Below are 57,671 nucleotides of genomic sequence, written 5' to 3'. Positions count from 1 at the left end.
GGGCGAACGGCTCCTCGCGGTCACCTTCAACGACCTCGCCGTGCCCGGCCGCCGGGGCGAGGCCGAGCTGGAGCGGGCCGGGGCGATCGCGGCCAACCCCCGGCTGCACCACGTGGTGGTCACCGGCGACGCGGACTCCCTGCCGTACGCGGAGCTGGCCGGGCCGCTCACCGACGAGCCCGGACCCTCGCTGGTCACCGCCGACCGGCACCGGCGCAGGCTCGCGGCGGGCAGCGCGGACCACTTCACCGGCAGCGGCGCCCGCCAGGTCCTGGACGCCCATCCGGCGCGCCTCGCCGATCTGCTGATGGACCGCAGACGGCGCCACCTCATCCGCCCGGCGGCGGCCATCGCCAAGGCCGGCGGACCCACGGCGCACTCGCTGTTCGTCCCGCTCACGGTGTACCGGGCGGCGCGCAGACTGGCCCGTACGCCCTACCGCACCGGTATCGAATCGGCCGCCGAGCAGCTGCGCCGGGACGCGGGGACGGGCGAGGCCGAGAGCCCGCTGGACGCCTCGCTCGCCTCCCTGGCCTGGACCCGGCCCGGCCCGGCGGCCCGCTGGCTCACCGGCGAGGCGCTGGCAGAAGTATCGATCCGGCTCAGGGCGTCGGCGACGCGCCCGGCGACCGTACTGCGCCCCGGCGAGGCACGGGCCCGGGCGGCGCTCGCCCGGTACGCGGCCGACCACCGGGTCCTGGAGCAGGCCGCCGAGATCCGCAGCCAGCGCCTGCACGCCCCGTTCCTGGACAACCAGGTCGTCCGCGCCTGCCGCGCCCTGCCCGAGTCCCTGCGCGTCCAGCCCGGCGCACGGGCGGCGATCCTGCGGACGGTGCTGGCGGGCTCGGGCGTACGGGAGCTGCCGCCCGGCTGGGGCGCCACCTCCCACGCCTCCTCCACGGCGGCGGTCCGGGCCGGGCTGCGCCAGTCCCTCGACCCCCTCACCGCCCTCTTCGAGGCCCCGCTGCTGGCCGACGCGGGCCTGATCGAGGCCCACACGATCCGCGAGGCCCTGCACGAGGCGGCCACCGGCGCCCGCCTCCCCCTGGACGGCCTGGCCGACCTGATCTCCACCGAACTCTGGCTCCGCCGCCTCCTCTCCCGCCGAGGCACCTGCTGGACAGGCACAGCGGCCCCCAAGCAACGGGCGGTAGCGGGAGGAGTAGCCCCGTCGAGACCCTCACTGAGGGCATAACACCAGCCCCGGCTCCACCAGGGGCCGCGGGGTTCCTGGGGCCGCGGGTTTTTCAGGGGCGCGGGGAACGGCGCGAGGAGCGAGCACGACCCGCAGACGAGGGCGGGTTTCCCAGGGGCGCGGAGAACTGCGCGAGAAGCGAGCACGGCCCGCAGACGAAGGCGGGTTTTTCAGGGGCGCGGGGAACGGCGCGAGAAGCGAGCATGGCCCGCAGACGAGGGCGGGTTTCGAAGGGGCGCGGGGAACGGCGCGAGGAGCGACCACCGGCCCGCAGACGAACACCCGGCCAAAAAGGGGCGCGAGCCCCACCACCGCCCCGCAGACGAACACCCGCACCAAATACCCCCCGCCCCCCACCCCCAACCAGGACACAATGTCCCCGTGCGGTACGGAATCCTGGGCGTCGCGGAGGCGCGAGACGAGGCCGGGCGGGGCGTGGCCCTGGCCCCCCGCCTGCGCGCCCTGCTGACCGCCCTGGCGTACCGCGCCGACCACCCGTCCCCCGCCCCCCTGGCCGCCCTGATCGACGAGATCTGGCCGGACGACCCGCCGGCCGACGCCACGGCCGCCCTCCAGGCCCTGGTGGGACGCCTGCGCCGCGCCCTGGGCCACGGCGCGGTCGAGAGCGCCCCGGGCGGCTACCGCCTGGTGGTCGAAGGCCCCGACGCCGTAGACCTGTTCGCGTTCGAGCGCCTGGCCCGCACCGGCGCCGGTGAACTCGCCGCGGGCGACCCGCACACCGCCGCGCACACCCTGCGCACCGCCCTCGCGCTGTGGCGCGGCCCGGCCCTCGCGGACCTCCCGGACCGTACGGCCGCCGCCCGCCCCGAGGCCCGCCGCCTGGCGGCCCTGCGCGACCGCGTCGAGGCGGACCTGCGCCGGGGCGCCACCGCGCACCTGCCCGCCGAGCTCACCGCCCTGCTCGCCGAGCACCCGTACGACGAGCCGTTCCACGCCCAACTGGTCCGCGCCCTGCGCGCCGAGGGCCGCACGGCCGACGCGCTCCTCGCGTACGAGAACGCCCGCCGCACCCTCGCCGACGCCCTCGGCGCCGACCCCGGCCCGGAACTGGCGGCCCTGCACCAGGAGTTGCTGAGCCCGGCCCCGGCCCCCGCGCCGACCCCCGAGCGGCGGCCCGCCCCCACGGCCGCGACCGGCCGGCTGCGCCCCCGGCTGACCTCCTTCGTCGGCCGCGAACCCGAACTGGCCGCGATCCGCGGTGACTTGGAGAGCCACCGGCTGGTCACCCTCACCGGCCCCGGCGGCTCCGGCAAGACCCGTCTCGCCGAGGAGTCCGCCGCGCACACCACCGCGTGGCTGGCCGAGCTCGCCCCGCTCGACCACCCGGACGCCGTCCCCGGCGCCGTCGTCTCCGCGCTCGGGCTGCGCGAGACGACCCTGCTCGGCCGGGACGGCCAGCCGCACCAGGACGACCCGGTCGCCCGTCTCGTCGACCACTTCGCCGCCACCCCGCACGCCCTGCTCGTCCTCGACAACTGCGAGCACGTCATCGAGGCCGCCGCCCGGCTCGCCGAGACCCTCCTCACGCACTGTCCGGGCCTGCGCGTCCTGGCCACCAGCCGGGAGCCGCTGGGCGTGCCCGGCGAACGGGTGCGGCCGGTGGAGCCGCTGCCGCCGGACATCGCGCACCGGCTCTTCGCCGAGCGCGCCCGTACCGTACGCCCGGACTTCGACCCGGCCGACGACCCCGAGGCGATCGCCGAGATCTGCCGCCGTCTGGACGGCCTGCCGCTGGCGATCGAGCTGGCCGCCGCCCGGCTGCGGCTGCTCGCGCCCCGCCAGATCGCGGACCGGCTCGACGACCGGTTCCGCCTGCTGACCAGCGGCAGCCGGACCGTACTGCCGCGCCAGCAGACCCTGCGCGCGGTCGTCGACTGGTCCTGGGAGCTGCTGGACGAGCGCGAGCGCGCGGTGCTGCGCCGCGCCTCCGTCTTCGCGGGCGGCTGGGACCTGACCGCCGCCCAGGCGGTCTGCGGCTCGACCGACGACCTGGCGGCGCTGGTCGACAAGTCCCTGGTGGTGGCCGCGCCCGACCCGGAGACGGCCGGGATGCGCTACCGGATGCTGGAGACGATCCACGAGTACGCGACCGAGCGCGCCGCCGAGACCCCCCAGGTGCGGGCGGCGGCGGCCCGCGCCCACACCGCGTACTACCGCGACCTCGCCCGCGAGGCCGACCCGCGGCTCCGCTCGCACGACCAGCTGCCCTGGATCCGCCGCATCGAGGGCGAACTCGACAACATCCGCGCCGCCCTGCACCGCACCACCGTCACCGACCCGGACCCCGTCGAGGCCGTGGAGCTGGCGCGGGCCATGGGCTGGTTCTGGTGGCTGCGCAACTACCGGGCGGAGGGCGCGGCCTGGGTGACCCGGGTACTCGCGATGGACGCGGACGCCTCCGGCCCGGCCGGGCCGGAGGACCTGGCCGACCTGACCGGCCTGCCGGACGACTCCGACCGCTGGCCGCGCCTCCAGCTGGGCCTGCTGCGGGTCTTCCTGCTCGCCGAGTCCAGCGGCGCCCAGTCCCTGCGCGCCCCCGAGATGCGCGCGGAGATGGACCGGCTGCGGGTGGCGTTCGGCCACGGCGGGCCGCAGGCGGCGCGCTTCCCCGGCCTGCTGTGGCCGTTCGCGGCGTTCCTCACCGAGACCCCCGGCCATGTGCGCGAGGCGGTGGACGCCGTCGTCGCCAACTGCCGTGCGTACGGCGGCGAATGGGAGATCGGCGTCAGCCTCATGTTCCGTACGCACATGGTCATCGACATGCCCGGCGGCGCCGCGGGGGTCGACGACGACCTGGTCGAGCTGCGCGCGCTCGGCCGTCGCGTCGGCGACCGCTGGATGCGCGCCCAGGTGGCCAGCGCCACCGCCGAGGCGGCGATGATGCGCGGCCGGCCCGCCGAGGCGCGACCGGCGTACGAGGAGGCGCTGAGCCTCGCCCGCGAGGTCGGGGCGCACGCCGAGGCCCCGTTCCTGCTCGCCCGGATCGCGGAAATCACCTACCGGACCGGTGACGTGGTGGCGGCGGGCAAGATGCTCGACGACGCCGCGGCCGAGACCGTCCGCCACCACACCTCCGACACGGCCGGGTACATCCACTATCTGCGCGCCTGCATGGCCCTGGACGAGGGTGACGCGGTCACCGCGCGGACCGAGGTCGACGCCGCGTTCGCGGAGTGCGTCCGCTCGACCCCGCCGCCCCACTTCACGGCGATCGTCCAGGGCGTGGCGGCCCGGGTCGAGGCGCTGGAGAGCGGACCCGCCGCCGGGGTGCGGGGGCTGGCCTCGACGCTGCGCGAAGCCGTACGGGCGGCCTGCGCGGAGATCGTCCTCGCCCACTTCGCGGAGTGCGCCGCCCAGTTGCTGCCCCGGCTCGCCGAACCCGCCGCGGCGGCGCGGGTGCTGGCCGCCGCCGAGACCTGGCGCGGCGGCATCCCGCTGTGGAACCCGGACCGGGCGGCCCTGACGGAGGTCCGCGACCGGCTGAGGGAGTCCCTCGGCCCCGAGCGCTACGAGCGGGAGCGCTCGGCCGGGTCCGCTCTCTCCCCGACGGAGGTGGCGGACGTGCTCGATGCGGCGGTGGCCGACGACCGCAGTGCGGTGCACGGCGACGGCACGGCGGCGGGCGACGACCGTGTGGCGGCCGACGGTGACAGTGCCCCGGTCGGCGGCGGCACGGCGGCGGCCAGTGATGACGGTGCGGCGGCCGGCGACGGCGCCGGGGTGGACAGCGACGGCTGAGGCCCGGCCACGCTCGGGGCGTCCGACGTCCGACGTCCGGCGCTTGTCGCACTGCGCCACTGTCGGGTGGGCCCGCACAGCCCGCTTCGGCCGACCGGATTCCCGACCAGGCCCCCTGGCCAGGGCTCCCGGGCGGCGCCCGCCGCGAGCCGACTGCCGCCCGCTCAGCGGCAGTTGATGACCGACTTCGCCCAGTCCGCGAGCGCCACCGAGCCGAACGGCGTGTGCGGCTCGACGACCAGGCGGATCGTGCGGCGGCCCGTGATGTTCGCGTGGACCGGCACCGCCGGGTCCCCGCCGTGCATCACCGGGGAGCGCCACAGCAGCGTGCTGTCGCCGTACAGCGAGAACCGCACGGCACCCAGGCCCATCGTCAGGTCGTCGACCCCGGCGAACGCGTCATAGCTGGAGCACTGCCGGTTGAGGTCGATGACCACGGACGACCTGGCGTGGACGGTCACCCCGTGGCTGTACTGCTTGCCGTCGATCCCCAGCCCCCAGCGCTGCCAGAGCCAGCTGGACTGGCCGAGCCGCACCTCGGGCTTGGTGTGGTCGCCGAACACCCCGTACTGCAACCGGTTCACCTGGTAGACCTGCGCCGGGGGCGGTGGAGGGGGCGGTGTGGGGGTCGGCTTCGGGGGCGTCGGCTTCGGCGTCGGCTTGGGCGCCGGAGGCGTGGGTTTGGGCGGCGGCTTCGGCTTCGGCTTGGGCGGCGCGGGCTTCGGCGTCGGCTTGGGCGCGGGCTTGACCGGGGGCGGCGGCGCGGGTGCGGGCGGGGCCGGGGGCTCCGGGGTGGGGGACGGCGGCGGCTTGCGCGGCACGACCGGGACCACGGCCGACGGCTTGGCCTGCGGCTTCGCGGGCGGCGCCGCGCCGTTGCCGCTGAGCGCGTAGACCACGCCCGCGGCCACCGCTACGGCGACCGCCGCGGCGATGCCCGCCTTGGCCGGGGCGCCGAGCCCCTCCGAGGCGACGGCACCACCGGCCGCGCCGCCGGACGAACTCCCGCCCGTGGCCGCCGCGGCGGCACCCGCGCCCGCCGCGCCGACCGCGCCCCCGGCCACCAGACCGGCGGCCTTGAGCGAGTACCCGGCGGCGAACCAGCCGATGGTGGCGACCGGCAGCAGCGCGGGGATCCCGGAGTTGACGTCCTTGAGCTCAAGCACCGCGAGACGGCACTTGGCGCACTCCTCCAGATGCTTGCTCAGCCCTCGCTCGGCCCGCATCCGCAGCCCGCCGCGCGCGTACGCGCCGAGCCGGTCCGCGTAACGGGAGCAGTCGCCGCCCTCGGTGAGCGAGGTGGAGACGTGCGCCTGGAGGTACGCCTGCTTGAGCCCTTCGCGGGCCCGGCTGGCCAGGACCGCCGTGGCGTTGGCGGTCAGCCCGAACAGCGGCGCGATCTCGCTGGGCGACTCCTCCTCGACCGTGGTGTGCCACAGCACCGCCTGCCAGCGCTCCGGCAGCGACCGGAACGCCTGCATGGCCAGCGACTGCTCGGCCTCGTGCATCGCCCGCACGTCCGCGCCGAGGTCGACCGTGTCCTCGTCCCGGCCGTCCGAGGTGCGGGCGGCCTGCGCGGCGAACAGGGCGAAGTCCTCGACCAGCTGCTCGCGCTTGGCCGTCTTGGTCCAGGACGCGGCGACCCGGCGGACCGTCGTCATCAGATACGCCCGGACCGCCTGCTCGGGCCCGGCGCCGCCGCGCACCGCCTGGAGGGTACGGGCGAAGACCTCGGCCGTGAGGTCGTCGGCGGTGTGCGCGTCCCGGCAGCAGCTGCGGGCGTAGCGGCGGACCGCGTCCGAGTGGCGGCGGAACAGCTCCTCGTACGCGGCGTCGTCGCCCGCGCGCATCCGCTGGATCAGCTCGGCGTCGGCGGTCGGATCGCCCGTGCCGCGCTCGCGCTGCGGCGGAACGCTGGCCCCGGCGTCGGCCCCGGCCGCGCCCGTGGGCGCCACCGGCTCCGGTGTCTGCGACTCCTGGGGCGGCGGGCCCCAGGGGCCGGGCAGCACGGTGCCGCCGGTCCCGCTCTCGGTGTCGGGACGGCCACCGGGGCCGCCCTGACTGGGCACTTGGCGCGGGGGCAGGGCACTCGACTCCGCACCGCCGCCATGGACGGGACCACCGTGGACCGGGCCGCCGCGGCCCGGACCGTCGGGGCCCGGACCGTCGGGGCGCGCGTCGCCGGAGAGCGACTCGTCCCGCTCGTCAGCATTCATCGCGGAACCCCCCCGTCAGCACGCCCAGACCCGACCACCGGCCAAGCGTGCCACAGAGTCCGCACCCCGATGGAGCCCCGTGCGCCCCAACCACCCGTTCGTGGACCGGGGCCCGTCAGCACGTTCCCGTACCCCCGGCGGCGGTCCGCCCCCGCGCCCCTGGGGCGAAGAAACGGACCTGCGGCGACGGGAGCAAGGACCGCGCGGACGGCTCGGTCAAGGGTGCGGAACCGTGGCGGGCAACCCGGTGGTCACCCCGGCGGTTAGGCCGGACGTGAGCGCAGGCCCTCCAGCAGGATGTCGAGCAGCCGGGCGGACGCCGCCGCCTGCTGGTGCGGATCCGGCAGCGAGGGCGCCGCCGTGGCTATCACCAGCAGCACATCGGCCACCGTGACGTCGCCCCGCAGCTCACCCGCCTCCCGCGCCCGGTCCACGAGCTGGCCCACGACCGCGAGCAGCTCGGCCGCTCCCGCGTCGTCCAGCTCGTCCTCGGGCGAGGTGCGCGGCTCGACGACCCGCAGGTCGGGCGTGCCCGGCAGGCCGGTGAGGCCCGCCTGCCGCTGCTGCGGGACCCGCGCCTCGGCGGACAGCGGCCCCGTCGGCTCCAGCGGCTCGACCGACTCCAGCACCGGAGCGCCGGTGAGGGCCGTCGGCTCGTCGACGTCCACGCCGACCCGCAGCACCTGCGGCGGCAGCAGCCGTCCCGCACCGGACGCGACCGAGGTGCGCAGGAACCGGGAGAGCGCCGACCACGGCTCCTCCTCCTGGCCCAGCGCGGTCCGCGCCTGGTCGGTGAGGCGTGCGGTCTCCTCCTCGGCTATCCGCCGCACCAGCACGTCCTTGCTGGGGAAGCGCCGGTAGACCGTGCCCACGCCGACGCGGGCGCGGCGCGCCACGTCCTCCATCGGCGCCCCGTACCCCAGCTCGCCGAAGACCTCGCGCGCGGCACGCAGTACGTGCTCCAGATTGCGCTGGGCGTCCACGCGCAGCGGGGCGCGGGAAGCGCTCCCACCACCGCTGACACGTCCGCTGCCGTCCGCCGACGCGACGACGGCAGATTGCCAATGAGAGTCCTGAATATGCATAACCGTTCCCCCGGTAATGACGTCTCCCCCCGGAGACTCCCCGCCCTGACAGTCGGGTGGCCGGACCTGACACCCCGACGAGGTATGAACATAGTTGAGCCGGAGTCAATTCAGAAGGGGGTTGTTCCGCACGGTGTGCCCCCCGATCGGAGCAAGGACCGGAACCTTCCCGATTCGGACCCCCGGCGGACCCCCATCTTCCGGGCCTGACCTGCATCTTCGGCCCCCGGGCCGGTAGATCCGGGCACCGGTTCCGGCCACATCCGCCAGTCACACAATTTGTCGGGCCTGTGGACAAACACCGGTCACCGTTGCCTCATGGGATGGTGAAGGCTGCGATCAAACGGGGGTCGAGCCCCGAACCCACGCCCGGCACGCACATTCTCGTCGTCGGCGGCGGCTACGTGGGGATGTACACGGCGCTGCACCTCCAGCGGAAGCTGAAGGCGCGGCTGCGGGACGGCGGCGCGGTGATCACGGTGATCACCCCCGATCCGTACATGACGTACCAGCCGTTCCTGCCGGAGGCCGCCGCGGGCCTCATCTCGCCGCGCCACGTCGTCGTCCCCCTGCGCCGCGTCCTGGACCGCTGCCGGCTGGTCGTCGGCGAGGTCCGGTCCATCGACCACGCCTCGCGGACCGCGACCGTCACCACCCTCGCCACCGAGGAGGAGAGGACCGGCCCGGTCGAGATCGCCTACGACGAGCTCGTCCTGGCGCCCGGCTCCATCTCCCGCACCCTCCCGGTCCCGGGCCTCGCCGACTACGGCATCGGCTTCAAGACCGTCGAGGAGGCCATCGGCCTGCGCAACCACGTCATCGAGCAGATGGACATCGCCTCCTCCACCCGCGATCCGGCCGTCCGTGACGCGGCCCTCACCTTCGTGTTCGTCGGCGGCGGCTACGCGGGCGTGGAGGCGCTCGCCGAGCTGGAGGACATGGCCCGCTACGCCGCGCGGTACTACCACAACATCAAGCCCGAGGACCTGAAGTGGATCCTCGTGGAGGCCAGCGACCGCATCCTTCCCGAGGTCGGCGAGGAGATGGGCCGGTACGCGGTCCGCGAGCTGCGCGGGCGCAACATCGACGTACGCCTGGGAACGCGCCTCGACTCCTGCGAGAACCGCGTCGCCGTCCTCAGCGACGGCGCCCGGCTGCCCACCCGTACGGTCGTGTGGACCGCCGGGGTCAAGCCCGCGCCCGTAGTCGCCGCCACCGATCTGCCGCGCAACGAGCGAGGCCGCCTCAAGTGCACCGCCAAGCTCCAGGTGGAGGGCGCCGAGCACGCCTGGGCGGCCGGGGACGCGGCGGCCGTCCCGGACGTCACGGCCGAGGAGAAGGACAAGGAGTGCGCGCCCAACGCGCAGCACGCCGTGCGCCAGGCGAAGACGCTCGCCGAGAACGTCGCCGCCGCCATCGAGGGACGGCCGCTGGCCGAGTACTCCCACAAGTACGTCGGCTCGGTCGCCTCGCTCGGCCTCCACAAGGGCGTCGCCCATGTCTACGGCCGCAAGCTCAAGGGCTACCCGGCCTGGTTCATGCACCGCGTCTACCACCTGAGCCGCGTGCCCACCTTCAACCGCAAGGCGCGCGTGCTCGCCGAGTGGACGCTGGCGGGGCTCTTCAAACGGGACATCGTCTCGCTCGGCTCGCTGGAGCACCCGCGCGCCGAATTCGAGAGCGCCGCGGGCCCCGGACCCGCGCCGGGACCGGGCCCCGAGGCGCCCGGCGGCAAGGAGAACTGACGGTTGTCAGTGCCGTCCGTCACACTGTCCGTGTGACCATAGGTGGGCCCACACCTGCACAGAGTGACCCGCCAGAGTGACCCAGCAGCCAGCGACACACGAGGCCAAGAGATCCGTGAACTTCACGCGTTGGAGCGCCCGGCTCCCCGGTACGCAGCGCCGCGCCGCCGCACGGACCGACCGGGGCTCCGTGCCCGCCGCACGCGGTGAGTACGGACCGGACACCGAGAGCCGGCCGGACGGCGAGGCACCGGAGCAGTCCGGCGCGCCCGCCCTGGAGGAGCTGTCGGTGCGCCAGCTCCTCGGCAGCCTCCCCGCCCTCGTCGCGCTGGTCCACGGACCGGACCACCGCGTGGCGTACGTGAACGACGCCTATGCCACGACGTTCGGCCCCCGCCCGGTCGGCGCCCCGGCCGCCAAGGCGCTGCCCGAGCTGGACGAACTCGGCCTGTTCCCGCTGATGGACCAGGTCCTGCGCAGCGGCAAGCCGCGCACGGTCAAGTCCCGCAAGGCCCAGGGCGGCGGTTCGTACACGGTCACCTGCACTCCGGTCGAGATCCCCGCGCGCGAGGACGGCGCGGGCGGCGTCCTGGTCTTCGCCGCCGACGTCACCGACCACGCCGAGGCCGCCGAGCGGCTGCGCGCCAGCGAGCGCCGGCACCGCGAGACCGCCGTCACCCTCCAGCGCTCCCTGCTCCCGCAGGAGCTGGAGCAGCCCGACGACCTGCGGGTGGCCGCCACCTACCAGCCGGGCGGCACGGACGCGGCGGTCGGCGGCGACTGGTACGACGTGATCACCCTGGGCGCCGGGCGCACCGCCCTGGTCATCGGGGACGTGATGGGGCGCGGGGTGCGCGCGGCGGCGGTGATGGGCCAGCTCCGCACGGCGGTGCGGGCGTACGCGCGCCTGGACCTGCCCCCGCACGAGGTGCTCCAGCTGCTCGACGGCCTGGCCGCCGAGATCGACGCCAGCCAGATCGCCACCTGCGTCTACGCGGTGCACGACCCCAACGAGGGCCGGCTGGTCTACGCGTCGGCGGGCCACCTGCCCGTGCTCGTGCGCCACGCGGACGGCAGCGTGCACCGCGCGGAGGACCCGACCGGCCCCCCGCTGGGCACCGGCGGCTGGCTGCACACCTCCGGCACCATCGCCCTGCCGCCCGGCGCCACCGCCGTCCTCTATACGGACGGCTTGGTCGAGCGCAGGGGAGAGGACATCGACGAGGGCGTGGCCTCGCTGGAGCGCGCGCTGTCCGGCGCGATCGGCAGTCCGCAGGTCGTCTGCGACCGGCTGATCCGCTCGCTGGGCGTGACCGCCGAGCACGACGACGACGTGGCGGTGCTGGTCCTCCAGCACCCGGCCCGCACCGGCCCGGACGCCGAGCTGTTCCACAACGCGGCGCTCGACCTGCTGGGCGGCGTCGAAGCCGCGCCACGCGCGCGTGCCTTCGCGTCCGGGGTGCTGGCCTCCTGGCGGTTCCCGGTGGAACTGCGCGACCTGGGCGTCCTGGCCGCCAGCGAGCTGGTGGCCAATTCGCTCCAGCACGGCACCCCGCCGATGCGGCTGCGCCTGCGCCGCACCGACCGGCGGCTGATCATCGAGGTGACGGACGGCGACGACCATCTGCCGCGCCGCCGCCGCGCCGAGCCCGGAGACGAGTCAGGACGAGGCATCTCGATCGTCGCGACGATCGCCTCGTCCTGGGGTTCACGCCGTACACCGGGCGGCGGCAAGGCGGTGTGGTGCGAGTTCGCCCTGCCGGGCTAGGGCCCAGCGCCGGGCTGGGGCCCAGGGGCTGCCCCCTTGGCCCGCACCGTGCCGCTGAGGGTCAGACGGCCACCTGCTCCGGCTCGGCCTTGTGGACCGCGACCACGCGGGACGTGGCCGCCGCGTGCGGGTGGTCCTGCGCGAGGGTGAGCCCCCGGCCGAGCCGCAGCGCCAGCACGGTGATGCCGAGCGAGAACAGAATGAAGGTCACGACGTACGGGCCGTGCAGGGTGGCCCCCATCGGGCCGCCCACGAACGGGCCGAGCGCCAGTGCCATCTGCTTGACCAGCGCGAACGCCGAGTTGTACTGACCGACCATCGCCTCGGGGGCCAGGTCCGCGACCAGCGGCGCCACGGTCGGCGACAGCATCGCCTCACCGAGCCCGAAGAGCGCGTACGTGGAGATGAACGCGGCGGTCGCCATGGTCTGGCTGCCGTGGCCGAGCCCCGCGTACCCGGCGAAGAGCCAGGCCACGGTCCAGATGATGCCCACGGACGCGATCACGCGGCTGCGGCGGCGGCGCTCGACGAAGCGCAGCACCAGGAACTGCGCGACCACGATGACGGCGGTGTTGGCGGCCAGGGCGATGCCCAGGGTCGACGGCTCGATCCCGGCGGCCTCGGTGCCGTACGCGGCGAGACCCGACTCGAACTGCCCGTAGCAGGCGAAGAACAGCACGAAGCCGAGCACGCAGAGCTGGAGCATGGCCCGGTGTCCGAGGACGGCCCGGAAACCGCCGCTCTTCTCGCCCTTGGGCCGGGCGTCCGCGATGGCCGCGTTCCGCGGCAGCTTCACCGACAGCGCGATCGCGGCGAGGACCAGGAACATCCCGGCCTCGATGGCGAAGAGCAGGGTGAAGGACGCCGGACGGCTCTCGTCGACGATCTGCCCGCCGATGAGCCCGCCGATGCCCAGGCCCAGGTTCTGCAGGAAGAACTGCATGGCGAACGCACGGGTACGGGAGGTCGGCGACGACGACCAGACGATCATGGTGGCGAGCGCGGGCTGCATGACCGCGGTGCCCGCGCCCAGCAGGGCCGCGGCCCCGAGGACGGCCACCAGGTTGGTGGCGAGGCCCAGGAAGAGCGCGCCCACGGCGGCCGTCACGGCGGCGCCGACCAGGACGGGCAGGGGGCCGCGCCGGTCGATGACCCGGCCGGTGAAGAGCAGCGCCACGAGCGCGGCCAGGGCGAAGACGCCGAGGACGATCCCGGCCCAGAAAGAGCCGAGCCCTCGCACCGTCGCCACGTAGATGTACAGATACGGAACGGTGAACCCGAGTCCGAACGCGCTCAGCGCGTTCCCCGTCTGGATCCGGCGCATCGCCGCGCCCATCACCTTGGTCACACTCACCACCTTGAGGTCTCGAAGCGGAGGTCTTGAACCTGAAGCTCTCAGGCCCGAAGACTTCAACACTAAAGTTAGAACCTCAACAATACACACTCAAGGACTTAGACGCCAACGCCCCCCGTGCGATACTCGCGGCATGGCTGAGACCACCGAGCCCGGCGGGCCCACGGGCCCCGCCGGCCCAGAGGAGCCGACCCTCGACGAGCAGATCGCGGCGTACCAGCGCGAATTCCGCGACCTCGACCCCCAGGTCGAGAAGGTCGTCTCGGCCCTCGGCCGGCTGAACCGCCGGATGAACGTGGCGTACGGACGCCAGGTCGCCGCACTCGGCATCAGCAACGCGGAGTGGGAGGTCCTCAAGACCCTCGTGCTCGCGGGCAAGCCCTACCGGCTCGGCCCCGGCGAGCTCGCCAAGCGCCTCGGCCTCACCCCGGCCGCCATGACCCACCGCATCGACCGCATGGCGGGCGAGGGCCTGGTCACCCGCGACCGCGACGAGAACAACCGCGTACGGGTGATCGTGGAGCTCACGGACGAGGGCCGGACGAAGTGGCTGGAGGCCATGCAGATGGCCACCGACTTCGAGGAGGACCTGCTCCAGGACCTCACCCCGGACGAGCGGGGCTCCCTCGGCGAGATGCTGATCCGGGTCCTGCGCCGCGTGGAGCACGCCCAGCCGGACGCGGGCGGACGCCTCACCGACCTGGACTGACGGCCACCGGCGGCCGGGGGCGGGGCGCGTCGGCGGCCCGTGAATATGGGTTGACAGGCCCCGGCCTGTGGGGGTTGACACTCCTCCGCCGGGCCCGTAAGGTTCTTCGAGTTGTCACGGAGCCGGAACGGTTCTGCGACAGCCGTCCGCCGCAGATTTGCGGCAACCCCATCTCAGTACGACCTCCCGATCGGGATGAATTTCGGCATGCCGAATTCCATTTCGAAGTGGGGTCGGATGGATCGGGAGGCCCGATTAGGAGCCGCCCGGGAGATCCGCTAGAGTTTGGGACGTCGGAACGGCCCAACAGCCGGGAAGACAAACCGACTTGAACCCGGGAGACCGGAAAGCAGGCCCGAAAGGATCTGATAGAGTCGGAACCGCCGGAAAGGGAAGCGCGAAAGCGAAGACCTGGAAAGCACCGAGGAAATCGGATCGGAAAACGATCTGATAGAGTCGGAAACGAAGGAAGCGCCCGGAGGGCCCGGAAACGGGAACAAAGGAAGCGTCCGTACCTTGAGAACTCAACAGCGTGCCAAAAGTCAACGCCAGATTGACAACCCCGGCCCACCGCTCGTCGGTTGGGTTGGAGGTTCCTTTGAAAAGTCCTGCCGGTCCATGTGACGGGCAGGCAACAACACAGCGAGGACGCTGAGGACGACTGGTCTTATTCCGACCTGGTCGTTCCGCTCTTACGTGTGTGTGCACCGGATTACCGGTAAACATTCATGGAGAGTTTGATCCTGGCTCAGGACGAACGCTGGCGGCGTGCTTAACACATGCAAGTCGAACGATGAACCACTTCGGTGGGGATTAGTGGCGAACGGGTGAGTAACACGTGGGCAATCTGCCCTTCACTCTGGGACAAGCCCTGGAAACGGGGTCTAATACCGGATACGACCTGCCGAGGCATCTTGGCGGGTGGAAAGCTCCGGCGGTGAAGGATGAGCCCGCGGCCTATCAGCTTGTTGGTGGGGTAATGGCCTACCAAGGCGACGACGGGTAGCCGGCCTGAGAGGGCGACCGGCCACACTGGGACTGAGACACGGCCCAGACTCCTACGGGAGGCAGCAGTGGGGAATATTGCACAATGGGCGAAAGCCTGATGCAGCGACGCCGCGTGAGGGATGACGGCCTTCGGGTTGTAAACCTCTTTCAGCAGGGAAGAAGCGCAAGTGACGGTACCTGCAGAAGAAGCGCCGCGGCTAACTACGTGCCAGCAGCCGCGGTAATACGTAGGGCGCAAGCGTTGTCCGGAATTATTGGGCGTAAAGAGCTCGTAGGCGGCTTGTCACGTCGGATGTGAAAGCCCGGGGCTTAACCCCGGGTCTGCATTCGATACGGGCTAGCTAGAGTGTGGTAGGGGAGATCGGAATTCCTGGTGTAGCGGTGAAATGCGCAGATATCAGGAGGAACACCGGTGGCGAAGGCGGATCTCTGGGCCATTACTGACGCTGAGGAGCGAAAGCGTGGGGAGCGAACAGGATTAGATACCCTGGTAGTCCACGCCGTAAACGTTGGGAACTAGGTGTTGGCGACATTCCACGTCGTCGGTGCCGCAGCTAACGCATTAAGTTCCCCGCCTGGGGAGTACGGCCGCAAGGCTAAAACTCAAAGGAATTGACGGGGGCCCGCACAAGCAGCGGAGCATGTGGCTTAATTCGACGCAACGCGAAGAACCTTACCAAGGCTTGACATATACCGGAAACGGCCAGAGATGGTCGCCCCCTTGTGGTCGGTATACAGGTGGTGCATGGCTGTCGTCAGCTCGTGTCGTGAGATGTTGGGTTAAGTCCCGCAACGAGCGCAACCCTTGTTCTGTGTTGCCAGCATGCCCTTCGGGGTGATGGGGACTCACAGGAGACTGCCGGGGTCAACTCGGAGGAAGGTGGGGACGACGTCAAGTCATCATGCCCCTTATGTCTTGGGCTGCACACGTGCTACAATGGCCGGTACAATGAGCTGCGATGCCGCGAGGCGGAGCGAATCTCAAAAAGCCGGTCTCAGTTCGGATTGGGGTCTGCAACTCGACCCCATGAAGTCGGAGTTGCTAGTAATCGCAGATCAGCATTGCTGCGGTGAATACGTTCCCGGGCCTTGTACACACCGCCCGTCACGTCACGAAAGTCGGTAACACCCGAAGCCGGTGGCCCAACCCCTTGTGGGAGGGAGCTGTCGAAGGTGGGACTGGCGATTGGGACGAAGTCGTAACAAGGTAGCCGTACCGGAAGGTGCGGCTGGATCACCTCCTTTCTAAGGAGCACAGCACCGATTGCAGGCAAATGTTCTGCACGGTCAGCTCATGGGTGGAACGTTGACTATTCGGCAAGGTCTGGTTGCTTCCTGTTAGTACTGCTTCGGCGTGGAACACAGTGAAGGGACTGGCTTTACCGGGCACGCTGTTGGGTGTCTGAAGGCACGGGCCTGGCCCGTTGTACTTCAGTCGCCAAGCCCCAGTGCACTCACCACGTTGTGGTGGGGTGATGGGTGGCTGGTCGTTGTTTGAGAACTGCACAGTGGACGCGAGCATCTGTGGCCAAGTTTTTAAGGGCGCACGGTGGATGCCTTGGCACCAGGAACCGATGAAGGACGTGGGAGGCCACGATAGTCCCCGGGGAGCCGTCAACCAGGCTTTGATCCGGGGGTTTCCGAATGGGGAAACCCGGCAGTCGTCATGGGCTGTCACCCATGCCTGAACACATAGGGCATGTGGAGGGAACGAGGGGAAGTGAAACATCTCAGTACCCTCAGGAAGAGAAAACAACCGTGATTCCGGGAGTAGTGGCGAGCGAAACCGGATGAGGCCAAACCTACGGCGTGTGAGACCCGGCAGGGGTTGCGTCGTGGGGGTTGTGGGATCTCTCTTTCACAGTCTGCCTACTGTGAGACGAGTCAGAAACCGTTGATGTAGGCGAAGGACATGCGAAAGGTCCGGCGTAGAGGGTAAGACCCCCGTAGCTGAAACATTGACGGCTCGTTTGAGAGACACCCAAGTAGCACGGGGCCCGAGAAATCCCGTGTGAATCTGGCGGGACCACCCGCTAAGCCTAAATATTCCCTGGTGACCGATAGCGGATAGTACCGTGAGGGAATGGTGAAAAGTACCGCGGGAGCGGAGTGAAATAGTACCTGAAACCGTGTGCCTACAAGCCGTGGGAGCGTCGCGCATTGAGTTTACTCAGTGCGTCGTGACTGCGTGCCTTTTGAAGAATGAGCCTGCGAGTTAGCGGTGTGTAGCGAGGTTAACCCGTGTGGGGAAGCCGTAGCGAAAGCGAGTCCGAACAGGGCGTTTGAGTTGCACGCTCTAGACCCGAAGCGGAGTGATCTAGCCATGGGCAGGTTGAAGCGGAGGTAAGACTTCGTGGAGGACCGAACCCACCAGGGTTGAAAACCTGGGGGATGACCTGTGGTTAGGGGTGAAAGGCCAATCAAACTCCGTGATAGCTGGTTCTCCCCGAAATGCATTTAGGTGCAGCGTCGTGTGTTTCTTGCCGGAGGTAGAGCACTGGATAGGCGATGGGCCCTACCGGGTTACTGACCTTAGCCAAACTCCGAATGCCGGTAAGTGAGAGCGCGGCAGTGAGACTGTGGGGGATAAGCTCCATGGTCGAGAGGGAAACAGCCCAGAGCATCGACTAAGGCCCCTAAGCGTACGCTAAGTGGGAAAGGATGTGGAGTCGCAGAGACAACCAGGAGGTTGGCTTAGAAGCAGCCACCCTTGAAAGAGTGCGTAATAGCTCACTGGTCAAGTGATTCCGCGCCGACAATGTAGCGGGGCTCAAGCGTACCGCCGAAGTCGTGTCATTGCGATATGTACCCCCAACGGGGATCGTGATGGGTAGGGGAGCGTCGTGTGCCGGGTGAAGCAGCCGCGGAAGCGAGTTGTGGACGGTTCACGAGTGAGAATGCAGGCATGAGTAGCGATACACACGTGAGAAACGTGTGCGCCGATTGACTAAGGGTTCCTGGGTCAAGCTGATCTGCCCAGGGTAAGTCGGGACCTAAGGCGAGGCCGACAGGCGTAGTCGATGGACAACCGGTTGATATTCCGGTACCCGCTTTGAAACGCCCAATATCGAATCAGGCGATGCTAAGTCCGTGAAGCCGCCCTGGAGCCTTCGGGCAAAGGGGAGTGGTGGAGCCGACGAACCAGACTTGTAGTAGGTAAGCGATGGGGTGACGCAGGAAGGTAGTCCAGCCCGGGCGGTGGTTGTCCCGGGGTAAGGGTGTAGGCCGTGTGGTAGGCAAATCCGTCACACGTTAAGGCTGAGACCTGATGCCGAGCCGATTGTGGTGAAGTGGATGATCCTATGCTGTCGAGAAAAGCCTCTAGCGAGTTTCATGGCGGCCCGTACCCTAAACCGACTCAGGTGGTCAGGTAGAGAATACCGAGGCGTTCGGGTGAACTATGGTTAAGGAACTCGGCAAAATGCCCCCGTAACTTCGGGAGAAGGGGGCCATCACTGGTGATCCGATTTACTCGGTGAGCTGGGGGTGGCCGCAGAGACCAGCGAGAAGCGACTGTTTACTAAAAACACAGGTCCGTGCGAAGCCGTAAGGCGATGTATACGGACTGACGCCTGCCCGGTGCTGGAACGTTAAGGGGACCGGTTAGCTTGGATTCGTCCAGGCGAAGCTGAGAACTTAAGCGCCAGTAAACGGCGGTGGTAACTATAACCATCCTAAGGTAGCGAAATTCCTTGTCGGGTAAGTTCCGACCTGCACGAATGGCGTAACGACTTCTCGACTGTCTCAACCATAGGCCCGGTGAAATTGCACTACGAGTAAAGATGCTCGTTTCGCGCAGCAGGACGGAAAGACCCCGGGACCTTTACTACAGTTTGATATTGGTGTTCGGTTCGGCTTGTGTAGGATAGGTGGGAGACTGTGAAGCAGCCACGCCAGTGGTTGTGGAGTCGCCGTTGAAATACCACTCTGGTCGTGCTGGATGTCTAACCTCGGTCCGTGATCCGGATCAGGGACAGTGTCTGATGGGTAGTTTAACTGGGGCGGTTGCCTCCTAAAGAGTAACGGAGGCGCCCAAAGGTTCCCTCAGCCTGGTTGGCAATCAGGTGTTGAGTGTAAGTGCACAAGGGAGCTTGACTGTGAGACCGACGGGTCGAGCAGGGACGAAAGTCGGGACTAGTGATCCGGCGGTGGCTTGTGGAAGCGCCGTCGCTCAACGGATAAAAGGTACCCCGGGGATAACAGGCTGATCTTCCCCAAGAGTCCATATCGACGGGATGGTTTGGCACCTCGATGTCGGCTCGTCGCATCCTGGGGCTGGAGTCGGTCCCAAGGGTTGGGCTGTTCGCCCATTAAAGCGGTACGCGAGCTGGGTTTAGAACGTCGTGAGACAGTTCGGTCCCTATCCGCTGTGCGCGTAGGAGTCTTGAGAAGGGCTGTCCCTAGTACGAGAGGACCGGGACGGACGAACCTCTGGTGTGCCAGTTGTCCTGCCAAGGGCATGGCTGGTTGGCTACGTTCGGAAAGGATAACCGCTGAAAGCATCTAAGCGGGAAGCCTGCTTCGAGATGAGGACTCCCACCACCTTCGAGTGGGTAAGGCTCCCAGTAGACGACTGGGTTGATAGGCCGGATGTGGAAGCACCGTAAGGTGTGGAGCTGACCGGTACTAATAGGCCGAGGGCTTGTCCTCAGTTGCTCGCGTCCACTGTGTTAGTTCTGAAATAACGAACGGCCGTGTTGTTGCCCGGTTTCGTTAATTTCATAGTGTTTCGGTGGTCATAGCGTTAGGGAAACGCCCGGTTACATTCCGAACCCGGAAGCTAAGCCTTTCAGCGCCGATGGTACTGCAGGGGGGACCCTGTGGGAGAGTAGGACGCCGCCGAACAATCATTGCGGGAAGCCCCGCACCATGATCCGCAAGGATTAATGGTGCGGGGCTTTTCTGCGTTCCGTGGCAGTATCTCGCCATGGAACACGTGATACGCCCTGTCAGGGCCGACGAATGGCTCAAGGCCAAGGAGCTGCGGCTCGCCGCGCTCGCCGACCCCGCCGCCCCGGTGGCCTTCTTGGAGACGACCGAGCAGGCCGAGGCCCAGCCGGACAGTTTCTGGCAGGACCGCACGGCCCGGGCCACCGGCACCGGCGCCTGCCAGTTCATCGCGGAGGCGCCCGACGGGACCTGGGCCGGCAGCGTCGTCGTCCTCATCGAGGAGCCGGGCACCGAGGACTTCTTCGGCGCGAGGATCGAGGCCACCCAGGGGCATCTGGTCGGCGTCTTCGTACGGCCCGAGCACCGGGGGATCGGGCTCACCGAGCGGCTCTTCGCGGCGGCCGTGGAGTGGGCCTGGTCCCTGGAACCGGCGCTGGGCCGCGTACGGCTCTATGTGCACGAGGACAACCCACGCGCGCGGGGCTTCTACGGGAAGTTCGGCTTCGTACCGACCGGCCGGACCACGGGGCCGTCCGCCGAGGAGGGGGAGTCGTCGGCCTCGCAGGAGACGGCCTCGCACGAGATCGAGATGGAGCTCGTACGCCCGTAGGCGGGCGCGTGGCGGGGACGGAAGCGCGGGGCCTACGGGGTCAGCGTCTCCGTCCAGCGGGCGCGGGCCTGTTCGGCCGAGCGGAGCAGGACCAGGGTCGGCAGGCCCAGGTCCTGCCCGGTCGCCAGGAGTTCGGGCAGCCGGGGCAGCGGCGCGACGGCCGCCACGTCGTCCAGGACGAGGGTCATTGGTGGGTCGAGCCGACCGTCGGGTGACCGTTCGGCCATGCGGCGGCCGTGCTCGACCACGTCTGAGGCGAGGGCGGTCAGGAAGGGCATCGCGGCGGGGCGTGACCGCGGGTCCTCGATGGCTTCACCCACCACGTAAAGCGTGCCCCCTTCTGCGGCGAATGATTCCAGCGCGAGGGAATCCGCTCGGTTCGGTGTGCACGCCTCGCGGATGTGGATCGAGGAGAGCGCGTCCAGCGCACGGGCCGTCAGCTGCTGGGCGATCTCCCGGCGTTCGGGGTGCGCGGTGAGCGCCGACTCCAGCAGGCCCGCGATGCCGCTCATGGCCTTGGGGTGGGTACGGAGTATGCGTACGGCCTCGTGGGCGCCGGTGCCCTGGGCCCAGCGGTGGACCTGCTTGACGGCCTTGCCGTCCCGGCTGTCCAGCGCGGCGGCGTGCAGCCAGCAGCGCAGCAGGGTCTCGGCGGTGTCGGCCAGGGCGGTGTCGATGCGGGCCTGCGGACGTACGGGGGCGAGCAGAGCGTGCGCGCGCGTAGCCGCGGTTTCCGGGTCCTCGCAGCCGGACGTGGGCGACCAGTGCAGCCGGGCCGGGGTGTCGCAGAGGTGCCCCGGGTCGTACACGTGGACCGGCCCGAGCTTCGCGCGCGCGTCCTTGGTCTCGGCCCACAGCGTGGGGTCGGAGGTGATGACGAGTGCGGCGCCCTCCGCGTCCCGGATGGCCTGGACGGCAGTGGGGCGGCGGGCGGCGGGGCCGCCGTAGACGATCCGGGGCGGGCGGGCCGCCCGGGGCGACGGGAGCATCCCGCCCGCGGCATCCGTCGTCGCCCAGGGGGTGGCGGTGTCGGCTGCCGGAGCGGAGGTGGGGGCGGTGCCGTTCGTGGGAGCGGGGCCCGCGCCCGCGTGGGCCCCGTCCGTACGCGCTGTGGGCGGGCGGGACGAACCCCAGGGATCCGGGTCCGAGTCCGGGCCCGGTGCCGCGGGCGCGGGCGGTGTCGTGGCGGCCGGGGCGGCGGTGGGCGCGGCGCGGCCGAGTCCCACCACCGGGTTGCCCGGCAGCAGCGCCGCCGCCTTGGTTCTCGCCCGGACCGCGCGCCAGCGCGACCAGGTGCCGAGGGCGAAGACGAACAGGACCAGGAGCACCAGGAGCTGGCCGATGAGCAGGCCCCAGAAGAGGCCGTAGCCGGAGAGCTGGGCTGCGGGCGTGTCCGGCCAGGCGGCCGGGAGGTCGTGCGGGGCCTGGACGAGCTGGCGCATGGCGAGCGGGGTGTGGGTGAACGTCACTTCGTCCGGCCAGGCGCCGTGGCTGAACAGGCCGGCGAGGCCCGTCGCCGTCCACACCAGGACGGTGAGGCCGAGCAGGAACGCGAGCAGCCCGATGAGCAGCGAATCGGGGATGCCGCGTTCCTCGCCGCGGGAGCGGGACTCCGGCATGTCAGGCAACCTCCGCCGTGTCGGGTCGATTCGTGTGTGTCGGGGGGAACTTCCGAGGTGCGGGCGGCCGTTGACCGGTCAAGCCGCCACGGGCATGCCGTCGGCCGCCGTGGGCTCGCCGCCGCACCGCCGCGGGCCGGGCGGTGCGGCGGGTCTCAGGCCACGGTCGATTCGGAGGAGGGGGTGTCGGACATTTGCTGTTCCATAAGCGCTGCCCTGCGCTCGCTCTCCGACTCCAGTCGCGTCTCCAGCTCATGGGCGAGTACGTCGTCGGTCGCCGCCGACTCCGTCATGGCGCGGTCGGTGAAGACCAGCGGCCGTTCCCGCTCGGTGACCAGGTGTTTGACGACCTGGACATTGCCGTTGACGTCCCAGACGGCGATGCCCGGGGTGAGCGTCGGGATGATCTCGACGGCCCATCGGGGCAGGCCGATGACCAGGCCGGTGGCCCTGGCCTCGTCCGCCTTCTGGGCGTAGATCGTGCGGGTCGACGCCATCTTCAGGATGGCCGCGGCCTCCCGCGCGGCGGCCCCGTCGACCACGTCCGAGAGGTGGTGGACGACGGCGACGAAGGACAGCCCGAGCCGGCGGCCGAACTTGAGCAGCCGCTGGAAGAGCTGTGCCACGAACGGCGAGTTGATGATGTGCCACGCCTCCTCCACCAGGAAGATGCGCTTCTTGCGGTCGGGGCGGATCCAGGTGTGCTCCAGCCAGACGCCGACGATGGCCATGAGGATCGGCATGGCGATCGAGTTGCGGTCGATGTGCGAGAGGTCGAAGACGATCAGCGGCGCGTCCAGGTCGATGCCGACCGAGGTCGGTCCGTCGAACATGCCCCGCAGGTCGCCGTCGACGAGCCGGTCCAGGACGAGCGCCACGTCCAGGCCCCAGGCCCGGACGTCGTCTATGTCGACGTTCATGGCTTCCGCCGAGGCCGCCTCGGGGTGGCGCAGCTGTTCCACGATGTCGGTGAGGACGGGCTGGCGGTCGGTGATGGTCTCGTTGACGTAGGCGTGGGCCACCTTCAGGGCGAAGCCCGAGCGCTCGTCCAGGCCGTGCCCCATCGCGACTTCGATGATGGTGCGCAGCAGCGCCAGCTGGCCGGTGGTGGTGATGGCCGGGTCCAGCGGGTTGAGCCGGATGCCGCCGTCGAGGGCGGCCATCGGGTCGAGGCGGATGGGAGTTATTCCCAGCTCGCGCGCGATGAGGTTCCATTCGCCGACGCCGTCCTCGCCCTGGGCGTCGAGCACCACGACCTGCCGGTCGCGGAACCGCAGCTGGCGCAGTACGTAGGTCTTCTCCAGGGCCGACTTGCCGTTGCCGGACTCGCCGAGGACCAGCCAGTGCGGCGCGGGCAGCTGCTGACCGTACAGCTGGAAGGGGTCGTAGATGTACCCCTTGCCGCTGTAGACCTCGCGGCCGATGATCACGCCGGAGTCGCCGAGGCCGGGCGCGGCCGTCGGCAGGTAGACGGCCTGTGCCTGGCCGGTGGAGGTGCGGACGGGCAGCCGGGTCGTCTCCACCTTCCCGAAGAGGAAGGAGGTGAAGGCGTTGGTGAGTGCGGAGAGCGGATCTCGCATGAGCAGGCCCCAATCAGCTCTCGGCTAGCGGCGGATGCCGGTGGCGAACGGCAAGGTGTTGACGAAGGCCCGGTGGTGCTCGCGGTCGCACCACTCCAGCTTCAGGTAGGACTTGCCGGCCGAGGCGCGGATGGTGCGCTTGTCCCTCGCCAGCGCCTCGGGCGAGCGGGCCGACACCGTGATGTACCCGACGAGGTTGACGCCCGCCGCGCCGCTGGCGAGATCTTCACCCCGTTGGTCGAGGCGGCCGTGGGCGGCGATGTCGCGGGGGTCGACGGTCCGGTTCATCTTGGCCGCGCGCGACGCCTCGGCCTCGTCGTTGGTCTTCTCGGTGAGCATGCGCTCGATGGCGATCTCGGTGGGTTCGAGGTCCATGCAGACGGCGACGGTGCGGATGACGTCCGGGGTGTGGACGAGGAGCGGGGCGAGGAAGTTGACGCCGACGGGCGTCATGGGCCATTCCTTCACCCAGGCGGTGGCGTGGCACCAGGGCGCGCGCGTGGACGACTCCCGGGTCTTGGCCTGGAGGTAGGTGGGTTCGACCGCGTCGAGTTCGGCGGGCCAGGCGTTGCGCTTGGTCATGGCCTGGATGTGGTCGATGGGGTGGTCCGGGTCGTACATGGAGTGCACGAGGGAGGCGAGCCGCCCCTGGCCGAGGGGCTGGCGCACCCGGATGTCGGCCTCGGCGAGGCGGGCGCAGATGTCGGTGAGCTCGCGCGCCATGACGACGGCGAGTCCGGCGTCCTTGTCGAGCTTGCGGCCGGGCTGGGGGCGGGCGGCGCGCGCCATGGCGTGGGCCTCGGCGGCGAGCTCCCGCGAATACTGCATACAGGCGACGAGATACGCGCGGTGCTGCTCGCTGGAGGTGGAGACCATCGACTGGAGCTGCTCGTAGGACTCCTGGAGCCAGTCGGGTGAGCCGTGGTCGCCGCGCTGGGCGACGTCCTTGGCGTGGGCGTCGGGGTCGGCGGGCAGGGTGCGGGCGAGCATCTGGAGGCGGGTGACGAACCCGTCGCCGTTGGCGACGTGCTTGAGCAGCGTGCCGAAGCGGTCGACGAGGGCCTCCTGGTCCTCGGAGTCGCGCAGGCCGACGCCGGGACCCTCGATCTCGATGGCGGCGGTGACCGTGCGGCGGTCGGCGTGCAGCAGTACGGCGATCTCGTCGGGGCCGAAGGGCGCGGCGAGCCAGCTGATGCGGCCGATGCCGGGCGGCGGCCCGATCTCGACCTCGCGCCCGTCGCTGCCGACGCCCGCCTCCATGGCGCCGGACCGGTAGGCGGTGCCGCGCCGCAGCGAGCGCTTGTAGCTGCGGTTGATCTCGAACCATTTGTAGAACGTGCGGTGTTTGTACGGGAGGTAGACCGCGGCGAGCGCGAGCATGGGGAAGCCCATGAGCAGCACGATCCGCAGGGAGAGGACGGGTACCAGCAGTCCGGCCATCATGCCGAGGAACGCGCCGCCGATGATCAGCGCGATCTCGCCGGTCTCACGGTTCTTGCCGACGATGGCCGACGGCCGGGCCCGGCCGATCAGATACGTGCGGCGGGGCGAGACCGGTTGGGACTGGGTCGTCAACGCCCTGCACCTCCTGTGCTGTTGTTGCCTTTGTTGCCGGTGTTGCGGCTGCTGTGCGGGGTGCCGCTGGTGGGTCCGGAGCCGTTACGGGGCGGGGGTGCGGCGGAGGGGACAGATCCGCCGCCGCCACCGCCGCCGGAGGAGCCCCGGCTGCTGTGGGCGGCAACGCCACCGGACATCGGGTTGGCGGGCCGGGCCTGGGCGCTGTTGTTGCCCTGGTTGCCGCGGCTGCTGTGGGTCTTGATGCCCTGGGAGACGAGCGCGGCCGGGGAGGAGATCACGGCGGCGGCCTGCGAGCCGTCGGTGGCCTGCTTGCGGTTGGTGCGGGCGGCGGCGATCTCGTCGCCGAAGCCGGGGACGAACCGGTAGATCATCGCGGAGGCGAAGATGGCGAGCAGGATGATGGCGAGTCCGGAGACGACGGCCTGGAAGGAGTCGGGCCCCTTGCCCTCGGAGAGGGCTCCCGCGAGGCTGAGGACGATCACGATGATGGGTTTCACCAGGATGATCGCGATCATGATGCCGGCCCAGCGGCGGACGTGGCCCCACATGTTCTTGTCGACGAGCCCCGAGTACACGACGACCCCGAGCAGCGCGCCCACGTACAGCAGGAGGGCGCGGATGTAGAGCTCCAGGAAGAGCACGCCGGCGGCGAGGATGGTCACCAGCGAGACCACGATCAGCATGATCGGCCCGCCGCCGATGTCCGTCCCCTTCTTCAGGGCGGCCGAGAACGAGCCGAAGAAGACATCGGTCTGGTCACCGGTGCCGGAGGCGATGACGTCGGTGACGGCGTCGGTCGCGTTCACCACCGTGTAGAGGATCAGCGGGGTGAAGGCGGAGGCGAGGACGGTCAGCCACAGGAAGCCGACGGCCTCGGAGATCGCGGTGGTCAGCGGTACGCCCCGGATCGCCCGCTTGGCGACCGCGAGCAGCCACAGCACCAGGGTGAGGATGGTGGCGGCGGCGAAGACCACCGCGTAGCGCCCGAGGAAGGCCGGGTTGGTGAAGTCGACCTTGGCGGCGGTCTTCACGAACTTGGAGAGCGTGTCGACGACCCAGACGGCGGCGTCGGCGCAGCCGCGCGCCAGCGAGGTCAGCGGGTCGGCGGGGTCGCCGGCCGCCGGAGTGCCGGCGGGGCCGGTCGCCTTGCCGTTGCCCGCGTCGCAGTACTGCCGGGCCGGGCCCTTGATCAGGTCGCAGGCGCCGGCGCCCGTCGAGGGGCTCGGGGTGCTGGGCGTGGCGGGCGGGCTCGCGGGCGGGCTCGGCGCGGCGTAGACGTAGGTGCCCGCCAGGACCACCGCGGTCTGCACCGCCGTCAGGGCCGCCACGAGCGGCAGCGCGCGGTGGGGCCGCGCACCGGGGAGGAGGGCACGGCGGTGCCGCTTACCGGGCATAGGTGAACCCTCCGTACTGCTCGACGGCCTCGGCCATGTCCTTGGCTGTGGCGGCGGCCTGGTCGCGGCCGACGGGCGCCGGGCCGTCCTTCTGCGTGTAGTCGACGACCTTCCAGTCGCCCGCCCACCTCAGCTGGAAGGTCTGGGTGTACCAGCCCTCGGAGACGGGGTTCTTGGAGCCCTCGCCCGCCAGGCCGAAGAGCGAGGAGCACCAGACGGAGACCGTCGCCGAGGCGGAGTCGAACTTCTCGACCTTGGCGCCGACCGGGGTGAAGCGGGAGATGAACGCCATCCCGGCGGGCGCGGCGCCGTCCGGCTTCAGCCCGATGCGGGCCAGGAACTCCGGGGCCGCGTACGCCTGGTCGAGGGCGCTCTGGCGGGCGGCGGCCACGTCCGGCGCGTACACCGCGGCGACGATCTCGCGGCGGCGGGACGGGGTGTACATGCCCTCCGAGCCGAGTGCCACGGCGTAGTTGGCCGCCGCCGACTGGGCGCCCTGCTCGGTCTGCGGGAAGCCGGAGGCGATGCCGCCGGTCTTGCCCTCGACCGGCCGGGTGCCGCTGGCCGCGGTCGGCCGGGCGCCGGACGCCTTCGGGTCGTCGGAGGAGCCGCCGCCGTCGCCGCCGTCGCCGCGGTTGGCGAAGGCGATGGCGGCGACCAGGACGACCACCACGCCGACGACCGTGATCAGGGACCGCGAGGCGCGCACGGGACGGCGGGCGCCGCCGTAGGCGTCGCCCTCGCCCTCCGGCAGCCGGGTACGGGTCTGCCGGGTGCCGCCGACGGTGCTGTACGCGTCCTCCGGGCGCCGGGTGTCCGGGCGCCGGGAGTCGTGCTCGTCGCCGAGGCTCATGCCGCGTCCGCCCCCTCAGACCTTCGCTGTTCCGTCGCGTAGTACGACGGTAGCCGTGCTGGTTCCCGCGCGGGCGCGGTGTGGTGACTCGACATCAGGGAGACGCAACCTCAGCCGGTGGGCACGACGGACGGATGGTGTGGTGGTGGGCCTGGGCGGGCCCGTGGGGACGAACGCGGCGGGACGGGGCCGGACCTGATTCCAGGTCAGACGGCCATCCCGTACACAATGGTGAAGAGGGTGCCCAGTGAGCCGATGATGAAGACTCCGGTCAGACCGGCCACGATCAGACCCTTGCCCTGCTCCGCGCTGAACGTGTCGCGCAGCGCGGTCGCGCCGATCCGCTGCTTGGCCGCGCCCCACACGGCGATGCCGAGGCACAGCAGGATGGCCACGGCCATCACTACTTCGACCATCACCCGGGCCTCTTGGCCAAGACTCCCGAACGGCCCCCAGTTGGGCGCGATTCCGCCGATGATGGTGTTGATGTCGCCCTTTTCGGCTGCCAGGTACACGTAACTCACCGCCCCTGTCGGGTAGTTCGATGCCCCTGCCCCACGGCATGGGTCAGGCACTATCTTCGCTGATGAAACCGCCCGGGTATGTCGACTTGGCGGCTCTCTTTTCCCGAAACCGCACAGCTGTGCCGGTCGCACCGCCCTGACCTGCGGTGGACCGTTTCTCCACGGATTCGCTTATGGTCACTCTGTGTATCACGCAGGGTGACTCCGGGCAATGACTGTCGTTGGTGCACTCTGGGCCTGGCCGCTACAGCGGGACTCGGGCGGGACGTGAGCGCGCCGTGGGAAGGGCCGGACCAGCGGGTTCACAGACACTTCTCAGAGAAGTTCCAGCGTTGCTCTCAGGTCCGCCCGCCAGAGTCGTGACCATGAGACACGTCTCCCAGCTGCGGGCCCTGTCGGCGGTGGCCGTGCTCCTGGTGATCCCCGGGTACGGGGACCGGGGGGCCGGGGCCGGTACGACCGTCACGGCGCCGGCCACGGCCGCCAACGCGCGCGTGGGCGCGCTCTTCGAGGGCGGCACGGACGGCGACCACTTCTGCACCGCCTCCGTGGTGCACAGTGCGGACCGCGATCTGATCGTCACCGCCGCCCACTGCCTGGACGACCGCGACGACGCCGTCTTCGTCCCCGGCTACCGCGACGGGGAGGCGCCGTACGGGACCTGGCCGGTCAAGGACACCTACATGGACGACGCCTGGCAGGAGGACGGCAGCGAGGACGACGACGTGGCCTTCGCGGTCCTCGGGCCGGGCTCGCTGACGGGCGCGATGGTCGAGGACGCGGTCGGTGCGGCGCCGCTGACCACAGGGGTCGCGGCGGGCGGCCGGGTGACGCTCACCGGCTACCCGAGCGACTCCGACACCCCCCAGACCTGCACCAACGCCACCACCGCCTACGGCGACACCCAGCAGCGCATCGAGTGCCCGGCCTACTCCGGCGGCACCAGCGGCAGCCCCTGGGAGGCGGCGGACGGGTCGGTGATCGGTGTCATCGGCGGGTACGAGGAGGGCGGCGACGACCCGGACGTCTCGTACAGCATCGTCTTCGGGCACACCACGAACGCGCTCTACCGGCTGGCGACGGGGCAGGAGTGCCCGGAGGCGGGCACGGCCGGGGCTTCCGGGACGGCCGGGGCCGCGCACTGACCCGGGCGCCCGGGCGCCGCACGTAGCCGCTCGGCGCCCGCCCGCCGAGCGGTGGCGTCAGCGCCCGCCGCTCACTGGTCGCCCGTCTCGTACCGCGGGTCGACGTAGCAGGGGGAGTCCAGGGTGACGAGGAGGCCGTCGCGGCCCGCCTTCTCCCACTTGGAGGCGGACGCGTCGCGCGAGACGAAGTCCTCCTCGATGGTCGCCGTGTGATGGAGCTTCATGTCCTCCACGTCCAGCTGCATCTGCTGGGCCTTGGAGTTGGCCTTCTCGAAGCGGTACGCCTTCCAGCCCCGCCGGGGCAGCTCCTCGTGGAGGCGGCGCAGCCCGGCGGACAGCACCTCGCGGGAGGGGCCGTACACCTTCCAGAAGTGCTTGACCCGGTAGCCGTGCTCGACCTGCTCGCAGGGGCTGACGTCGGGGGAGCCGTTGGACGTCTCGTACTTCAGGCCGGAGGCGTCGAGGATGACGCTCGACTGGCGGCGCATCAGGTCCTTGGCGTCCTTCACCGCCATCTTCTCGGGGGTGTAGTCGAGCCCGTCGTCCTTCATGGCGGTGCATCCTGTCGTGAGGACCAGCGTGGTGAGCGCGGTCAGGGCGAGGGCGGCGGCGGGGCCGCCGCGTGCGCGTGCGCGGTTCGTGCCGGTCGTGGTTCCGGTCATGGTTCGAGCGTCACCTTGTCGTACTTGCCCACTGTGACCCGGGCCTGGTTGAGGAGGCTCTGGGTTCCCTCGTCCCAGTAGCCGCTGTGGCCCCGGGAGCCGTCCGTGGCGACGATGTTGGCGCCGAAGTCCGGGTTGCTCGGGGTCAGGGGCTTGACCACGCTCATGCCGTCGCCGTCGATCCACGAGGGCAGGATGTCGATGTCGAGCTTCTTCGGGGCGTGCCCCCAGCCGCCGATCTCGGGGACGGGGTCGCTGGTCACGAAGGGGATGTTGATCCCGCCGTACTTGTCGTCGCCGATGAAGGGGATCGGTATGCCCTTCAGGAACGGCTCGCTGTCGGCGTTGGCCGCCCAGACGTGGCCCTTCTTCACGTCCATCTCGGAGGCGTGGCCGACCTGCTCGCCGGGGCTGCCCGCCACGAACACGTCGTCCACGGGCAGGGTGCCCTGGCGGGCGGCCGAGCCGATGACCGTACTGCCGTAGCTGTGGCCGACGGCCGTCAGATGGCCCGGTTCGCCCTCGTGGGAGGCGCGCAGGCCGCCCAGGAAGTTGTTGAGGATCGGGCCGCCCTCGTTGGCGTACTTGCTCTGGGGCGCGTCCGTGACGATGTTCTGCGGGGCGTCGTAGCCGAACCAGGTGACCGTGGAGACCTTGGCGCCGTCCGCCATGGCGTCCGAGGAGCGCCAGAGCGTCTCCATCCGCTTGATGTCGCCGCTGATGCCTTCGAGGTTGGTGCCGGTGCCGGGGACGTACACGGAGGTGTGCGTGGCGGTGTCGGGGTTGCCGTTGGCGACGATGGCGCGGCCGATGCCGCCCGCGTCGAAGCCGAGCAGGTACGCCTCGGGCAGCGGGCGCTCGCCGGCGCGGTCGGCCTGGCCGGTGCGGTCGAACCGGTCCTGGATGGCGTTCATGCCCTTGAGCTGGGCGGTGAGCTTGGGCCCGCCCGCCTTGTTCCAGGCGGTCCAGGCCGGGTTGGTGATGGCCGCCGGGTAGCTGCCGCTGGGGTTCTGGATCACCTTGGGCGGCTCCGGGCCCAGCTTGTTCAGGTCCAGCTGGACCTGGGCGTGCGTCTCGGCCAGCACCATCCGGTTGGCGTCGTCGCGGACCGTGGCGGGCAGCCCGTCCAGGGCGCCGACGGCCGCCGGGTAGAGCGTCGCGTACTCGTCGCGCTCCTCCTGGCTCAGCCCGTCCCACCACTTCTTGTTGTCGGCCGGCGACTTCCCCCTGGGGATGCCGGACTCCGGCAGGAAGCGCGCGTTCTGCTGCACGTCCTTGGTGTCGGCCGCCGCGTCCACCAGCATCTCGTCGGTGACGGCGAGGCCCGGCGGCGACTTGAGGCGGCGCAGGACGCCCGCGTACCGGCCGTCGATCTCGGCCGCGTCGCGCACCGCGCCCGCGATCCGCTCGGCGATGTCCTCGGCCTTCGCCTTGTTGGGGTCGGCGCCGCCCTCGGCCTTGCCGGCCAGGAACGGGACCGGCGCGCCCGGCCTGGCGACGCCCGGGCCCGGGGCGAGCGGCACGGTGACGGGCGCGGTGGCCGGGTACTTCACCGCCCCGTCCTGCTCGACCGTGAACTTCAGGTTCTCCGCGTCCTCCAGCGCCTGCTTCAGCTTGCGCTGCGGCTCGGCCAGCTCGGTGGCGAGCCCGTCGAGCGCGGTGCGGATCAGCCCGCACTCGGTGTGCAGGTACTGGTAGTTGCGGCTGAGCCGGCCCAGGTCGGCGACGGCGCCCTGGGCGCTCTTGCTCTGCTGGGTCTCGTGGATCTTGGCGCGCATCTCGTTGTCGACGCGGTCCTTGGCGGCGTTGGCCCGGCTGCTGACCTTCCCCCAGCCGTCGGCCGCCCCGCTGTACTCGGAGAGCTTCACATCGCGCAGCTGCTGCCAGGTGGGCACGGCCGCCTCACCGCCCCTTCGGCTCGGCCGGGACGGCGGCCTTCACGTCGTTGCCGACCTTCACGTCGGTCTCGCCGAAGTCCTTGCCGACGCTCTTGAGGACCCCGTCGAGGCGTCCGCACTCGTCGCGCACCGCGCCGAGCCGGTCCTTCCAGGACGTGCGGATCTCCTCCAGGGCGGCCGTGGCGCCGAAGCCCTCGGTGGCGCCCGTCACGCCCTCGTGGCCGCTGTCGAGGTCGGTGAGGGCGCCCGCGGTGCCGGTGCGCAGCTCCCCGGCGACGCCTCCGGCCGAGGTCCACGGGGATTTGCTGAACTGGATGTCGGGGGCGCCGCCGCCGTCCGCCTTGCTCTCGGCGGAGGCCAGCCGCAGCCCGGACCCGGCCGGGGGCTGCCCCTCGGACCTGGGCGGACTGCCCGCGAAGAGCTCTTCCCACTGCGCGCTGCGTGCCATGGCGCCCGTTCCCCCGTTGCCGTTCCTTTTGCTTTCCTTTGCTTGCCGACCGCGAACCTAGCAACGACCGGGGAGCAGTGGCGAGCCCTGTGACGTGGCCGACGGGGGACGGGCCGGGGGCGCGGAGAGGCCGCGCGGAGGCGGCGGTGACCGGGTTCGTCGGAAAATAGGCGGACTCCTGGCGGGTAATGAGCCATGAATCGCGCCCGGATGGGGGAAAGTTGGGGCGTGCGCAAGGTCTGGGTGGTCAGCGGGACCGCGGTCGGGGCGAGCCTGAGCTTCGTCGCGCTGCTCGTCGTCGGCACGTATTCGGCGGCGGCGGGGCTGACGACGGGCGGCGGCGGCCAGTCCGTGGCACTGGCCAAGGGCGCCGTCCCCGCGCTCTACCAGTCCCTCGTCCAGAAGTGGGGCAACCTCTGCCCCGCCCTCAACCCGGCGATGCTGGCGGCCCAGCTCTACCAGGAGAGCGGCTGGAAGCCGGACGCGACGAGCCCGGCCAACGCGCTGGGCATCGCCCAGTTCATCCCCAGCACCTGGGCCACCCACGGCGTCGACGGGAACGGCGACGGAAAGAAGGACATCTGGGACCCGGCCGACGCCATCCCCTCGGCCGCCTCCTACGACTGCGAACTCGCGGGGTACGTGAAGAACGTGCCGGGGGACCAGAGCAGCAACATGCTCGCGGCGTACAACGCGGGCTCCTACGCCGTCATCAAGTACGGGGGCGTGCCGCCGTACAAGGAGACCCAGGGCTATGTGAAGACCATCCGCACCCTGGAGAAGAGCTTCGCCCGCCCGGTCAGCCGGGTGGCGCCCTCCCAGCAGGCCGCGGGGGCCATCTACTACGCGCAGCAGAAGCTGGGGACGCCCTATCTCTGGGGCGGCGAGGGGACGGCGGCGCAGGGCGGCCGGTTCGACTGCTCGGGGCTCACCCAGGCCGCCTACGCCAGCGTGGGGATCGAGCTGCCGCGCGTGGCCAACGACCAGTACAACGCGGGCCCGCACCCCTCGCGCGACCAGCTGCTCCCGGGCGACCTCGTCTTCTTCTCGGACGACCTCTCCAACTCCCGCGCCATCCACCACGTCGGCATGTACGTCGGCGGCGGATACATGATCAACGCCCCGTACACGGGTGCCGTCATCCGCTTCGACAAGATCGACGCGCCGGACTACTTCGGCGCCACCCGGGTCACCAAGGACGGCGCCGCCGCGCTGCCGAAGTTCCCCTCGGCCGCGTGACGCGGACGCTCTTCCGGACCGGGTGACCGCGGGTACGGCATGGCCGGAAACGTTCGGCACGCTCTGTCAGGCCATGGCCCTGAGCTGCGACGATGAGTATCTCTTCGATAACGTCGTGGTGATCATTCCGTGGAGAGTGGAACGCGAGGGCCGTCGAGGCCGTTCAGTGGACAGTGACCGCAGGAGTACTGACCACGGGGGTTGGTAGCTACACGCACAGGCAAGGGGCCGCGGCATGGCTGGACTCGCGCTGGACGGGGCGAACCCGGACGTCAGCCTGCTCTACGACATCAACGGACTCGCCAAGTCCGCTCCCGCGTGGTGCGACCGCGTCATGGAGTTCGTGGGCGAGTACGGCATCCTGCTCGCCCTCGTCCTCGTCGTGCTCTGGTGCTGGTGGAGCCTGCGGCGCGGCGAGGACCGCGAGAGCGCCCTCGCCTCCGTCGCCGCGCTGGTGTGGGCACCGCTCGCCGCCGGAATCGCCCTGCTCGTCAACATCCCCATCCGGGGATTCGTGGAGCGGCCCCGCCCCTTCGTCGCCCACAAGGGCCTGGAGGTGCTGGTGGACGGCAAGACGGACTACTCGTTCGTCAGCGACCACGCCACGCTGGCGATGGCCATCGGGGCCGGACTCTTCGTCGCCCACCGCAAGTTCGGGCTGCTCGCCATCGGCCTCGCGCTCGCCGAGGGCTTCAGCCGCGTCTACATGGGCGTGCACTACCCGACGGACGTGGTGGGCGGCTTCGCCCTCGGCACCGCCGTCACCCTGCTGCTCGCCCCGCTCGCGCTGATGCTGCTCACCCCCCTGGTCGCCACGGTGGCGCGCTCGCCCAGGCTCGGCCGGCTGGTCCGCTCGCGCCGCGCGGGCCAGGCGTCGCTGCGGCTCGCCGTCGACATCCCCGAGCCCCGCTCGGGCGCGGCCGGCACGGGCACGGGCGAGAACGACCTGGCGGCCTAGGCAGGTTACGGGCGGGGAGCGCCCCCTACGGTCACAGCGCCTGCGGGTACGGTCACAGCGCCTGCGGGAAGTCGAAGAGCCGCGTGGGGTCGTAGGCGTGCTTGATCCGGGCCAGCCTCGGCGCCGCCGCCCCGTAGTAGGCGGTCCGCCAGTCCGTCAGCTCCGGGTCGGCGTAGTTCTGGTACGCGGCGCCCGACGCGTGCTCCCGCAAGGCGTCATGAGTGGTATTCAGCCATGCTCGCTGGGCCGATCCGGAGGTGCCCGGACGCCAGGAGGCGACGTACTGGGCGAGCACCCGTGAGCGCCGGTGCACGAACGCCGTGGCGTCCGGGGCCACCCGGTTGACCGCCCCGCCCAGCGCGGTGAGCGCGATGCTGCCGCCCCCGCCGCCCTGAGCGGCCGTCACCGCGCCGAACGCCTCGGTCCGGGCGAGCAGGGCGCGCACCCCGTCGTCGGGGAGCGCGCGGTCGAAGAAGGCGGAGCGGGCCGCGTACGTCTCGCGCTGGAGCACGCCCTGCGGAGTGCGGCCCGGGGTGCTGCCCGGCAGATGGCACTGCTGCTCGGAGAGGGTGGCGCAGCCCGCGTACGAGAGCATCGCGTCGGTGTAGCCGTGGCGCCGCAGCGAGACGGTCGCGGCGGGGGCGCCCACCCGGTCGGCGAGCCGGTCGACGGCGTTCTGGAGGTCGTCGTAGGAGCCGAGGGAGAACGCGGCGACGTTCACCGTGGGCGCGACCCGGCCGCCCGGCGGGCCGGGGCTCCCCGCGAGATGGGCGGCGGACCAGATCTCGTCGGCCTGGTCGGGCCCCCACTCCTGCCACGCCGTCACCACCGCGCCCGCCCGGGACCAGGGCCAGGTCAGATACGCGGTGACGGACGGCGGGGCCGGATGCGTACGGAAGGTCAGCTCGGTGACCACGCCGAAGTTGCCGTTGCCCGCGCCGCGCAGCGCCCAGAAGAGATCGGGTTCGTGGCGGGCGTCGGCGGTGAGCCTGCGGCCGTCGGCGGTGATCAGGGTGGCGGAGGTCAGGCTGTCGCAGGTCGTCCCGTACGCGCGCGTGGCGACGCCGTGGCCGCCGCCGAGGGTCAGCCCCGCGATGCCGACGGTCGGGCAGGAGCCGCCGGGGACGGTGCGGCCGGTGCGGCCCAGGGCGAGGTAGACGTCCAGCAGCCGGGCGCCCGCGCCGATGGTGGCCGTGGTCGCCCCGCCGCTCCCGTCCGTCCGTACGCGGTTGAGCCGCGAGGTGTCGATGACCAGGCGGCCGGTGCCCGAGGACCAGCCCGCGTAGGAGTGGCCGCCGCCGCGCAGGGCCACCGGGGTGCCGTGCGCGCGGGCGAAGGCGAGGCACTCGCGGATGTCGTCCTCGCCCGCCGCGTAGGCGACGGCGGCCGGACGCAGGCCGTCGAAGCGGGTGTTGTAGAGCTGACGGGCGGTCGGATAGACGGCGTCGCCGGGGCGCACCAGCAGCCCGTCGAGGCCGCGCGCGAGGGCGGTCCAGTCGGCGGGGGCGGTGCTGGCGCTCGCACGCGTGCCGCCGCTCGGGGTGGTGGTGGCGGGGGCGCGCGGCGCGCCGGAGGTGCAGGCGGACACCCCGCCGGCGGCGAGGGCGGCGCCCGCGGCGAGGAGGGAACGCCGGCGCATGCCCGGAGGTCTCCCCGGAAGGCATCCCTCCGAAACGGTCCGGCCCGGCCGCCCGGGGGCGGGCCGATCCGGGTCCGGGGCGCGCCGCCCCCGCCCTCCGAGGGGCGGGCTACTCCGCGGACTCGTGCAGCTCCGCGTCCGCCCGTGCCTTGTCGCGGGAGCGGCGGGCCGGGCCCGTCCAGCCGCAGGAGCAGCGGGCGAGGGCGAAGCTGCCGCGTTCGGTGGTGGTCGTGCGGTGCTCAGGGACTGAGGCTTGCTGGTGCACGCAGCCACCGTACCGAGGACGCCGGACGGGCGTGACCGGGGTGGGGACGCGGTCGTTGAACGGGGCGGGTGGTGCGTCGGTTCTCGGTGGCGTTTGGGGGTTGGACGGCTATGAAGGTGCAGCGGCGAAGGCGCGGGGGCGCGGGGTTCGCCGGTGCCGTCATGACCGGGGCGACCGCGCTCGCGGTGACGGCCTCCGGGGCGCTGGTGGCGGGCTGCGGCTCCGGCGGGGCGGCGGGCACCGAGGGAGCGGGCGGACAGTCGGCGGAGCCGGGCCAGGTGGTGGCGCGCGCGGCCGACGGGCTGCTCGCCGCGGGCAGCTCCAAGGCGAGCACCTCCATGGAGATGGCGGCCGGCGGCACCCTGGTCACCATCCGCGGCGAAGGGGTGTACGACTACACGCGCCGCCTGGGCCAGCTGAAGGTGCTGCTGCCCAAGGACGCGGCGGGCGTCGAGGAGCACCGGCCGCTCATCGAGGTCCTGGCGCCGGACGCGCTGTACATGAAGAACCGGGGCGCGGGCGTGCCCGCCGACAAGTGGGTGCGGGTCGACACGACGACCCTGCCCGACGGCAATCTGGTCACCGGCGGGGTCACCGACCCGATGGTGGCGGCCGAGCTGCTGCGCGGCGTCGGCCCCGTGGTGTACGTGGGCGAGGAGGACCTGGCGGGCGTCCGGGTCCGGCACTACCGGGGCACCGCCGACCTCGCGCGCGCCGCGGGCGTGGCCGATTCCCGGGCGCGGGGGTCGCTGATGGCCGCGGCGAAAGGGTTCGGCAAGGAGAAGGGCGCGGTCCCGTTCGACGCGTACTTCGACGAACAGGGCCTGCTGCGCAAGCTGCGCCAGCGGTTCAGCTACCTCAACGAGGGGCGTACGGTCGCGGTCGCCTCGACCACGCTGCTCTACGGGTTCGGCGTGCCCGCCGCCGTCCGGCTGCCCGCCGGGCGGGACATCTACGCGGGCAAGATCGTGTCCTAGATCCGGTCATGGGCGGTGGCGTAAATGGTCCGTCCGTGCCATGCGCGGGCAGCGCCCCCCTCCCTACGCTAGGAAGCCGACGACGGCAGAAAGAGGGGTAGAGGGGTGAGGTGCGTGGCCGGGCTTCGCAGCGCAACCGTCCAGGACCACGTGGCCCTCGTCGAGATCGAGCTGATCGGTGAATTGATGATCGCGGCGTCGGCCGCCGACGGGGAGCGGCTCAGTTCCGACCTGATCGACGAGGTGCTCAAGGTGGAGCCCGAGCGACGGGGTGCGGGGCCGGGGGACTGATTCCGGCCAAGTGCGGCCGGTGGATCTCCAGGACGGGGCCCGCCCGACGGGTTTCGGCCAGGTGGCCGGGGCCGGGTGCATCGGAGCCCGGTGCGTCGGGTCATGGGCGTCGGCCGTGAGCCGCCGCCCGTGCCGTCGGCGCCGCGCCGGTCACCGCCCGGCGGTACGGCGCCGGACCGGGCCGCCGCCGCGTCGCGAGGGCGCCGCGCCGGGGCGTACCGCGCCGGGAGGGCGCCGCGCCGAGGTTGTACCGCGTCGGGCAGCGCCGCGCCGATGCCGCCGTTCAGGTGCGCAGCAGCCGGGCGATCGCCTTGGTCGCCTCCTCCACCTTCGCGTCGATCTCCGTGCCGCCCTTGACCGCCGCGTCCGCCACGCAGTGGCGCAGGTGCTCCTCCAGGAGCTGGAGGGCGAAGGACTGGAGGGCCTTCGTGGACGCGGAGACCTGGGTGAGTATGTCGATGCAGTACACGTCCTCGTCCACCAGGCGCTGCAGCCCGCGGATCTGGCCCTCGATGCGGCGCAGCCGCTTGAGGTGTTCGTCCTTCTGCTTGTGGTACCCGTGCACGGCGTGCGCCTGGTCCGTGAGGACGGTGTCCGGCTGAGCGGGCTCGGTGGTCGTCATCGCGTCCTCCCGTTGTACGAAAAGGGGGTGGATACCCCTCATGGGTATATGGTAACGAACCCCGCGAAAGCGGGCCCCGGAACGGTCCGGGGGTCTGTGCTGATCACTGTGCCTGATGGGCGACACTGAAGTACGCCGGTTAGCCGTGGCCGGATGATGCGCCTAGCATCAGCCTGACCGAATCCAGAGCACCCCGAGGACCCCACGTGCGCTTTCGTCTGACCCCCAGGGAGACGAGCTTCTACGACATGTTCGCCGCATCCGCGGACAACATCGTCACGGGCTCGAAGCTCCTGATGGAACTGCTCGGAGCGGATTCCGCGTCCCGGGCCGAGATCGCGGAGCGGATGCGGGCAGCGGAGCACGCGGGCGACGACGCGACCCACGCGATCTTCCACCAGCTGAACTCCTCGTTCATCACGCCGTTCGACCGCGAGGACATCTACTCCCTCGCTTCGTCGCTCGACGACATCATGGACTTCATGGAGGAGGCAGTCGACCTCGTCGTCCTCTACAACGTCGAGGAACTGCCGAAGGGCGTCGAGCAGCAGATCGAGGTGCTGGCCCGGGCGGCCGAGCTGACCGCCGAGGCCATGCCCAACCTGCGCACGATGTCCAACCTGACCGAGTACTGGATCGAGGTCAACCGGCTGGAGAACCAGGCGGACCAGATCCACCGCAAGCTGCTCGCCCATCTCTTCAACGGCAAGTACGACGCCATCGAGGTGCTCAAGCTGAAGCAGATCGTGGACGTACTCGAAGAGGCGGCGGACGCCTTCGAGCACGTGGCGAACACGGTGGAGACCATCGCCGTCAAGGAGTCCTGAGCTCCGTGGACACCTTTGCACTGGTCGTGACCATCGCGGTCGCGCTCGGATTCACGTACACGAACGGGTTCCACGACTCCGCGAACGCCATCGCGACCTCCGTCTCGACGCGGGCGCTGACCCCGCGCGCGGCGCTGGCGATGGCGGCCGTCATGAACCTGGCCGGCGCCTTCCTCGGCAGCGGCGTCGCCAAGACCGTCAGCGAAGGTCTGATCGCGACGCCCGAGGGCAACAAGGGGATGGGCATCCTCTTCGCCGCGCTGGTCGGCGCGATCATCTGGAACCTGGTCACCTGGTACTTCGGACTGCCCTCCTCGTCCTCGCACGCCCTGTTCGGCGGCATGGTCGGCGCGGCGCTCGCGGGCGGCACCACCGTCCACTGGAACGGCGTGCTCGACAAGATCGTCGTTCCGATGTTCGTCTCGCCGATCATCGGTCTGATCGCCGGTTATCTGGTGATGTGCGCGATCCTGTGGATGTTCCGCAAGGCCAACCCGCACAAGGCGAAGCGCGGCTTCCGGATCGCCCAGACGGTCTCGGCGGCCGGCATGGCCCTCGGCCACGGCCTCCAGGACGCGCAGAAGACGATGGGCATCGTGGTGATGGCCCTGGTCATCGCGGACGTGCAGTCGGCGGGCGACGAGATCCCGATCTGGGTCAAGATCGCCTGTGCGGCGATGCTGTCGCTGGGTACGTACGCGGGTGGCTGGCGCATCATGCGGACGCTCGGGCGGAAGATCATCGAACTGGATCCGCCGCAGGGGTTCGCGGCGGAGACCACGGGTGCGTCGATCATGTTCGGGTCGGCCTTCCTCTTCCACGCGCCGATCTCGACGACGCATGTCATCACGTCGGCGATCATGGGTGTGGGGGCGACGAAGCGGGTCAACGCCGTGCGGTGGGGTGTTGCCAAGAACATCATTCTTGGCTGGTTCATCACGATGCCTGCGGCTGCGTTGGTGGCGGCGGGCAGCTATTACGTCGTACGAATCTTCTTCGGCTGACCCCCAGAAGGGGCCCGGGGCTTCGGCCCCGGGCCCCTTCTGCATGCCCCTGCGGGCCGGTGGGGGCAGGTCGCGCAGTTCCCCGCGCCCCTAGGGGGTACCGGTGGCCGGAGAGCTCAGCTCAACCACAGGCTTTTCAGGGGCGCGGGGAACTGCGCGAGCAACCCAGCACGGTCCGCAGGTGAAGGCGGGTTTCAGGGGCGCGGGGAACCGCGCGAGCGGCTCAGCACGGTCCGCAGATGGCTGCGGGAGGGGGCGTCGGGGGGAGGGGCATGGAAATGGGCCCGCCTCCTGACACCAGGAGGCGGGCCCTTCGTCTTGCGGTGGCACCGCCATGCAGCACCGCAGACGGCTGTGACGCCTATCCGAAGCGACCGGAGATGTAGTCCTCGGTCGCCTGGACGGACGGGTTGGAGAAGATCCGCTCGGTCTCGTCGATCTCGACGAGCCGCCCCGGCTGGCCGACGGCCGCCAGGTTGAAGAACGCCGTACGGTCGGAGACCCGCGCGGCCTGCTGCATGTTGTGCGTCACGATGACGATCGTGAAGCGCTCCTTCAGCTCACCGATCAGGTCCTCGATGGCGAGGGTGGAGATCGGGTCGAGCGCGGAGCACGGCTCGTCCATCAGCAGGACGTCCGGCTCGACCGCGATCGCGCGGGCGATGCAGAGCCGCTGCTGCTGACCGCCGGACAGGCCCGAGCCGGGCTTGTTGAGCCGGTCCTTGACCTCGTTCCAGAGGTTGGCGCCCTTGAGGGACTTCTCGACCACGTCGGAGAGCTGGCTCTTCTTGTACGAGCCGTTCAGCCGCAGCCCGGCGGCCACGTTGTCGAAGATCGACATGGTGGGGAACGGGTTCGGGCGCTGGAAGACCATGCCCACCGTACGGCGGACGGCGACCGGGTCGACGTCCTTGCCGTACAGGTTCTCGTCGTCCAGGAGCACCTTGCCCTCGACGCGGCCACCGGGGGTGACCTCGTGCATCCGGTTCAGGGTGCGCAGGAAGGTGGACTTGCCGCAGCCGGAGGGGCCGATGAAGGCGGTCACGGAGCGGGGCTCCACGGTCATCGAGATGTCCTCGATGGCCTTGTGGGAGCCGTAGTAGGCGGTCAGGCCGCTGACGTCGATTCGCTTGGCCATGGAAATCACTGCTTCTTTCGTTGGTCGCGTCAGCGGCCGGTCTTCGGGGCCTTCCAGCGGGCGATGCCGCGGGCCACCAGATTGAGGATCATGACGAAGGCGATCAGCACCAGGGCGGCGGCCCACGCGCGGTCGTAGGACGCGTCGCTGCCGACCCGGAACTGCTCCCAGATGTAGTAGGGGAGCGAGGACTGGGCGCCGTCGAAGGGGTTGGTGTTGATCAGCTGGCTGCCGAAGACGAGCAGCATGATCGGCGCGGTCTCACCGGCGATGCGGGCGATCGCGAGCATCACACCGGTGGTGATGCCGCCGATCGCGGTCGGCAGGACCACCTTCAGGATCGTGCGCCACTTCGGCACGCCGAGGGCCAGGGACGCCTCGCGCAGCTCGTTCGGGACGAGCTTGAGCATCTCCTCGGTGGAGCGGACCACCACGGGCATCATCAGGATCGCCAGCGCCAGCGAGCCCATGAAGCCGGACGGCTTGAGCTCGAACATCAGCATCAGCGTGAGGATGAACAGACCCGCCACGATGGAGGGGATGCCGGTCATCACGTCGACGAAGAACGTGACGGCCTTGGCGAGCGCGCCCTTGCCGTACTCCACCAGGTAGACCGCGGTCAGCAGCCCGATGGGCGCGGAGATCAGGGTGGCGATGCCGACCTGCTCCAGGGTGCCGATCAGCGCGTGGTAGACACCGCCGCCGGGGGCGAAGCCGGTGACCCCGTTCATCGAGTGGGTCAGGAAGTCCCCGTTCAGGGCCTTGCTGCCGCGCTTGACGGTGGTCCACAGCAGGGAGAGCAGCGGGACGAGGGCGAGGATGAAGCACACCCAGACGAGGCTGGTGGCGACGCGGTCCTTGGCCTGGCGCTTGTTCTCGACGACCGAGGTGGCCACGTACGAGATCACGACGAAGAGGAGGGCCGAGAGCAGGCCCCACTGGACCTTGCTGGACAGGTCGGCGACGGCGCCGATGCCGCAGCCGAGCGCGATGCCCGCGGCACCGAACGCGGCGGTGGCCCAGCGGGGCAGGCCGCGGCGGCTCAGGCTGTTCCTGCGGGGTGCGGAAGGGGCCGGACGGGTGTCCTGGACCACTGCGTTCGACATCAGGCGTTCGCCCCCGAGTACTCCTTGCGGCGCGCGATGATCAGGCGGGCCGCGCCGTTGACCAGCAGGGTGAGGACGAAGAGCACCAGGCCGGAGGCGATCAGGGCGTCCCGGCCGAGCTCATTGGCCTCGTCGAACTTCGCCGCGATGTTCTGGGCGAAGGTGCCGCCACCCGGGTTCAGGATGTGCAGCGAGATCAGATAGCTGGGGGAGAGGACGGTGGCGACGGCCATCGTCTCGCCGAGCGCGCGGCCCAGGCCCAGCATGGAGGCGGAGATGATGCCGGAGCGGCCGAAGGGCAGCACCGACATCCGGATGACCTCCCAGCGGGTGGCGCCGAGCGCCAGCGCGGCCTCCTCGTTCATCCGCGGGACCTGGAGGAAGACCTCGCGGCTCACGCTGGTCACGATCGGCAGGATCATGATGGCGAGCAGGATGCCGACGGTGAAGAGGGAGCGGGCGACGCCGACCTCGGTCTTCTCGAAGACGTAGGTCCAGCCGAGGTACTCGTCGAGCCAGGAGTTCAGGCCCTCCAGGTACGGCACGAGGATCAGGGCGCCCCAGATGCCGTAGATGATCGAGGGGATCGCGGCGAGCAGGTCCACCACGTACGCGAGGGGCGCGGCCAGCTTGCGCGGCGCGTAGTGCGAGATGAACAGGGCGATGCCGACAGCGATCGGAACCGCGATGACCATCGCGATGATCGAGCTGACGACCGTGCCGAAGAGCAGGACGGCGATGCCGAAGACCGGCTTCTCACCGGCGGGGTTCCAGTCGAAGGTGGTGAGGAAGTTGCCCTCGTCCTTCGAGAGGGCCATGCCCGCGCGGACGCTCAGGAAGACGGCGATCGACGCCATCAGGACGAGCAGGAAGATGCCGGATCCCCGGGAGAGGCCGAGGAAGATCTTGTCGCCGGCGCGTCCGGTGGACTTGCGGCGCACGGCGGGGGCCGCTGGTGGTGGCGGGGTGTTCGTGGTTATGGAAGCCATTGATCTTTCCGGTCTGTGGGCGGGGACGGGAGGGGTCCCCTGGCGGCGGTGCACCGGATGGTGGGGACGGGGGCCGGATCAGGGCCCCCGCCCCAGGGGCCTTCGGACGGGCGGTTCAGCGGCCGTCCGAAGGCCCGACGGGTGTTACTGGAGACCGGCGACGGTCTCGCGGACCTTGGCGTTGATCTCGGCGGGGATCGGCGCGTAGCCGGCGTCCGTCAGGATCTTCTGGCCCTCGTCGCTGGCGGTGTAGGTCAGGAAGGACTTGACCGTGCCGAGGGTGTCGGCCTTGTTGCCCTTGTCGCAGGCGATCTCGTACGTGACCAGGACCAGCGGGTAGGCGCCGTCGGCCTTGGTGGTGTAGTCCAGGCCGAGGGCCAGGTCCTTGCCGGTGCCCTTGATCTTGGCGGCGGCGATCGCCTTGGAGGCGTTCTCCGAGGTGGCCTTGACCGGGGCGGCGGCGCCCGTGTTGATGTCCACGGTCTTGATGGACTGCGCGGTGGCGTAGGAGAGCTCGAAGTAGCCGATCGCGCCATCGGTCTGCTTGACCTGCGCGGCGACGTCCGAGGACCCGGCGGCGGCCTGGCCGCCCGGGGCCGGCCACTTCTTCTCGGCGGCGTACGGCCAGTCGGCCTTCGCGGTGGCGCCGAGGTACTTGCCGAGGTTCTGGGTGGTGCCGGAGTCCTGCGAGCGGTGGAACGCCTGGATCGCCTTGTCCGGGAGCTTGGCGCCCGAGTTCAGCTTGGCGATGGCCTCGTCGTTCCAGTTCTTGATCTTGCCGTTGAAGATCTTGGCGATCGTCGGGGCGTCCAGGACCAGGCTGTCCACGCCCTCCAGGTGGTAGCCGATCGCGATCGGGCCGCCGACCATCGGGAGGTTGATGCCCTGGCCGCCGGTGCAGACCTTCTTGGAGTTGGCGACCTCCTCCGGCTTCAGCGGGGAGTCGGAACCGGCGAAGCCGACCTGCGAGGTGTTGAAGCCGATGATGCCCTCACCGGACGACGAGGACTTGTAGTTGATCTCGACGCCCTTGCAGGCCGCCATGTAGTTCTTGACCCAGAGGTCCATGGCGTTCTTCTGCGCGGAGGAGCCGGAGGCGAGCAGCTGGCCCTTGGCGCCGTCACACTTGATGTTGGACGCGGCGCTCGTCTTGCCACCGGTGCCGCCGGTGTTCGCACCCTTGTCGTTGTCGTCGCTGCCGCACGCCGTGAGGGCCAGGGCGCTGGACACGGCGATGACGCCGAGAGCGGTGGCGCGGAGCCGGTTCTTGCGCTGAAGCTTCACTTTCGGGTGTTCCTTCCAGGAGCCGCCGGTGTCCGTTCGTTGTACGGCGGCGTGCGAAGAGGTGTCCGGTGGGGCGGGCCGCCCTGCACCGTGTAAGGCCGAAATTAGGCAGATCAGGTGAAGCCGCCGACGGAGGAGAGTGAACGGCAGGTGAACCGTGTCGGTCAGTGCGGTGCCGGCCGTTATCGGTTTGTGTTCATCCGTCCGGCGGAGCGCGAACGGGGCCGGTGGGAGCCCGGAGGGGGCGCGTCGGAGGCCCGGTGGGGCGCGTACGGGATACGCCGAGCGCCCGGTGCACGACGTAGTGCGCACCGGGCCGGTCGTCCTGGGCATATGCCTACGCGGAGTGCAGCGCGTCCAGGAGCGCGTCGAGCAGCTGGCGGTCGCGCGGCTGGGTGAGCCGGTGGCGGGCCGCCGCCGGGGGCAGCCACAGCAGCCGGTCGACCTCGTCGCAGGGCTCGAACCGCCCCTCGGCCGCCTCGGCGGCCCAGTAGTCGACGACCTTGGGGCGGCCCTGCGCGTCCACGTAGTGCGCGGAGGGCAGCCGGGCGCCGGGCACGCAGTGGTGCCCGGTCTCCTCCAGGACCTCCCGCACCGCCCCCGCAAGCGGCTCCTCGCCCCGCTTGAGCTTGCCCTTGGGGTGCGACCAGTCGTCGTACTTGGGGCGGTGCACCAGGCAGACCTCCAGCCCGCCGTCGCCCCACGGCGAGCGGCGCCACAGCACGCACCCGGCCGCCAGCACGGTCGCCCGCCCGCGGTTCACGGCGCGGTCACCGCCGGCAGGGCCAGGGCCGGCTGCCAGATGCGCTGGAAGGCGAACCGGGCCGCCTCCACCTCGTGGCGCTGGTCGGCGTGGAGCACCCCCAGCGCGTACGCGGTCGGCGGGGCGATGCGCGGGGTGCGGGCGGCCGAGGCGGCGGCAGCCGCGGCCTCCGAGGCGTCGCGGTGCCGGTCGAGGGCCTGCCCGGCCCGCAGCAGCCGGTCCCCGTCCTCGTGCGCGGCGCCGCCCCGCAGCACCTCCTGGGCGTACCGGTGCAGCCGCAGCAGCAGCCGCACCTGGTGCCAGGGGGCGTCCTGCGCCTCGCCGGACTGGACGAGCGCCTCCGCGTTGTACGGATGGGCGGCCCGGGCCAGCGGCAGCGCGGCCACCGCGTCGGCGAGCCGCTGCTCGGCCGAGAGGGCCGCGGACGGCAGCACCTCCACCGCGTACGCCGCCGCCGAGCTGGACAGCGGCACTTCGCTGGCCAGCAGCGCCACCGCGTCAGCCACAGCGTGGAACCGGGCCGAGCCCAGCGCCTGGAGGGCCGCCGAGTGCGCCCGGGTCCGGGCCAGGGTCAGCTGGCGGTCCAGGAGCGCCCCCGCCCGTGCCGCGCCCACCGTCAGCGCGCCCGCCGACTCGCCGCGCGGCGGCGGGACCTGCGGGCTGCCGGAGAGCCGCTGGAGGCCGTCGAGCAGCCGGGCCAGCCGCGCCGCGCAGGCGTGCTCCCCGGCCAGCGTGCCCGAGAGCCAGGCCAGCTCCGTACGGAGCGGATCGGCCCAGGCCGGGTCGAGCAGCGGGCGGAACGTGTGCAGGGTGGCGCCGATGCGGCGCGCGGCGCGCCGCAGCGCCCGCGCGGCCTCCTCCGCGCCGTCGTTGTCGGGCCCCGCCTCGCGGTGGAGGCGGAGGCTGCGCAGGAATTCCCCCGCCTGCGCGTGGAGATAGGGGGACAGGACGTCCCCGGCGGTCTCCGGTCCCGGGGATTTCTCAGGGCGTAGCACGCCGGCGCCTCCGGGCGTCTATCAGCATCTCCTGTACGTGTCGCAGCGGCTGCCCGTCGGCGTCGACCGAACGCCGGGTCCACTCCCCGTCCGGGCCCAGGTGCCAGGAGGAGGAGCTGTCCGACATTCCGGTCTCCAGGAGCCGGGTGAGAGCCGCGCGGTGGGCCGGGTCGGTGACCCGGACCAGAGCCTCGATACGGCGGTCGAGGTTGCGGTGCATCATGTCGGCGCTGCCCAGCCAGACCTCGGGCTCGCCGCCGTTGCCGAAGGCGAAGACCCGGGAGTGCTCCAGGAAGCGCCCGAGTATCGAGCGCACCCGGATGTTCTCGGAGAGCCCGGCCACCCCGGGGCGCACCGCGCAGATGCCGCGCACCCAGATGTCGACCGGTACCCCCGCCTGCGACGCCCGGTAGCAGGCGTCGATGACGGCCTCGTCCACCATCGAGTTGACCTTGATGCGGACGTAGGCGGGCCGCCCGGCGCGGTGGTGGGCGGTCTCCTTGTTGATGCGGGAGACCAGCCCGTCCCGGAGCGACTTGGGCGCGACCAGCAGACGGCGGTAGGTCTCGCGGCGCGAATAGCCGGAGAGCCGGTTGAACAGGTCGGACAGGTCCGCGCCGACCTGCGGGTCCGCGGTGAGCAGCCCCAGGTCCTCGTAGAGGCGGGCGGTCTTGGGGTGGTAGTTGCCGGTGCCCACGTGCGAGTAGCGCCGCAGGGTCTCGCCCTCCTGGCGCACCACCAGCGACAGCTTGCAGTGCGTCTTCAGCCCGACCAGCCCGTAGACCACGTGGCAGCCCGACTCCTCCAGCTTGCGGGCCCACTTGATGTTGGCCTGCTCGTCGAAGCGCGCCTTGATCTCGACCAGCACCAGCACCTGCTTGCCGGACTCGGCGGCGTCTATCAGCGCGTCGACGATCGGCGAGTCGCCCGAGGTCCGGTAGAGCGTCTGCTTGATGGCGAGCACGTCGGGGTCGGCCGCCGCCTGCTCCAGGAACGCCTGGACCGAGGTGGAGAACGAGTCGTAGGGGTGGTGCAGCAGCACGTCCCGCTCGCGCAGCGCGGCGAAGATGTCCGGCGCGGAGGCCGACTCGACCTCCGCGAGGTCCCGATGGGTTCCGGCCACGAACTTCGGGAACTTCAGCTCGGGGCGGTCGAGGGCGGCGATGCCGAAGAGACCGGTGAGGTCCAGCGGGCCGGGCAGCGGATACACCTCGGCGTCGCCGACCTTCAGCTCGCGCACCAGCAGGTCCAGTACGTACGGGTCGATCGACTCCTCGACCTCCAGCCGCACCGGCGGCCCGAAGCGGCGCCGCATGAGCTCCTTCTCCAGCGCCTGGAGCAGGTTCTCGGCGTCGTCCTCCTCGACTTCGAGGTCCTCGTTCCGGGTCACCCGGAACATGTGGTGGGCCAGCACCTCCATGCCCGGGAAGAGCTCTTCCAGGTGGGCGGCGATGACGTCCTCGAGCGGCACATAGCGCTGCGGGGACGCCTCCAGGAACCGCGAGAGCAGCGGCGGCACCTTGACCCGGGCGAAGTGCCGGTGCCCGCTGACCGGGTTGCGCACCACGACCGCGAGGTTGAGCGAGAGCCCCGAGATGTACGGGAAGGGGTGCGCGGGGTCCACGGCCAGCGGGGTCAGCACCGGGAAGATCTGCTGGCGGAAGAGCGTGAAGAGCCGCGCCTGCTCCTTGTCGGTCAGGTCGGGCCAGCGGATCAGATGGATGTTCTCGTCGGCCAGCGCCGGGGCCACGTCCTGCTGGTAGCAGGCGGCGTGCCGGGCCATGAGCTCGCGCGAGCGGGTCCAGATCAGGTCCAGGACCTCGCGGGGCTGGAGCCCGGAGGCGGACCGGGTGGCCACGCCGGTGGCGATGCGCCGCTTCAGGCCCGCCACCCGGACCATGAAGAACTCGTCCAGGTTGGAGGCGAAGATGGCCAGGAAGTTAGCCCGTTCGAGGAGCGGGGTGGCCGGGTCCTCGGCCAGCTCCAGGACGCGCTCGTTGAACGCGAGCCAGCTGCGCTCGCGGTCCAGGAAGCGCCCGGAGGGCAGCTCGTCGGCGCCGTCGGCCCCCTGTCCGTCGCGTTCGTAGCCCTCGTACGCGTCCAGATCCGCGTCGATGTCCGGCTCCAGGTCGGAGACGGCTGCCGCCAGGGTGTGCGGCCGGTGCGCGGCTATGGAGCCGACGGAGGGCTGGGAGGCGGGCTGGAGGTGGACCTCGGCGCTGGGCTGCTGGCTCATAAACCCATTCTTCCGCGCCGAGGGCTCCCCGGGCGCGTCGGACGGCGCCTCGTCGAGCACGTCGGAGCGGGCAGGCGCGAGCGCCTTGGGGCGGGAAGCGGTCCCGTTCCGGGAGGGGGGCACCTCGGGCTGCATTGGGTGAGCGTCGCAAGCGTGTCTGAATGCCCGGTAACGAGGACATGACGTCCGGGATTCCACGGACTGTCACGGACCCTTCGCGCCGGGGCCGGGCACCGCCCCGACGTGCCCGCCGGACGCCCGGCGCCCGGCGGGCCCGGGGTTCAGGACTCCGTGCGGTACATCAGATCCACTTCGTGGATCGTGAACCCGAGCCGCTCGTACACCGTCACGGCCGCCGTGTTGTCGGCGTCCACGTACAGCATCGCGGTCGGCAGCCCCTCGGCCGCGAGGTGGCGCAGCCCCGTCGCGGTGAGCGCCTTGCCGAGGCCGCCGCCCTGCGCGTCCGGGGCGATGCCCACCACGTACACCTCGCCGATCCTCTCCTCGGCGTGCACCTTCGTCCAGTGGAAGCCCACGATCCGGCCGTCCCGCTCGGCCAGGAAGAAGCCCTTGGGGTCGAACCACGGCTCGGCCTCGCGGTCGTCGAGGTCGCGCTGGGTGAGCCCGCCCTGCTCGGGGTGGTGCGCGAAGGCCGCCGCGTTCACCGCGAGCCAGGCCGCGTCGTCCTCGCCGGGCACGAACGTCCGCACCCGCACGCCCTCCGGGTACACCGGCTCGGCGATGTCCGACAGGCTCAACGGCCGCCGCATCTGGCGCAGTTCGCGGAAGAGCGTGAGCCCGAGGACCTGCGCGAGGTGGCGGGCCGCCGAGTGGCCGCCGTGCGCCCACACCCGCAGCCGCTTGCCGGAGGCGCCCAGCAGCGCCGAGCCGAGCGCCCGGCCGTGGCCCCGGCCGCGGTGGGCGGGGTGGATGACGAGCTCGGCGGCCGGCGCCTCGACCGGGTCGGTGTCCTCCAGCTGCGCGTACCCGATCAGTTGGGCGCCCTCGGCGGTGGCGACCGTGAGGAGGAAGTGGCGGATGCCGGGCCGCCGCCCGCCCCGCAGCTGGAGCCGGCCCTGCTCGGACACGGCCTGCTGTCCGTCGGTCCGGGCGGCCTCGGCGAGCAGCGCGAGCACCTCCTGGGCCTGCGGATGGGTCAGCTCGTCGAGCGTCTGGATCTCACGTCCGGAGGGGCCGGGGGCGGCGGGGTCAGTCGTCATGGGTACGAGCGTACGGCGGCCCGGGGCAAAAGCTGACGTACCGCCAAACGGCAACCATCCCGTAACCCCGCGCCCCTGTCGCGCTACGCGCGTTGACCCTAGGCTGCCGGTCGCGGCGCACCTCATCCGTCACGCTGGAGACCAACCGTGCCGGACCGCCGCGACCACACCGAACGACCAGCTGAACACCTAGGGGAGAGATGTCAGCGACATCCCGGAAGAACCACGGCGGCCGGGCCGGCCGCCGGGTCCTGGCGGCCGCCGCCGGATTCGCCACGGTCGGCGCGCTCATCGCCGCCATGCCCGCCGCCGACGCCCACGACAAGGGCCACGGCCACGGACACCCGAAGCCCGCGCGGACGGTCGACGTCCAGCTCCTCTCCTTCAACGACCTGCACGGCAATCTGGAGCCGCCGGCCGGCTCGGCCGGGGCCGTGAACGAGAAGCAGCCCGACGGCACCGTGAAGTCGGTACCGGCCGGTGGCGTCGAGTACCTGGCGACCTCGCTGCGCAACGCGCGCAAGGGCCACCCGTACTCGATCACCGCCGCGGGCGGCGACATGATCGGCGCCAGCCCGCTGCTGTCCGGGCTCTTCCACGACGAGCCGACCATCGAGGCGCTCAACAAGATCGACCTGGACGTCACGTCCGTGGGCAACCACGAGTTCGACGAGGGCGCGGTCGAGCTGGCCCGGATGCAGAACGGCGGCTGTCACCCCGTCGAGGGCTGCTACGAGAAGGGCAAGAAGTTCCGGGGCGCCGACTTCCCCTACCTCGCGGCCAATGTGACCAGCGAGAAGACCGGCAAGCCAATCCTCAAGCCGTACACGGTGTGGAAGAAGAACGGCGTCAAGATCGGCTTCATCGGTGTGACCCTCAAGGGCACCCCGGACGTCGTCACCGCCTCGGGCGTCAAGGGCCTGAAGTTCGGCGACGAGATCCAGACGATCAACAAGTACGCCAAGGAGCTCGACCGGCAGGGCGTGAAGTCCATCGTCGCCCTGATCCACGAGGGCGGCCTGCCGACCAGCAACGCCTACAACTACGACTGCGACTCGGCCGGTCCCGGCAGCGGTCTGTCCGGCCCGATCGTCGACATCGCCAAGGGCGTCACGCCCAAGGTGGACGCGCTGGTCACCGGCCACACCCACCAGGCGTACACCTGCACCATCCCGGACCCGGCGGGCAACCCGCGCATGGTCACCTCGGCCGCCTCCTACGGCAAGCTCTTCACCGAGACCACGCTGACCTACGACAAGCGGACCAAGGACATCGTCCGCACCGCCGTGAAGTCGCCGAAGTCGGTCAACCGCGTCGTCAGCCGCGACCAGGCCAAGGCGCAGGACATCACCGACCTGATCGCCCGCTGGAACAAGCTGGCCGCCCCGATCGCGGGCCGCCCGCAGGGCTACATCTCCGGTGACATCAACGGCCGCGGCTCCGAGGCGCCCGAGAAGCCGCTGGGCGACCTGATCGCCGACGCGCAGCTCGCCGGTCTCTCCCCGGCCGACAAGGGCGGCGCCCAGATCGCCTTCATGAACCCGGGCGGCATCCGCTCCGACCTCGTCTACAAGGCGAGCGGCAGCGAGGGCGACGGCGTGGTCACCTACGGCGAGGCGTTCACCGTCCAGCCGTTCACCAACATGATGAACGTCGTGGACCTGACCGGCGCCCAGGTCGTCCAGGGTCTGCAGCAGCAGGTCAGCGGCGGCAACGAGGCGTCCCCGAAGATCCTCCAGATCTCCAAGGGGCTCACCTACACCCTCGACATGACCAAGACGGGCGCGGCCCGGGTCCTCGTCGACACGGTCAAGCTGAACGGGGTCGCCCTCGACCCGGCCAAGACCTACCGCGTCGCCATGAACGAGTTCCTCGCGGGCGGCGGCGACGGCTTCGCGGCCCTCGGCCAGGGCAAGAACAAGCTGGTCGGCGCCTCCGACCTGGAGGTCTTCGACGCCTACCTCGGCGCGAACTCCTCCGCCTCCGCCCCGCTGGCCCCGCCGACCGGCGGCCGGATCACGGTGATCGGCAAGGCGTCGGGCCAGTAGCCCTTACGCGCGCGTGGCCGGTGTCCGGCCGCGCGAGGTGAGTGCCGGAGGGCGGCGGGCCGGCGGGCCTGCCGCCCTTCCGGCGTATCGGGGCTTGTGCCGGTCCGGTGGTTCCACTCAGCACATGGCGTGCCTGCGGGCCTCAGCCCCTCGGGCGTACGGGAGGGGGCGGTCCGGTGGGTGGGCGGCATGTCCGCCGCCGCTGGGGCGTGCGGGTCCGGCCTGCTCCGCCGGACGGGCGTGCCGGGCCCGTCCGCCGCGGCCCTGCGCCGCCCGGTCTCAGCCCGCGTCCGTCGGGCCGGTGAGTTCCGGTGGTGGGGTCGGTGCGCCCGGCAGGCGGACCGTCGCCACCGTGCCCCTGCCGTCCGGCCCCGGGCCGAGCGCGATAGTCCCGCCCGCGTGCTGCACGGTGCGGGCCACGATCGACAGCCCGAGCCCCGAGCCCGGCAGCGAACGGGCCGAGGGCGAGCGCCAGAACCGCTCGAAGACGTGCGGCAGTTCATCCGCCGGGATGCCCGGCCCCTGGTCGCCGACCGTCAGTACGCCCCGGTCGAGCGAGACCGTCACGGTGCCGCCCGGCGGGCTGAACTTCACCGCGTTGTCCAGCACGTTGACGATCGCCCGCTCCAGCGCCGCGGGCTCGGCCCGTACGTACCAGGGCGCCAGCTCCGCCGTGATCGTCAGCTCCGGCCCGCGCAGCCGGGCGCGTTCCAGCGCGTGCCGCGCGATGTCGTGCATCCCGACGACTTCCAGCGGCCCCGGCCGCGCCGCGTCCGGCCGGGACAGCTCCTGCAAGTCGCCGATGAGCGAGGCCAGTTCGGTCATCTGGGCCTTGACCGACGCCATCAGGGCCTTGCGGTCGGCGGGCGGAATGGCCCGCCCGGTCTCCTCGCTCCGCGCGAGCAGCTCGATGTTGGTGCGCAGCGAGGTCAGCGGGGTGCGCAGCTCGTGCCCCGCGTCGGCGATCAGCTGGCCCTGCCGGTCCCGGGAGGAGGCCAGGGCGGCGGTCATCGCGTTGAAGGAACGGGAGAGCCGGGCGATCTCGTCCTCGCCCTCGGCCGGGATCCGCACCGTGAGGTCCTCGGTCCGGGCCACGTGCTCCACGGTGCTGGTCAGCTGGTCGACCGGGCGCAGTCCGGCCCGCGCCACCCACAGGCCCGCGGCCCCGCCCGCCACGACTCCGGCCCCGGCGAGGCCCAGCAGCAGCAGTGCGAGCCGGTTGAGGGAGGAGTCGATCTCGGTGAGCGGCCGGGAGAGCGACACGGCGACGACCGTGCCCGCGATCTCCTGGCGCTGGGTACGCACGCGTACCTCCACCCCGCCGTCGGTGACGCTGCTGTGCAGGGTGTCCGGCCGGTGGCCCCGCGCCACGGCCAGGTCCTGCGGTTTGACCTGCACCGGCGGCGACTCGGGCGCCGTGCAGCGGGTCCCGTCCGGCAGCACGACCTGGATGTACGCGTACCCCGACCGCTGGTTCTCGGGCACCCGGTCCTGGGACCGGCAGGTGGCGAGCGCGGCCTGCACCAGCGTCGGCGGGGCGCTGGTGTTGCGCAGGGTGTTGTCCAGCTCCTCGCCGAGCTGGGCCCGGGTCAGCAGCCAGCACGCCACCGACACGGCCGCGACCGCGACCGCGACGGCCGTCGCCACCAGCAGGGCGAGCCGCGAGCGCAGCGGCATCGCCCGGTAGCGCCGGACCACTGCGTTCACTCTGCGCCGCCCGCGCGCAGGGCGTATCCGACGCCCCGCACGGTGTGGACCACGCGCGGCTCGCCGCCCGCCTCGGTCTTGCGGCGCAGGTACATGACGTACACGTCCAGGGAGTTCGACGACGGCTCGAAGTCGAAGCCCCAGACCGCCTTGAGGATCTGCTCCCGGGTCAGCACCTGCCGGGGGTGGGCCAGGAACATCTCAAGGAGCGTGAACTCGGTTCGGGTCAGCTCCACCACCCGCTCGCCCCGGGTCACTTCGCGGGTCGCCAGGTCCATCCGCAGATCGCCGAAGGTCAGCACGTTGTCGTCGGGCTGCTCGCCGTCCGCCTGCGTCGCGTACGAGCTGCGGCGCAGCAGCGCGCGGATCCGGGCGAAGAGCTCGTCCAGCTCGAACGGCTTCACCAAGTAGTCGTCGGCGCCCGCGTCCAGCCCGGTCACCCGGTCGCCGACCGTGTCGCGCGCGGTGAGCATCAGGACGGGGGTGGTCGACCCGGCGCCGCGCAGCCGCCGGGCTGCGGTGAGGCCGTCCATCCGGGGCATCTGGATGTCGAGGACGATCAGGTCCGGCCGGTACGCCTCCGCCTTGGCCAGCGCGTCCAGACCGTCGACGGCGACCTCCGTGCCGTAGCCCTCGAAGGCCAGGCTGCGCTGGAGCGCCTCGCGCACGGCGGGCTCGTCGTCGACGATCAGGATGCGCTGGGTCTCGTCCTCGGCGGGTGCGGGGCTCATCGGTCTCTGGTCCTCGGGGGTGTGATCCGGCACGGGTGCTGTCCAGCGTCGCACGTCCTGCGCGCGGCCGGGGTCAGCTGGCGCTGCTGTTGCCGCCGTCGCCGAATCCGCTGGAGTCACCGGAGTCACCCGATCCGTTGGAGTTGCCGGAGTCGCCGGAGCCGCCCGCGCGGAGGCTGGCCAGGTCCGCCTTGACGGTGTTGACGGGGATCGCGAAGCCGAGCCCGATGCTGCCCGCCGAGGAGCCCGAGTCGGTCGCGGAACTGGGGCTGTACATCGCGGAGTTGATGCCGATGATGTTGCCGTTCATGTCGATCAGCGCTCCGCCGGAGTTGCCCGGGTTGAGCGAGGCGTCGGTCTGGATCGCCTTGTACGTCGTCTTCGACGAGCCGGTGTCCCCGTTGAACTGCCGCCCGCCGAACTCGAACGGCCAGCCACCGCGCCCGCCGCCCTGCTGCCCCTGCCCCTGGCCCTGCTCCTTGGCGACGGTGACGTCGCGGTCGAGGGCGGAGACGATGCCGCTGGTCACGGTGCCGGTCAGGCCCTCGGGGGAGCCGATGGCGACGACCTGGTCGCCGACCTTGAGGTTGTCGGAGTTGCCCAGGCTGGCGGGCTTGAGCCCGCTCGCGCCCTGCACCTTGATGAGGGCGAGGTCCTTGTCGGGGTCCGTCCCGACCACCTTCGCCGTGTACGTCTTGCCGTCGCTGGTGCGCACCTGGACCTGGTCGGCGCCCGCGATCACGTGGTTGTTGGTGATGATCTCGCCGCTCGACGTGATGATCACGCCCGAGCCGGTGGACTTGCCGGAGTTGGAGGTCGCGTTGATCTCCACGATGCTGGGCGAGACGGCCTGGGCGACCCCGGCCACCGTGCCGTTGGTGCTGCGGGAGGCGTTCGTCCCGCTGACACCGGGGGCGCTGACGCTGTGGTCGGTGCCGGTCCAGCGCTCGATGAGGGTCGCGGTCCCGCCGCCGACCGCCGCGGCCACGATGGCGACGGCGGCGATCAGCCCGACGGACCGGCGCGCCCGCCGGCGTCCGTGCGGGCCGGACGGGGTGGCGCCGGGCAGTTCCCCGCCGCCCGTGCCGCCGCCGTCGCCGCTGCCGTGCCCGTGGCCGTTCCCGGGCCAGATGGTGGTCCCGGGCCCGGCGCTCATGGGCTCGCTCGGCTCGTACGGGGGAGGCGGCGGGTAGGCCCCGGACCCCTGCGGATACGACTGCGGCTGCTGCTCGGGGAAGGTCATGGCTCCACCTTCCCGGCGCCGGATGAGAGCCGTCTGAGGACGCGGTGAGAAGCCCGGCAGAACCGTGTTTGCCCGAAATAAAGACCGGCCCGTGGCGGTGGCCCCGACCCCGGCCCACCGGCCCGGCCCCTGCGGCGGCAAGGCCGCCCCGACGGCTCTGGCAGGCGCCCGGCCGCCGTACTCCGCGCCCCCGGCAGCGGGGCCGCGCCCGTGCGGGGCGGCCCATGCCGGTCGTCCCGGGCTCCGGGAGGCTTCTCGGGGTGGAGTGACCCCTGCCTCCTCCTGGGGCGGGGCCTCGAACATGCGCGCGTCAGCGGATAGCCTCCGGCCATGTCCAATGGTCAGTGGTACCCGCCGGAATGGCCCGACCGGATCCGCGCCCTCGCGCACGGCGAACTCGTTCCCGTGCCACCCCGGCGGGCCGCGACCGTCCTGCTGCTGCGCGACGGGCTCGCCGTCCACATGCTCCGCCGCCGCACCTCCATGGCCTTCGCGGGCGGCGCCTACGCCTACCCGGGCGGCGGCGTGGACCCCCGTGACGCTGCCGACGACACCCTGCGGATCGGGTGGGCCGGGCCCAGCCGGGAGACCTGGGCGGCGCGTCTGGGGGTGGGCCCCGACGACGCCCAGGCCATCGTCTGCGCCGCCGTCCGCGAGACGTACGAGGAGGCCGGGGTCCTCCTCGCCGGGCCCGACGCCCACAGCGTCGTCGGCGACACCACCGGCGACGACTGGGAGGCCGACCGCCTGGCCCTCGTCTCCCGCGACTTCTCCTTCGCCGAGTTCCTGGACCGGCGCGGTCTGGTCCTGCGCTCGGACCTGCTCGGTGCGTGGGCGCGCTGGATCACGCCCGAGTTCGAGCCGAAGCGGTACGACACCTGGTTCTTCGTCGCCGCGCTCCCGGCGGGCCAGCGCACCCGCAACGCCTCCACCGAGGCCGACCGGGCCGTGTGGATCAGCCCCGCCGACGCCACCGCCGGGTACGAGAGGGGCGAGCTCCTGATGATGCCCCCGACCGTCTCGACGCTGCGCGGCCTCCTCCCGTGCGCCACCCCGGCCGACGCCCTCGCCGCCTCGGCCACCCGTGACCTCACCCCCGTACTGGCGCGGGCGGCCCTGGGCGAGGACGGCGAGATCGTGCTCAGCTGGCCCGGCCACGACGAGTTCACCAAGCGCGTCCGCACCTCCGGAGGCACCCCGTGACCCCTGCCGGCACCACCCCGCTCCGCACGGAAGGCGCCCTCGCGTGACCGAAGCCTCGGCCCTCCCCGGCCAGCCCCGTGGCGGGGTGCTCTCCGGCCCCGCCACACCCCGTACCGTCAACGTCCTCGCGCCCAACCCCTCCGCGATGACCCTCGACGGCACCAACACCTGGATCGTCGCCGAGCCCGACTCGGACCTCGCCGTCGTCGTCGACCCCGGCCCCCTGGACGACGCCCATCTGCGGAACGTGATCGCCACGGCCGAGAAGATGGGCAAACGGGTCGCGCTCACCCTGCTCACCCACGGCCACCCCGACCACGCCGAGGGCGCGGCGCGCTTCGCCGAGCTCACGCGCACGCACGTACGCGCGTTGGACCCGGCCCTGCGCCTGGGGGACGAGGGGCTCGCCACCGGTGATGTGATCACCACGGGCGGGCTGGAGATGTGGGTGGTGCCGACGCCCGGCCACACCGCCGACTCCCTCTGCTTCCATCTGCCCGCCGACGGGGCCGTGCTGACGGGGGACACGGTCCTGGGGCGCGGCACGACCGTCGTCGCCCATCCCGACGGCCGCCTCGGCGACTACCTCGACTCACTGCGCCGACTGCGCTCGCTCACGGTCGACGACGGCGTCCGGACCGTGCTCCCGGGACACGGCCCGGTGCTCGACGACGCCCAGGGCGCCATCGAGTTCTACCTCGCCCATCGCGCCCACCGGCTGGCCCAGGTGGAGACGGCCGTGGAGAACGGGCTCACCACGGCGGCGGACGTGGTGGCCCGCGTCTACGCGGACGTCGACCGGTCGCTGTGGCCGGCCGCCGAACTCTCCGTACGCGCCCAGTTGGAGTACCTGAGCGAGCACGGGCTGATCTGACGGACGAGGGAGGGCGCGCCGCGCCCCGGCACGGGCGGATCCGAAGGCGCGGCCCGAACGCGATGGCCCCCGGGCCCACTTGGGCCCGCCCCGCCTGTTCCCGCTGTTCCTGTTCACCTGTCCACTTGTCAAGGAACGCCGTGTCCGCCACGTACCGGACACGTACCGAAAAGACTAGGACCGACCACTGACAACGGGGCCCGCCTCCCGGAGGAGACGGGCCCCGTCACATGTGAACGCGCAGGTGAACGGCCGTATCAGCGCGAGCGCTT

The 57,671-nt window shown here is 71.3% G+C and carries 43 protein-coding genes and 3 rRNA genes (2 of these 46 running past the window's edge); 19 read left to right on the top strand and 27 right to left on the bottom strand.

The genetic code is table 11. The annotated features are described in order from the left end of the window. Together AB5J87_RS16620 and AB5J87_RS16615 are read left to right on the top strand one after the other, a co-directional pair. On the top strand, window positions 1-1,195 hold the 3' portion of the coding sequence (locus tag AB5J87_RS16620) for an asparagine synthase-related protein (protein ID WP_369377499.1). Its footprint begins 911 nt before the window's first position; 1,195 of the gene's 2,106 nt are visible here — the last part of the coding sequence; its start codon lies beyond the left edge, outside the window; it ends in the stop codon at window positions 1,193-1,195. Between the two features lie 381 nt (window positions 1,196-1,576). Then, window positions 1,577-4,954 carry a BTAD domain-containing putative transcriptional regulator gene (locus AB5J87_RS16615; RefSeq protein WP_369377498.1) on the top strand — a complete coding sequence of 1,126 codons (3,378 nt, stop codon included), beginning with the start codon at window positions 1,577-1,579 and terminating at the stop codon, window positions 4,952-4,954. A gap of 164 nt (window positions 4,955-5,118) precedes the next feature. Here AB5J87_RS16615 and AB5J87_RS16610 read toward each other — a convergent pair whose 3' ends face one another. Further along, entirely contained in the window at window positions 5,119-7,170 is a 2,052-nt protein-coding gene (locus tag AB5J87_RS16610; RefSeq protein WP_369377497.1) for a sigma-70 family RNA polymerase sigma factor, read from the bottom strand. Window positions 7,171-7,433: 263 nt separating this feature from the next. Next, a complete protein-coding gene (locus AB5J87_RS16605) occupies window positions 7,434-8,255 on the bottom strand; it encodes a TetR/AcrR family transcriptional regulator (RefSeq protein WP_369377496.1) in 822 nt (273 codons plus the stop codon). Window positions 8,256-8,578: 323 nt separating this feature from the next. Here AB5J87_RS16605 and AB5J87_RS16600 point away from each other — a divergent pair, with 323 nt between their 5' ends. Together AB5J87_RS16600 and AB5J87_RS16595 are read left to right on the top strand one after the other, a co-directional pair. Further along, window positions 8,579-10,000 carry an NAD(P)/FAD-dependent oxidoreductase gene (locus AB5J87_RS16600; protein WP_369377495.1) on the top strand — a complete coding sequence of 474 codons (1,422 nt, stop codon included), beginning with the start codon at window positions 8,579-8,581 and terminating at the stop codon, window positions 9,998-10,000. Window positions 10,001-10,115: 115 nt separating this feature from the next. Beyond that, the gene (locus tag AB5J87_RS16595; protein WP_369377493.1) at window positions 10,116-11,768 is read left to right on the top strand and encodes a SpoIIE family protein phosphatase; all 1,653 of its coding nucleotides are present in this window, start codon (window positions 10,116-10,118) and stop codon (window positions 11,766-11,768) included. Window positions 11,769-11,829: 61 nt separating this feature from the next. Here the strand turns inward: AB5J87_RS16595 and AB5J87_RS16590 are convergent, their stop codons facing one another. Then, on the bottom strand, window positions 11,830-13,104 hold the full coding sequence (locus tag AB5J87_RS16590; protein ID WP_369383551.1) for an MFS transporter: 1,275 nt from the start codon (window positions 13,102-13,104) through the stop codon (window positions 11,830-11,832). A 151-nt stretch (window positions 13,105-13,255) separates the two neighbouring features. On the opposite strand from AB5J87_RS16590, the gene AB5J87_RS16585 reads away from it, so the two are divergent. From AB5J87_RS16585 to AB5J87_RS16565, 5 genes are all read left to right on the top strand, one after another. Continuing rightward, window positions 13,256-13,831: a MarR family winged helix-turn-helix transcriptional regulator gene (locus tag AB5J87_RS16585; protein ID WP_369377491.1), complete on the top strand. Its 576-nt coding sequence runs from the start codon at window positions 13,256-13,258 to the stop codon at window positions 13,829-13,831. 725 nt (window positions 13,832-14,556) lie between these two features. After that, window positions 14,557-16,084 (top strand): 16S ribosomal RNA (locus AB5J87_RS16580). Between the two features lie 281 nt (window positions 16,085-16,365). Continuing rightward, a 23S ribosomal RNA gene (locus tag AB5J87_RS16575) occupies window positions 16,366-19,489 on the top strand. Between the two features lie 78 nt (window positions 19,490-19,567). Further along, window positions 19,568-19,684 (top strand): 5S ribosomal RNA (gene rrf, locus AB5J87_RS16570). The 16S, 23S and 5S rRNA genes sit together here, the layout of an rRNA operon. A gap of 82 nt (window positions 19,685-19,766) precedes the next feature. Beyond that, window positions 19,767-20,339 carry a GNAT family N-acetyltransferase gene (locus tag AB5J87_RS16565; protein WP_369377489.1) on the top strand — a complete coding sequence of 191 codons (573 nt, stop codon included), beginning with the start codon at window positions 19,767-19,769 and terminating at the stop codon, window positions 20,337-20,339. Between the two features lie 32 nt (window positions 20,340-20,371). Here AB5J87_RS16565 and AB5J87_RS16560 read toward each other — a convergent pair whose 3' ends face one another. The 6 genes from AB5J87_RS16560 to AB5J87_RS16535 all read right to left on the bottom strand — a co-directional run bounded on the left by AB5J87_RS16560 (window position 20,372) and on the right by AB5J87_RS16535 (window position 27,878). Then, window positions 20,372-21,958 (bottom strand): type VI secretion protein, encoded by a 1,587-nt coding sequence (locus AB5J87_RS16560; RefSeq protein WP_369377488.1) that lies wholly within the window; start codon window positions 21,956-21,958, stop codon window positions 20,372-20,374. Between the two features lie 155 nt (window positions 21,959-22,113). Beyond that, window positions 22,114-23,538 carry an ATP-binding protein gene (locus AB5J87_RS16555; RefSeq protein ID WP_369377487.1) on the bottom strand — a complete coding sequence of 475 codons (1,425 nt, stop codon included), beginning with the start codon at window positions 23,536-23,538 and terminating at the stop codon, window positions 22,114-22,116. A 24-nt stretch (window positions 23,539-23,562) separates the two neighbouring features. Beyond that, entirely contained in the window at window positions 23,563-25,113 is a 1,551-nt protein-coding gene (locus AB5J87_RS16550; RefSeq protein WP_369377485.1) for an SCO6880 family protein, read from the bottom strand. Then, the gene (locus tag AB5J87_RS16545; protein ID WP_369377484.1) at window positions 25,110-26,510 is read right to left on the bottom strand and encodes a hypothetical protein; all 1,401 of its coding nucleotides are present in this window, start codon (window positions 26,508-26,510) and stop codon (window positions 25,110-25,112) included. Before AB5J87_RS16545 ends, AB5J87_RS16550 begins: the two co-directional genes overlap by 4 nt. Next, the gene (locus AB5J87_RS16540; RefSeq protein WP_369377483.1) at window positions 26,500-27,363 is read right to left on the bottom strand and encodes a hypothetical protein; all 864 of its coding nucleotides are present in this window, start codon (window positions 27,361-27,363) and stop codon (window positions 26,500-26,502) included. Before AB5J87_RS16540 ends, AB5J87_RS16545 begins: the two co-directional genes overlap by 11 nt. 206 nt (window positions 27,364-27,569) lie before the next feature. After that, the gene (locus AB5J87_RS16535; protein WP_188272968.1) at window positions 27,570-27,878 is read right to left on the bottom strand and encodes a hypothetical protein; all 309 of its coding nucleotides are present in this window, start codon (window positions 27,876-27,878) and stop codon (window positions 27,570-27,572) included. A 374-nt stretch (window positions 27,879-28,252) separates the two neighbouring features. Between AB5J87_RS16535 and AB5J87_RS16530 the strand changes: the two genes are divergently transcribed. Then, a complete protein-coding gene (locus tag AB5J87_RS16530) occupies window positions 28,253-29,032 on the top strand; it encodes a serine protease (protein ID WP_369377482.1) in 780 nt (259 codons plus the stop codon). A gap of 71 nt (window positions 29,033-29,103) precedes the next feature. On the opposite strand, the gene AB5J87_RS16525 is transcribed toward AB5J87_RS16530, so the two are convergent. From AB5J87_RS16525 to AB5J87_RS16515, 3 genes are read right to left on the bottom strand one after another with little or no spacing between them, the layout of a single operon-like run. Continuing rightward, window positions 29,104-29,694, bottom strand: a complete 591-nt coding sequence (locus AB5J87_RS16525; protein ID WP_369377480.1) for a hypothetical protein — start codon at window positions 29,692-29,694, stop codon at window positions 29,104-29,106. Then, entirely contained in the window at window positions 29,691-31,589 is a 1,899-nt protein-coding gene (locus tag AB5J87_RS16520; protein WP_369377479.1) for an alpha/beta hydrolase, read from the bottom strand. The genes AB5J87_RS16525 and AB5J87_RS16520 overlap by 4 nt, the downstream gene beginning before the upstream one ends. Before the next feature lie 7 nt (window positions 31,590-31,596). After that, window positions 31,597-32,040, bottom strand: a complete 444-nt coding sequence (locus AB5J87_RS16515; protein ID WP_369377478.1) for a hypothetical protein — start codon at window positions 32,038-32,040, stop codon at window positions 31,597-31,599. Between the two features lie 228 nt (window positions 32,041-32,268). Here AB5J87_RS16515 and AB5J87_RS16510 point away from each other — a divergent pair, with 228 nt between their 5' ends. Continuing rightward, window positions 32,269-33,279: an NlpC/P60 family protein gene (locus AB5J87_RS16510; protein WP_369377477.1), complete on the top strand. Its 1,011-nt coding sequence runs from the start codon at window positions 32,269-32,271 to the stop codon at window positions 33,277-33,279. A gap of 235 nt (window positions 33,280-33,514) precedes the next feature. Next, window positions 33,515-34,237, top strand: coding sequence for a phosphatase PAP2 family protein (locus AB5J87_RS16505; protein WP_369377476.1), 723 nt, complete (start codon window positions 33,515-33,517; stop codon window positions 34,235-34,237). Between the two features lie 52 nt (window positions 34,238-34,289). On the opposite strand, the gene AB5J87_RS16500 is transcribed toward AB5J87_RS16505, so the two are convergent. Together AB5J87_RS16500 and AB5J87_RS16495 are read right to left on the bottom strand one after the other, a co-directional pair. Beyond that, window positions 34,290-35,876, bottom strand: a complete 1,587-nt coding sequence (locus AB5J87_RS16500) for an FAD-binding oxidoreductase (RefSeq protein WP_369377475.1) — start codon at window positions 35,874-35,876, stop codon at window positions 34,290-34,292. Window positions 35,877-35,985: 109 nt separating this feature from the next. Next, on the bottom strand, window positions 35,986-36,141 hold the full coding sequence (locus AB5J87_RS16495; protein WP_369377473.1) for a hypothetical protein: 156 nt from the start codon (window positions 36,139-36,141) through the stop codon (window positions 35,986-35,988). Window positions 36,142-36,302: 161 nt separating this feature from the next. On the opposite strand from AB5J87_RS16495, the gene AB5J87_RS16490 reads away from it, so the two are divergent. Beyond that, entirely contained in the window at window positions 36,303-37,118 is an 816-nt protein-coding gene (locus AB5J87_RS16490; RefSeq protein WP_369377472.1) for a hypothetical protein, read from the top strand. A 105-nt stretch (window positions 37,119-37,223) separates the two neighbouring features. Further along, window positions 37,224-37,409 carry a hypothetical protein gene (locus AB5J87_RS16485; RefSeq protein ID WP_369377471.1) on the top strand — a complete coding sequence of 62 codons (186 nt, stop codon included), beginning with the start codon at window positions 37,224-37,226 and terminating at the stop codon, window positions 37,407-37,409. Between the two features lie 283 nt (window positions 37,410-37,692). On the opposite strand, the gene AB5J87_RS16480 is transcribed toward AB5J87_RS16485, so the two are convergent. Next, entirely contained in the window at window positions 37,693-38,031 is a 339-nt protein-coding gene (locus tag AB5J87_RS16480) for a metal-sensitive transcriptional regulator (RefSeq protein WP_369377469.1), read from the bottom strand. A gap of 206 nt (window positions 38,032-38,237) precedes the next feature. Here AB5J87_RS16480 and AB5J87_RS16475 point away from each other — a divergent pair, with 206 nt between their 5' ends. Continuing rightward, on the top strand, window positions 38,238-38,858 hold the full coding sequence (locus AB5J87_RS16475) for a DUF47 domain-containing protein (RefSeq protein ID WP_369377468.1): 621 nt from the start codon (window positions 38,238-38,240) through the stop codon (window positions 38,856-38,858). 5 nt (window positions 38,859-38,863) lie between these two features. Then, the gene (locus tag AB5J87_RS16470; protein WP_369377467.1) at window positions 38,864-39,862 is read left to right on the top strand and encodes an anion permease; all 999 of its coding nucleotides are present in this window, start codon (window positions 38,864-38,866) and stop codon (window positions 39,860-39,862) included. A gap of 361 nt (window positions 39,863-40,223) precedes the next feature. Here the strand turns inward: AB5J87_RS16470 and pstB are convergent, their stop codons facing one another. From pstB to mshD, 8 genes are all read right to left on the bottom strand, one after another. After that, window positions 40,224-41,000 (bottom strand): phosphate ABC transporter ATP-binding protein PstB, encoded by a 777-nt coding sequence (gene pstB / locus AB5J87_RS16465; protein WP_369377466.1) that lies wholly within the window; start codon window positions 40,998-41,000, stop codon window positions 40,224-40,226. Window positions 41,001-41,029: 29 nt separating this feature from the next. Then, entirely contained in the window at window positions 41,030-42,106 is a 1,077-nt protein-coding gene (gene pstA, locus AB5J87_RS16460; RefSeq protein ID WP_369377465.1) for a phosphate ABC transporter permease PstA, read from the bottom strand. Next, window positions 42,106-43,095 (bottom strand): phosphate ABC transporter permease subunit PstC, encoded by a 990-nt coding sequence (pstC, locus tag AB5J87_RS16455; RefSeq protein WP_369377463.1) that lies wholly within the window; start codon window positions 43,093-43,095, stop codon window positions 42,106-42,108. The genes pstA and pstC overlap by 1 nt, the downstream gene beginning before the upstream one ends. Before the next feature lie 144 nt (window positions 43,096-43,239). Continuing rightward, on the bottom strand, window positions 43,240-44,379 hold the full coding sequence (gene pstS / locus AB5J87_RS16450) for a phosphate ABC transporter substrate-binding protein PstS (RefSeq protein WP_369377462.1): 1,140 nt from the start codon (window positions 44,377-44,379) through the stop codon (window positions 43,240-43,242). A 337-nt stretch (window positions 44,380-44,716) separates the two neighbouring features. Beyond that, window positions 44,717-45,142, bottom strand: coding sequence for an NUDIX hydrolase (locus tag AB5J87_RS16445; protein WP_369377461.1), 426 nt, complete (start codon window positions 45,140-45,142; stop codon window positions 44,717-44,719). Next, on the bottom strand, window positions 45,139-46,137 hold the full coding sequence (locus AB5J87_RS16440) for a CHAD domain-containing protein (RefSeq protein ID WP_369377459.1): 999 nt from the start codon (window positions 46,135-46,137) through the stop codon (window positions 45,139-45,141). Before AB5J87_RS16440 ends, AB5J87_RS16445 begins: the two co-directional genes overlap by 4 nt. Next, on the bottom strand, window positions 46,124-48,373 hold the full coding sequence (locus AB5J87_RS16435; protein ID WP_369377458.1) for an RNA degradosome polyphosphate kinase: 2,250 nt from the start codon (window positions 48,371-48,373) through the stop codon (window positions 46,124-46,126). The genes AB5J87_RS16440 and AB5J87_RS16435 overlap by 14 nt, the downstream gene beginning before the upstream one ends. A gap of 281 nt (window positions 48,374-48,654) precedes the next feature. Beyond that, window positions 48,655-49,593 (bottom strand): mycothiol synthase, encoded by a 939-nt coding sequence (mshD, locus tag AB5J87_RS16430; protein WP_369377457.1) that lies wholly within the window; start codon window positions 49,591-49,593, stop codon window positions 48,655-48,657. 200 nt (window positions 49,594-49,793) lie between these two features. On the opposite strand from mshD, the gene AB5J87_RS16425 reads away from it, so the two are divergent. After that, entirely contained in the window at window positions 49,794-51,641 is a 1,848-nt protein-coding gene (locus AB5J87_RS16425; protein ID WP_369377456.1) for a bifunctional UDP-sugar hydrolase/5'-nucleotidase, read from the top strand. Between the two features lie 279 nt (window positions 51,642-51,920). Here AB5J87_RS16425 and AB5J87_RS16420 read toward each other — a convergent pair whose 3' ends face one another. The 3 genes from AB5J87_RS16420 to AB5J87_RS16410 form a co-directional block, all read right to left on the bottom strand. Then, a complete protein-coding gene (locus AB5J87_RS16420) occupies window positions 51,921-53,318 on the bottom strand; it encodes a sensor histidine kinase (protein WP_369383550.1) in 1,398 nt (465 codons plus the stop codon). A gap of 26 nt (window positions 53,319-53,344) precedes the next feature. Next, on the bottom strand, window positions 53,345-54,079 hold the full coding sequence (locus tag AB5J87_RS16415; RefSeq protein ID WP_369377455.1) for a response regulator transcription factor: 735 nt from the start codon (window positions 54,077-54,079) through the stop codon (window positions 53,345-53,347). 73 nt (window positions 54,080-54,152) lie between these two features. Next, window positions 54,153-55,322, bottom strand: a complete 1,170-nt coding sequence (locus tag AB5J87_RS16410; protein ID WP_369377453.1) for a S1C family serine protease — start codon at window positions 55,320-55,322, stop codon at window positions 54,153-54,155. 330 nt (window positions 55,323-55,652) lie between these two features. Between AB5J87_RS16410 and AB5J87_RS16405 the strand changes: the two genes are divergently transcribed. Next, window positions 55,653-56,525 (top strand): NUDIX hydrolase, encoded by an 873-nt coding sequence (locus AB5J87_RS16405; RefSeq protein ID WP_369377451.1) that lies wholly within the window; start codon window positions 55,653-55,655, stop codon window positions 56,523-56,525. Between the two features lie 43 nt (window positions 56,526-56,568). Beyond that, window positions 56,569-57,399 (top strand): MBL fold metallo-hydrolase, encoded by an 831-nt coding sequence (locus AB5J87_RS16400; protein WP_369377450.1) that lies wholly within the window; start codon window positions 56,569-56,571, stop codon window positions 57,397-57,399. 257 nt (window positions 57,400-57,656) lie between these two features. Here the strand turns inward: AB5J87_RS16400 and AB5J87_RS16395 are convergent, their stop codons facing one another. Beyond that, window positions 57,657-57,671, bottom strand: partial view of a Crp/Fnr family transcriptional regulator gene (locus AB5J87_RS16395; RefSeq protein ID WP_017947815.1) — the final stretch only. 660 nt of this gene lie beyond the right edge of the window; only the last 15 of its 675 coding nucleotides appear in the window; its start codon lies beyond the right edge, outside the window; the stop codon is at window positions 57,657-57,659.

Origin of the sequence: Streptomyces sp. cg36 (assembly GCF_041080675.1) — a bacterium.
Classification (GTDB): Bacteria; Actinomycetota; Actinomycetes; order Streptomycetales; family Streptomycetaceae; genus Streptomyces.
This window is presented reverse-complemented; position numbering and strand designations above follow the sequence as displayed.

Excerpts from the sequence above, each read along its gene's own strand:
- AB5J87_RS16480 (WP_369377469.1), bottom strand. The coding sequence starts at position 38,031 with ATGACGACCACCGAGCCCGCTCAGCCGGACACCGTCCTCACGGACCAG.
- AB5J87_RS16420 (WP_369383550.1), bottom strand. The coding sequence starts at position 53,318 with ATGCCGCTGCGCTCGCGGCTCGCCCTGCTGGTGGCGACGGCCGTCGCG.
- AB5J87_RS16525 (WP_369377480.1), bottom strand. The coding sequence starts at position 29,694 with ATGACCGGAACCACGACCGGCACGAACCGCGCACGCGCACGCGGCGGC.
- mshD (WP_369377457.1), bottom strand. The coding sequence starts at position 49,593 with ATGACGACTGACCCCGCCGCCCCCGGCCCCTCCGGACGTGAGATCCAG.
- AB5J87_RS16500 (WP_369377475.1), bottom strand. The coding sequence starts at position 35,876 with ATGCGCCGGCGTTCCCTCCTCGCCGCGGGCGCCGCCCTCGCCGCCGGC.
- pstC (WP_369377463.1), bottom strand. The coding sequence starts at position 43,095 with ATGGCTTCCATAACCACGAACACCCCGCCACCACCAGCGGCCCCCGCC.
- AB5J87_RS16435 (WP_369377458.1), bottom strand. The coding sequence starts at position 48,373 with ATGAGCCAGCAGCCCAGCGCCGAGGTCCACCTCCAGCCCGCCTCCCAG.
- AB5J87_RS16545 (WP_369377484.1), bottom strand. The coding sequence starts at position 26,510 with ATGCCCGGTAAGCGGCACCGCCGTGCCCTCCTCCCCGGTGCGCGGCCC.
- AB5J87_RS16560 (WP_369377488.1), bottom strand. The coding sequence starts at position 21,958 with ATGCCGGAGTCCCGCTCCCGCGGCGAGGAACGCGGCATCCCCGATTCG.
- AB5J87_RS16405 (WP_369377451.1), top strand. The coding sequence starts at position 55,653 with ATGTCCAATGGTCAGTGGTACCCGCCGGAATGGCCCGACCGGATCCGC.
- AB5J87_RS16415 (WP_369377455.1), bottom strand. The coding sequence starts at position 54,079 with ATGAGCCCCGCACCCGCCGAGGACGAGACCCAGCGCATCCTGATCGTC.
- AB5J87_RS16605 (WP_369377496.1), bottom strand. The coding sequence starts at position 8,255 with ATGCATATTCAGGACTCTCATTGGCAATCTGCCGTCGTCGCGTCGGCG.
- pstA (WP_369377465.1), bottom strand. The coding sequence starts at position 42,106 with ATGTCGAACGCAGTGGTCCAGGACACCCGTCCGGCCCCTTCCGCACCC.
- AB5J87_RS16530 (WP_369377482.1), top strand. The coding sequence starts at position 28,253 with ATGAGACACGTCTCCCAGCTGCGGGCCCTGTCGGCGGTGGCCGTGCTC.
- AB5J87_RS16555 (WP_369377487.1), bottom strand. The coding sequence starts at position 23,538 with ATGCGAGATCCGCTCTCCGCACTCACCAACGCCTTCACCTCCTTCCTC.
- AB5J87_RS16540 (WP_369377483.1), bottom strand. The coding sequence starts at position 27,363 with ATGAGCCTCGGCGACGAGCACGACTCCCGGCGCCCGGACACCCGGCGC.
- AB5J87_RS16515 (WP_369377478.1), bottom strand. The coding sequence starts at position 32,040 with ATGGCACGCAGCGCGCAGTGGGAAGAGCTCTTCGCGGGCAGTCCGCCC.
- AB5J87_RS16585 (WP_369377491.1), top strand. The coding sequence starts at position 13,256 with ATGGCTGAGACCACCGAGCCCGGCGGGCCCACGGGCCCCGCCGGCCCA.
- AB5J87_RS16600 (WP_369377495.1), top strand. The coding sequence starts at position 8,579 with ATGGTGAAGGCTGCGATCAAACGGGGGTCGAGCCCCGAACCCACGCCC.
- AB5J87_RS16505 (WP_369377476.1), top strand. The coding sequence starts at position 33,515 with ATGGCTGGACTCGCGCTGGACGGGGCGAACCCGGACGTCAGCCTGCTC.
- AB5J87_RS16590 (WP_369383551.1), bottom strand. The coding sequence starts at position 13,104 with ATGGGCGCGGCGATGCGCCGGATCCAGACGGGGAACGCGCTGAGCGCG.
- AB5J87_RS16610 (WP_369377497.1), bottom strand. The coding sequence starts at position 7,170 with ATGAATGCTGACGAGCGGGACGAGTCGCTCTCCGGCGACGCGCGCCCC.
- AB5J87_RS16490 (WP_369377472.1), top strand. The coding sequence starts at position 36,303 with ATGACCGGGGCGACCGCGCTCGCGGTGACGGCCTCCGGGGCGCTGGTG.
- pstB (WP_369377466.1), bottom strand. The coding sequence starts at position 41,000 with ATGGCCAAGCGAATCGACGTCAGCGGCCTGACCGCCTACTACGGCTCC.
- AB5J87_RS16425 (WP_369377456.1), top strand. The coding sequence starts at position 49,794 with ATGTCAGCGACATCCCGGAAGAACCACGGCGGCCGGGCCGGCCGCCGG.
- AB5J87_RS16565 (WP_369377489.1), top strand. The coding sequence starts at position 19,767 with ATGGAACACGTGATACGCCCTGTCAGGGCCGACGAATGGCTCAAGGCC.
- AB5J87_RS16410 (WP_369377453.1), bottom strand. The coding sequence starts at position 55,322 with ATGACCTTCCCCGAGCAGCAGCCGCAGTCGTATCCGCAGGGGTCCGGG.